Annotated in this window: 44 protein-coding genes and 1 riboswitch; of the genes, 17 read left to right on the top strand and 27 right to left on the bottom strand. The window is 72.4% G+C overall.

Going from position 1 to position 41,585, the window contains the following annotated elements:
- Window positions 1-86: 86 nt before the first annotated feature.
- The 10 genes from purB to bioB all read right to left on the bottom strand — a co-directional run bounded on the left by purB (window position 87) and on the right by bioB (window position 10,250).
- Window positions 87-1,529 (bottom strand): adenylosuccinate lyase, encoded by a 1,443-nt coding sequence (gene purB, locus ACWEV0_RS27175; RefSeq protein WP_403789270.1) that lies wholly within the window; start codon window positions 1,527-1,529, stop codon window positions 87-89.
- A 152-nt stretch (window positions 1,530-1,681) separates the two neighbouring features.
- Complete coding sequence (locus tag ACWEV0_RS27170) at window positions 1,682-2,461, bottom strand: SGNH/GDSL hydrolase family protein (protein WP_453152127.1); 780 nt, start codon at window positions 2,459-2,461, stop codon at window positions 1,682-1,684.
- Between the two features lie 159 nt (window positions 2,462-2,620).
- Window positions 2,621-3,646, bottom strand: coding sequence for a hemolysin family protein (locus ACWEV0_RS27165; RefSeq protein WP_453152126.1), 1,026 nt, complete (start codon window positions 3,644-3,646; stop codon window positions 2,621-2,623).
- Window positions 3,643-4,983, bottom strand: coding sequence for a hemolysin family protein (locus ACWEV0_RS27160; RefSeq protein WP_453152124.1), 1,341 nt, complete (start codon window positions 4,981-4,983; stop codon window positions 3,643-3,645). Before ACWEV0_RS27160 ends, ACWEV0_RS27165 begins: the two co-directional genes overlap by 4 nt.
- Before the next feature lie 170 nt (window positions 4,984-5,153).
- On the bottom strand, window positions 5,154-5,597 hold the full coding sequence (locus tag ACWEV0_RS27155; protein WP_453152123.1) for a GNAT family N-acetyltransferase: 444 nt from the start codon (window positions 5,595-5,597) through the stop codon (window positions 5,154-5,156).
- Between the two features lie 52 nt (window positions 5,598-5,649).
- Complete coding sequence (locus ACWEV0_RS27150; protein ID WP_453152121.1) at window positions 5,650-6,501, bottom strand: TIGR03621 family F420-dependent LLM class oxidoreductase; 852 nt, start codon at window positions 6,499-6,501, stop codon at window positions 5,650-5,652.
- A gap of 51 nt (window positions 6,502-6,552) precedes the next feature.
- Complete coding sequence (locus ACWEV0_RS27145) at window positions 6,553-6,897, bottom strand: VOC family protein (RefSeq protein WP_453152120.1); 345 nt, start codon at window positions 6,895-6,897, stop codon at window positions 6,553-6,555.
- A gap of 40 nt (window positions 6,898-6,937) precedes the next feature.
- On the bottom strand, window positions 6,938-7,627 hold the full coding sequence (gene bioD, locus ACWEV0_RS27140; RefSeq protein WP_453152119.1) for a dethiobiotin synthase: 690 nt from the start codon (window positions 7,625-7,627) through the stop codon (window positions 6,938-6,940).
- A gap of 95 nt (window positions 7,628-7,722) precedes the next feature.
- The gene (locus ACWEV0_RS27135) at window positions 7,723-9,003 is read right to left on the bottom strand and encodes an adenosylmethionine--8-amino-7-oxononanoate transaminase (protein ID WP_453152118.1); all 1,281 of its coding nucleotides are present in this window, start codon (window positions 9,001-9,003) and stop codon (window positions 7,723-7,725) included.
- A 5-nt stretch (window positions 9,004-9,008) separates the two neighbouring features.
- Window positions 9,009-10,250, bottom strand: a complete 1,242-nt coding sequence (gene bioB / locus ACWEV0_RS27130; RefSeq protein WP_453152116.1) for a biotin synthase BioB — start codon at window positions 10,248-10,250, stop codon at window positions 9,009-9,011.
- A 142-nt stretch (window positions 10,251-10,392) separates the two neighbouring features.
- Here bioB and ACWEV0_RS27125 point away from each other — a divergent pair, with 142 nt between their 5' ends.
- Both ACWEV0_RS27125 and ACWEV0_RS27120 read left to right on the top strand, forming a co-directional pair.
- Window positions 10,393-11,598: an 8-amino-7-oxononanoate synthase gene (locus tag ACWEV0_RS27125; protein ID WP_453152115.1), complete on the top strand. Its 1,206-nt coding sequence runs from the start codon at window positions 10,393-10,395 to the stop codon at window positions 11,596-11,598.
- A 164-nt stretch (window positions 11,599-11,762) separates the two neighbouring features.
- Window positions 11,763-12,212 carry an ATP-binding protein gene (locus ACWEV0_RS27120; protein WP_453152114.1) on the top strand — a complete coding sequence of 150 codons (450 nt, stop codon included), beginning with the start codon at window positions 11,763-11,765 and terminating at the stop codon, window positions 12,210-12,212.
- Window positions 12,213-12,319: 107 nt separating this feature from the next.
- Here ACWEV0_RS27120 and ACWEV0_RS27115 read toward each other — a convergent pair whose 3' ends face one another.
- The 3 genes from ACWEV0_RS27115 to ACWEV0_RS27105 all read right to left on the bottom strand — a co-directional run bounded on the left by ACWEV0_RS27115 (window position 12,320) and on the right by ACWEV0_RS27105 (window position 14,251).
- Entirely contained in the window at window positions 12,320-12,796 is a 477-nt protein-coding gene (locus tag ACWEV0_RS27115) for a C40 family peptidase (protein WP_453152113.1), read from the bottom strand.
- A gap of 3 nt (window positions 12,797-12,799) precedes the next feature.
- Window positions 12,800-12,973: riboswitch (cyclic di-AMP (ydaO/yuaA leader) on the bottom strand.
- A gap of 341 nt (window positions 12,974-13,314) precedes the next feature.
- Window positions 13,315-13,620: a hypothetical protein gene (locus tag ACWEV0_RS27110; protein ID WP_453152112.1), complete on the bottom strand. Its 306-nt coding sequence runs from the start codon at window positions 13,618-13,620 to the stop codon at window positions 13,315-13,317.
- A gap of 7 nt (window positions 13,621-13,627) precedes the next feature.
- Complete coding sequence (locus ACWEV0_RS27105) at window positions 13,628-14,251, bottom strand: ATP-dependent Clp protease proteolytic subunit (RefSeq protein WP_453152110.1); 624 nt, start codon at window positions 14,249-14,251, stop codon at window positions 13,628-13,630.
- 88 nt (window positions 14,252-14,339) lie between these two features.
- Between ACWEV0_RS27105 and ACWEV0_RS27100 the strand changes: the two genes are divergently transcribed.
- The 8 genes from ACWEV0_RS27100 (at window position 14,340) to ACWEV0_RS27065 (ending at window position 21,049) form a co-directional block, all read left to right on the top strand.
- Window positions 14,340-14,624, top strand: coding sequence for a type II toxin-antitoxin system Phd/YefM family antitoxin (locus ACWEV0_RS27100; protein ID WP_453152133.1), 285 nt, complete (start codon window positions 14,340-14,342; stop codon window positions 14,622-14,624).
- A 173-nt stretch (window positions 14,625-14,797) separates the two neighbouring features.
- Window positions 14,798-15,100 carry an urease subunit gamma gene (locus ACWEV0_RS27095; RefSeq protein WP_403789254.1) on the top strand — a complete coding sequence of 101 codons (303 nt, stop codon included), beginning with the start codon at window positions 14,798-14,800 and terminating at the stop codon, window positions 15,098-15,100.
- Between the two features lie 15 nt (window positions 15,101-15,115).
- The gene (locus tag ACWEV0_RS27090; protein WP_453152109.1) at window positions 15,116-15,454 is read left to right on the top strand and encodes an urease subunit beta; all 339 of its coding nucleotides are present in this window, start codon (window positions 15,116-15,118) and stop codon (window positions 15,452-15,454) included.
- Entirely contained in the window at window positions 15,447-17,168 is a 1,722-nt protein-coding gene (locus ACWEV0_RS27085; RefSeq protein WP_453152108.1) for an urease subunit alpha, read from the top strand. Before ACWEV0_RS27090 ends, ACWEV0_RS27085 begins: the two co-directional genes overlap by 8 nt.
- The gene (locus tag ACWEV0_RS27080; protein ID WP_453152107.1) at window positions 17,168-17,845 is read left to right on the top strand and encodes an urease accessory protein UreF; all 678 of its coding nucleotides are present in this window, start codon (window positions 17,168-17,170) and stop codon (window positions 17,843-17,845) included. The genes ACWEV0_RS27085 and ACWEV0_RS27080 overlap by 1 nt, the downstream gene beginning before the upstream one ends.
- Window positions 17,846-17,870: 25 nt before the next feature.
- A complete protein-coding gene (ureG, locus tag ACWEV0_RS27075; RefSeq protein WP_453152106.1) occupies window positions 17,871-18,548 on the top strand; it encodes an urease accessory protein UreG in 678 nt (225 codons plus the stop codon).
- 8 nt (window positions 18,549-18,556) lie between these two features.
- Entirely contained in the window at window positions 18,557-19,300 is a 744-nt protein-coding gene (locus tag ACWEV0_RS27070) for an urease accessory protein UreD (protein ID WP_453152131.1), read from the top strand.
- A 225-nt stretch (window positions 19,301-19,525) separates the two neighbouring features.
- Window positions 19,526-21,049 carry an alpha/beta hydrolase gene (locus ACWEV0_RS27065; protein WP_453152129.1) on the top strand — a complete coding sequence of 508 codons (1,524 nt, stop codon included), beginning with the start codon at window positions 19,526-19,528 and terminating at the stop codon, window positions 21,047-21,049.
- A 52-nt stretch (window positions 21,050-21,101) separates the two neighbouring features.
- Here ACWEV0_RS27065 and ACWEV0_RS27060 read toward each other — a convergent pair whose 3' ends face one another.
- Together ACWEV0_RS27060 and ACWEV0_RS27055 are read right to left on the bottom strand one after the other, a co-directional pair.
- Window positions 21,102-22,139: an NAD-dependent epimerase/dehydratase family protein gene (locus tag ACWEV0_RS27060; RefSeq protein WP_453152105.1), complete on the bottom strand. Its 1,038-nt coding sequence runs from the start codon at window positions 22,137-22,139 to the stop codon at window positions 21,102-21,104.
- A gap of 64 nt (window positions 22,140-22,203) precedes the next feature.
- Window positions 22,204-22,917, bottom strand: a complete 714-nt coding sequence (locus ACWEV0_RS27055) for a lysophospholipid acyltransferase family protein (protein WP_453152104.1) — start codon at window positions 22,915-22,917, stop codon at window positions 22,204-22,206.
- A gap of 91 nt (window positions 22,918-23,008) precedes the next feature.
- Here ACWEV0_RS27055 and ACWEV0_RS27050 point away from each other — a divergent pair, with 91 nt between their 5' ends.
- Entirely contained in the window at window positions 23,009-24,019 is a 1,011-nt protein-coding gene (locus ACWEV0_RS27050) for a DUF3048 domain-containing protein (protein WP_453152103.1), read from the top strand.
- Between the two features lie 53 nt (window positions 24,020-24,072).
- Here ACWEV0_RS27050 and ACWEV0_RS27045 read toward each other — a convergent pair whose 3' ends face one another.
- The 5 genes from ACWEV0_RS27045 to ACWEV0_RS27025 form a co-directional block, all read right to left on the bottom strand.
- Window positions 24,073-24,285, bottom strand: coding sequence for a hypothetical protein (locus ACWEV0_RS27045; protein WP_453152134.1), 213 nt, complete (start codon window positions 24,283-24,285; stop codon window positions 24,073-24,075).
- A gap of 112 nt (window positions 24,286-24,397) precedes the next feature.
- The gene (locus ACWEV0_RS27040; protein ID WP_453152102.1) at window positions 24,398-25,360 is read right to left on the bottom strand and encodes a cytochrome c oxidase assembly protein; all 963 of its coding nucleotides are present in this window, start codon (window positions 25,358-25,360) and stop codon (window positions 24,398-24,400) included.
- Between the two features lie 115 nt (window positions 25,361-25,475).
- On the bottom strand, window positions 25,476-26,504 hold the full coding sequence (locus ACWEV0_RS27035) for a 6-phosphofructokinase (protein WP_451610979.1): 1,029 nt from the start codon (window positions 26,502-26,504) through the stop codon (window positions 25,476-25,478).
- 211 nt (window positions 26,505-26,715) lie between these two features.
- Window positions 26,716-27,444 (bottom strand): type 1 glutamine amidotransferase, encoded by a 729-nt coding sequence (locus tag ACWEV0_RS27030; RefSeq protein WP_453152100.1) that lies wholly within the window; start codon window positions 27,442-27,444, stop codon window positions 26,716-26,718.
- A gap of 31 nt (window positions 27,445-27,475) precedes the next feature.
- Window positions 27,476-28,723 (bottom strand): MurT ligase domain-containing protein, encoded by a 1,248-nt coding sequence (locus ACWEV0_RS27025; RefSeq protein ID WP_453152099.1) that lies wholly within the window; start codon window positions 28,721-28,723, stop codon window positions 27,476-27,478.
- A gap of 114 nt (window positions 28,724-28,837) precedes the next feature.
- Here ACWEV0_RS27025 and def point away from each other — a divergent pair, with 114 nt between their 5' ends.
- Window positions 28,838-29,383, top strand: coding sequence for a peptide deformylase (def, locus tag ACWEV0_RS27020; RefSeq protein ID WP_453152098.1), 546 nt, complete (start codon window positions 28,838-28,840; stop codon window positions 29,381-29,383).
- A 20-nt stretch (window positions 29,384-29,403) separates the two neighbouring features.
- On the opposite strand, the gene ACWEV0_RS27015 is transcribed toward def, so the two are convergent.
- The gene (locus tag ACWEV0_RS27015) at window positions 29,404-30,054 is read right to left on the bottom strand and encodes a TetR family transcriptional regulator (RefSeq protein WP_453152097.1); all 651 of its coding nucleotides are present in this window, start codon (window positions 30,052-30,054) and stop codon (window positions 29,404-29,406) included.
- Window positions 30,055-30,240: 186 nt separating this feature from the next.
- Here ACWEV0_RS27015 and ACWEV0_RS27010 point away from each other — a divergent pair, with 186 nt between their 5' ends.
- Both ACWEV0_RS27010 and ACWEV0_RS27005 read left to right on the top strand, forming a co-directional pair.
- Window positions 30,241-31,470: an acyl-CoA dehydrogenase family protein gene (locus ACWEV0_RS27010; RefSeq protein ID WP_453152096.1), complete on the top strand. Its 1,230-nt coding sequence runs from the start codon at window positions 30,241-30,243 to the stop codon at window positions 31,468-31,470.
- Window positions 31,471-31,614: 144 nt separating this feature from the next.
- Entirely contained in the window at window positions 31,615-33,006 is a 1,392-nt protein-coding gene (locus ACWEV0_RS27005; protein ID WP_453152095.1) for a cytochrome P450, read from the top strand.
- On the opposite strand, the gene ACWEV0_RS27000 is transcribed toward ACWEV0_RS27005, so the two are convergent.
- Window positions 33,003-33,764 (bottom strand): putative protein N(5)-glutamine methyltransferase, encoded by a 762-nt coding sequence (locus ACWEV0_RS27000; protein ID WP_453152094.1) that lies wholly within the window; start codon window positions 33,762-33,764, stop codon window positions 33,003-33,005. The two genes, ACWEV0_RS27005 and ACWEV0_RS27000, sit on opposite strands and share 4 nt — an antisense overlap.
- Complete coding sequence (locus ACWEV0_RS26995) at window positions 33,757-34,239, bottom strand: glutathione peroxidase (protein WP_453152093.1); 483 nt, start codon at window positions 34,237-34,239, stop codon at window positions 33,757-33,759. The genes ACWEV0_RS27000 and ACWEV0_RS26995 overlap by 8 nt, the downstream gene beginning before the upstream one ends.
- Before the next feature lie 37 nt (window positions 34,240-34,276).
- Here ACWEV0_RS26995 and ACWEV0_RS26990 point away from each other — a divergent pair, with 37 nt between their 5' ends.
- Entirely contained in the window at window positions 34,277-34,492 is a 216-nt protein-coding gene (locus tag ACWEV0_RS26990; RefSeq protein ID WP_453152092.1) for a DUF6011 domain-containing protein, read from the top strand.
- Here ACWEV0_RS26990 and ACWEV0_RS26985 read toward each other — a convergent pair.
- Both ACWEV0_RS26985 and ACWEV0_RS26980 read right to left on the bottom strand, forming a co-directional pair.
- Window positions 34,489-35,310: an SDR family NAD(P)-dependent oxidoreductase gene (locus ACWEV0_RS26985; RefSeq protein WP_453152091.1), complete on the bottom strand. Its 822-nt coding sequence runs from the start codon at window positions 35,308-35,310 to the stop codon at window positions 34,489-34,491. The genes ACWEV0_RS26990 and ACWEV0_RS26985 overlap by 4 nt on opposite strands.
- A gap of 94 nt (window positions 35,311-35,404) precedes the next feature.
- On the bottom strand, window positions 35,405-35,941 hold the full coding sequence (locus tag ACWEV0_RS26980; RefSeq protein WP_453152090.1) for a YceI family protein: 537 nt from the start codon (window positions 35,939-35,941) through the stop codon (window positions 35,405-35,407).
- 156 nt (window positions 35,942-36,097) lie between these two features.
- Between ACWEV0_RS26980 and sigJ the strand changes: the two genes are divergently transcribed.
- Complete coding sequence (gene sigJ / locus ACWEV0_RS26975) at window positions 36,098-37,015, top strand: RNA polymerase sigma factor SigJ (protein WP_453152128.1); 918 nt, start codon at window positions 36,098-36,100, stop codon at window positions 37,013-37,015.
- A 49-nt stretch (window positions 37,016-37,064) separates the two neighbouring features.
- On the opposite strand, the gene ACWEV0_RS26970 is transcribed toward sigJ, so the two are convergent.
- Entirely contained in the window at window positions 37,065-37,928 is an 864-nt protein-coding gene (locus tag ACWEV0_RS26970; protein WP_453152089.1) for an acyl-CoA thioesterase, read from the bottom strand.
- Window positions 37,929-37,975: 47 nt separating this feature from the next.
- Window positions 37,976-40,549: a DEAD/DEAH box helicase gene (locus tag ACWEV0_RS26965; protein WP_453152088.1), complete on the bottom strand. Its 2,574-nt coding sequence runs from the start codon at window positions 40,547-40,549 to the stop codon at window positions 37,976-37,978.
- 102 nt (window positions 40,550-40,651) lie between these two features.
- Between ACWEV0_RS26965 and ACWEV0_RS26960 the strand changes: the two genes are divergently transcribed.
- Complete coding sequence (locus tag ACWEV0_RS26960; RefSeq protein ID WP_453152087.1) at window positions 40,652-41,443, top strand: metal-dependent hydrolase; 792 nt, start codon at window positions 40,652-40,654, stop codon at window positions 41,441-41,443.
- Window positions 41,444-41,585: the final 142 nt, after the last annotated feature.

Here is a 41,585-nt window from a genome sequence, read left to right as displayed (position 1 = left end):
GGGGCCGGAGGTGGCGTTGGCGAGGCACACCGCGGCCAGGCCGTCCTCGACGCTCACCCACAGCCTGGTGAACCGGGGAGTCCGGGTCAGAGGATCGCGCCGGGGGTGTAGCCGGCGGCCTCCGGGTTCGCCTTCACGATCTCCTCGATGCGGGAGACCACGGCGGCGACCTGGTCGGCGGCGGCGCCCGTGAAGGAGAGCTTGTCGGCCATCAGCTCGTCGAGCTGGGCGCGGTCCAGCGGGATCCGCTCGTCGGCGGCCAGCTTGTCGAGCAGCTCGTTGCGCTCGACGCCCTGCTCGCGCATGGCGAGGGCGGAGGCCACGGCGTTCTCCTTGATGGCCTCGTGGGCGACCTCGCGGCCCACGCCGGCGCGCACCGAGGCCATGAGGACCTTGGTCGTGGCGAGGAACGGCAGGTAGCGGTCGAGCTCGCGGGCGACGACGGCCGGGAAGGCGCCGAACTCGTCGAGCACGGTCAGGAAGGTCTCCAGGAGACCGTCGAGCGCGAAGAACGCGTCCGGCAGGGCCACGCGGCGCACGACGGAGCAGGAGACGTCGCCCTCGTTCCACTGGTCGCCCGACAGCTCACCGGTCATCGACGCGTAGCCGCGCAGGATGACCATGAGGCCGTTGACGCGCTCGCAGGAGCGGGTGTTCATCTTGTGCGGCATCGCGGAGGAGCCGACCTGGCCGGGCTTGAAGCCCTCGGTGACCAGCTCGTGGCCGGCCATCAGGCGGATCGTCTTGGCGATCGACGACGGGGCGGCGGCCAGCTGCACCAGGGCGGTGACCACGTCGTAGTCGAGCGAGCGCGGGTAGACCTGGCCGACCGAGGTGAAGGCGTGCGCGAAGCCGAGGTGCGCGGCGATCCGCTGCTCCAGGTCGGCCAGCTTGCCGGCGTCGCCGCCGAGCAGGTCCAGCATGTCCTGGGCCGTGCCGACGGGGCCCTTGATGCCGCGCAGCGGGTAACGGCCGAGCAGCTCCTCCAGGCGTCCGTACGCCACGAGCAGCTCGTCGGCGGCGGTCGCGAAGCGCTTGCCGAGGGTGGTGGCCTGGGCGGCCACGTTGTGCGAGCGGCCGGCCATGACCAGCTCGCCGTACTCGGCGGACAGCTTGCCGAGGCGGGCGAGGACGGCGACCGTGCGGTCCCGCATGAGCTCGAGCGAGAGCCGGATCTGCAGCTGCTCGACGTTCTCGGTGAGGTCGCGGGACGTCATGCCCTTGTGGACGTGCTCGTGGCCGGCGAGAGCGTTGAACTCCTCGATCCGGGCCTTCACGTCGTGCCGGGTGACCTTCTCGCGCTCGGCGATCGACGCCAGGTCGACGTCGTCGAGCACGCGCTCGTAGTCGGCGAGCGCCGCGTCCGGCACCTCGATCCCGAGGTCCTTCTGGGCACGCAGCACGGCGAGCCACAGCCGGCGCTCCAGCTTCACCTTCTGCTCGGGGGACCAGAGGACGGCGAGCTCCGCGGAGGCGTAGCGGCCGGCCAGGACGTTGGGGATGCGGGGCTTCGCAGTCACAGCTGTCACGTGTCCAGATTCTACTGGCGATTTCTGCAGGCCAGCGCCGCGGTCCGGGCTGGAGCTTGCTACGAGACGGGCGTCACGTCGCACCGCGGGACGGGCGCGACCCGGCCGGGCCGTCCCGCCAGGCGGGCGCCAGGCGGGCGCCAGGCGGGCCGTCAGACCGCCGGGCCCTCGTACGGCAGCAGCTCCGGGCGCTTCGGCGGGCGGCCGTCGCCCGAGGAACGGCCGGTCAGCCGGCGGCCGATCCACGGTCCCAGATGCTCCTTCGCGAAGCGGGCGTCGGCCACCCGCCGGTCCAGCCAGCCCAGGCGCGCGGTCGGCGGCAGCGGGGAGCGCCAGTCGTCCTCGGCCGGCAGGCCCAGGGTCTGCCACACCGCCTCGGCCACCCGGCGATGGCCCTCGCCGGTGAGATGGAGCCGGTCCACGTCCCACAGGCGCGGGTCGCCGAGCGCGGGAGCGCCGTACAGGTCGACGACCAGCGCGCCGTGCCGGGCGGCGAGCTCGTCCACGTAGGCGAAGAGCTCCTCCATGCGCGGCCGGAAACGCTCCATGACCGGGCCGTTGCGGCCGGGGCTGCGCATCAGGACGAGCTGTCCGCAGGACGGGGCGAGCCGCTCGACGGCCTCGCCGAGCAGGCCGCGCACCCGGCCCATGTCGCACTTGGGGCGCAGGGTGTCGTTGAGCCCGCCGACGAGCGTGACGACGTCGGCCTTCATGGCCGCCGCAGTCTCCACCTGCTCGTCGACGATCTGGCCGATCAGCTTGCCGCGCACGGCGAGGTTGGCGTACCGGAAGCCGGGTGTCCGGGCGGCGAGCCGCCCGGCGAGCAGATCGGCCCAGCCCCCGTAGGAGCCGTCGGGCTTCAGATCCGACATGCCCTCGGTGAAGCTGTCGCCCACGGCGACCAGACTGGTGTAGGTGGCATTCATCTCCATGGCCCAGCGATCGTACCGCGCGGTATGGACCGGGCGCGGGCCGCTCAGCCGACCGGCGGCCCGGGACCGCGCTCCCAGACGGGACCGCGCCCCGGGACGGACCGCGTTCCGGGACGCCGAAGGGCCCGGGATCTCTCCCGGGCCCTTCGTGCGGCGCTCTTACGGGGCGGAGGGCCGCCCCACCAGCTCCCGCAGCACGTCCTCCATCGTCACCAGGCCGGTCAGCCTGCCGTCCTCGGCGTCGTCGGTGACGGCGGCGAGATGGGTCCGGCTGCGCCGCATCGCCGTCAGGACGTCGTCCAGCGGGGTCGCCGCCCGCACCCGGGCGATCGGCCGCATCGCCGACACCGGGAAGGGCTGGTCGCGCGGGGTGACGTCCAGGGCGTCCTTCACGTGCAGATAGCCGAGGATCCGGCGGCCCTCGTCGACGACGGGGAAGCGCGAGAACCCCGACCGCGCCGACAGCGCCTCCAGCTCCTCCGGGGTCGTGCCCACCTGCGCGTGCACGACCTTGTCCACCGGCATCACGACGTCCCGCACCGGGCGGCGGCCCAGCTCCAGGGCGTCGTGCAGCCGCTCGGCGGCCCGGTCGTCGAGCAGTCCGGCGTCACCGGCGTCGGTGACCATCCGGGCCAGCTCGTCGTCCGAGAAGGTGGCCGCGACCTCGCCCTTCACCTCGACCCGCAGCAGCTTCAGGATCCCGTTGGCGAAGGCGTTCACCGCGAAGATCACCGGGCGCAGCGCCCGTGCCAGCGTCACCAGCGGCGGGCCGAGCACCAGCGCGGTCCTGCTCGGCTCGGCGAGGGCGACGTTCTTCGGGACCATCTCGCCGAGCAGCATGTGCAGATACGTGGCGACCGTCAGGGCGATCACGAACGAGACCGGGTGCACCAGGCTCTCCGAGACGCCGATGGCGTCGAAGAGCGGTTCGAGCAGGTGTGCGATGGCCGGCTCGGCCACGATGCCGAGCACCAGGGTGCACAGCGTGATGCCGAGCTGGGCGGCCGCGAGCATCGCCGAGACGTGTTCGAGGCCCCAGATGACGCTGCGGGCCCGCCGGTTGCCGGCGTCCGCGAGCGGTTCGATCTGGCTGCGGCGCACGGAGATCAGGGCGAACTCGGCGCCGACGAAGAAGGCGTTGACGACGAGGGTCAGCAGACCGACGAGAAGCTGGATCGCGGTCATCGGCCGGCCTCCTCGTCCGGGTCGCCGGTGCGGCGGAGCGGGGCGTGCAGCAGCACCCGGGCCGCCCGCCGTCCGGAGGCGTCCACGACGTCGAGCCGCCAGCCGGCCAGCTCCACGCTGTCGCCGTTGGCCGGGATGCGGCCGAGTTCGGTGGCGAGCACGCCCGCCAGGGTCTCGTACGGGCCCTCCGGCAGCCGCAGGCCGATGGCCGCCAGCTGGTCGGTGCGGGCCGCGCCGTCCGCCGACCACAGCGTGCGGCCGTCGGCGTCCTCGCCCGCGGGGGCGAGGTCGGGCGTCTCGTGCGGGTCGTGCTCGTCGCGCACCTCGCCGACGACCTCCTCGACGATGTCCTCCAGGGTGGCCACGCCGGCCGTGCCGCCGTACTCGTCGATGACGACGGCCATGGTCTGCCGGCCGGACAGCCGGTCGAGCAGCTTGTCCACGGTCAGGCTCTCGGGCACGAGCAGCGGCTCCCGCAGCACGTCGCCGACCGGGCGGCGCGGGCGGTCCTCGGCCGGTATCGCGAGCACGTCCTTGATGTGCGCGATGCCGACGACCGTGTCCAGGTTGCCGCGGTAGACGGGGAAGCGGCTCAGGCCGGTCGCGCGGGTCGCGTTGGCGACGTCCTCGGCGGTGGCGTGCACCTCGAGGGCGGTGAGCTGGACGCGTGGGGTCATCACGTTCTCCGCGGTCAGCCCGGCCAGGTTGAGGGTGCGCACGAACAGCTCGGCGGTGTCGGCCTCCAGGGCGCCCTCCTTGGCGGAGTGGCGGGCCAGGGCGACCAGCTCCTGCGGGGAGCGGGCGGAGGCCAGCTCCTCGGTGGGCTCCAGGCCGAGCCGGCGCACGGACCGGTTGGCGGTGTTGTTGAGATGGCTGATCAGCGGCTTGAACGCGGCGGTGAAGATCCGCTGCGGGGTGCCCACCACCTTGGCGACGGCGAGCGGCGAGGAGATCGCCCAGTTCTTGGGGACCAGCTCGCCGACGACCATCAGGACGACCGTCGACAGCGCGGTGCCGAGGACCAGGGCCACGGAGGAGGCGACCGACTCGGACAGGCCGAGATCCTCGAGCGGGCCGCGGATCAGCTTCGAGATCGAGGGCTCGGAGAGCATGCCGACGACCAGATTGGTGACGGTGATGCCGAGCTGGGCGCCGGAGAGCTGGAGGGTGAGCGTCCTGACGGCCTTCAGGGCACCGGCGGCGCCCCGCTCACCGCGCTCGGCGGCGGCTTCGAGCTCGCCCCGCTCGACGGTGGTCAGCGAGAACTCGGCCGCGACGAACGCACCGCAGGCGAGGGCGAGGAGCAGCGCCACGACGAGCAGCAGTACCTCGGTCATCGGTTCTTCACCTCCGTCCCTCGACGAATCCCATGATCAGTCAGGGGAGGGAGGACCGCGCGGTGTCGGCGGGCGGTACGGCTACTGGGAGGCTCGCCCATGGGCGGACGCTCACACCTTTCGGTAGGAGGATCGGTTCTGGCCTCCATGGTAAAGGATCGGCAAAGTGCTCAGGCGGTGCGGGTCGGCAGCGGCTTCACCCAGCGCGTCCACTGCTGCTCGGGGCCGTACGCCGCCGCCCGCCACGCGGCCTGCCCGAGATCGTTGCGGTCGAGCACCATCGCGTCCGCGCGCCGGCCGCCGAGCCGTACGAAACGCTCCTCGGCGGCCGCGAGCAGCGCGCCGCCGATGCCGCGCCGGCGATGGTCCGGATGGACGGCGAGCCGGTAGAGATGACAGCGCCAGCCGTCGAAGCCGGCGATCACCGTGCCGACCAGCTCGCCGCCCCGCTCCGCGAGCAGCAGGGAGTCCGGATCGCGGTCGACGAGCCGGGCCACCCCGGCCCGGTCGTCGCTGATGCTCGTGCCCTCGGCCGCGATCCGCCAGAAGGCGAGCACGGCGTCGATGTCGGCCGCGACCGCGGCCCGTATCCGAAGATCGTCCATGACCGTCATCCCACTACCGGCCGGCTCGGCTTGTCGACCGCGTTTCACCTGACGGAACGCGCTACGCGCCGCGCAGCTCCGCGATCACCGGGCCGAACGCCTCCATCGAGTGGTCGAGCACGGTGAAGTACGAGATCCCGAGCCGCTCGCGCAGGTCGAGCAGCCGGTCGGCGATCTCCCGGACCGTGCCGGCCGCGAGGATCGGCAGGTCCAGGACCTGCTCCTCGGTGAGGTACGGGACGTGCGGGCGGAACTCGGCGGCCGCCGCGGCCCGGTCCTCGGTCACCACGACCCGCTGGATCAGCAGATTGCGCTCCGCGGGCGTCTCCCGCCCGGCCTCCTTCTCGAAGCGCGCGTACGCCTCGACGCGCGCCGCCAGCTCCTCGGCCGTGAGCACGGTGGGCGTGTCGCCGTCGAAGCGGCCGCCCGAGAAGGCCATCACGGCGGCATGCCGGGCGGCGAGCCGCAGCACCCGGTTGCCGTTCCCGCCGATCAGCAGCGGTACGTGCGCCAGCTCGCCGGTCAACTCCTCGACGGTGCGGGCGAGATGGTCGACCCGCTCGCGCGGCGGCAGGAACGGGATGCCCGCCTGCTCGTGCTCCGCCGGCACATAGCCCGTACCGAGGCCGAGTTCGAGCCGGCCGTCGGTCAGCGCGGCCGTCGTCGCCACCTCACGGGCCAGCAACGACGGGTTCCAGAAACCCGAGTTGAGCACGAACGTGCCCACCCGGGTGCGGGTGGTGGCCTGCGCGGCCGCCACCAGGGAGGGGAACGGGGCGGGCATGCCGAGGTGGTCGGGGACCAGGATCAGGTCGTAACCGAGCTCCTCCGCGCGGGCGCAGCGGGCCCGCCACTCGCTTCCCGTGCCGGCCTGCTCCAGCATGTTGACGGCGAATCGGAACGGTAACACCACGGTGCGACCCCCTCGTTGACGATGTCTGCCCTCCGAAACTACCCGGTGAACCTACCCGGTCACGAAGCAGAACTCGTTGCCCTCGGGATCGTGCATGACCTGGAACGATCCCTGTTCGTCCGTCACGATCCCGCCCGAGCGCCGCGCTCCCCACGCGAGCGCCTCGGCCGCCGCCGCGTCCGGGTCGGCCACCTCCACGTCCAGGTGGACCCGGTTCTTCACGGCCTTGCCCTCCGGCACCCGCTGGAACGCGAGCCGCACGAACCCGGGCGGGTCCACGTACGACCACTCCGGGCTCCGGTCGACCGGTGTCCCGCCGAGGAGCGCCGCCCAGAACCGCACGAGGGGGGCCGGGGCGGCGCAGTCGAAGACGATCTCCTGAACACGAGCGCGCATGGCGCCAGCGTAGGGGCACGGGGGTTGCGGTGTCGGCGCGTCAGACCTCGTACGTGCCGCCGAGCGAGGGCGCCAGCCAGGTCGGCGCGGCCGCCCGGAACGCCTCCGGGTCCAGCGCCCCCACGCCCGCCGGCACCACGCCGAGCAGCGGCGCGCCCGCCACCTCCGGCAGATCCGTCAGATTGCAGCGCTCCGCCAGGCCCGGCTCCTCGGGCCAGCTGCCCACGACCACGCCCAGCTGCTCGATCCCGCGCGCCCGCAGCGCCTCCGCCGTCAGCTCGGTCGTGTTGAGCGTCCCGAGCCCCGCCTGCGCGACGACGAGCACCGGCGCGCCGAGCAGCGCCGCCGCGTCGGCGAGCGACCCGCCGTCCTCGTCGAACCGCACGAGCAGCCCTCCGGCGCCTTCGACGAGGACCAGGTCGTGCTCCTCGGCCAGCTTCCGCGCGGCGTCGGCGACCTCGGCCGGCCGCACCGGCGCCATGCCGGCGCGCCGGGCCGCCGTCCCCGGCGCCAACGGCTCGGGGAAACGGGCGAGTTCGGCGGTGGTCGCGGCGCCGGACAGACGCGCGACGTCGTCGGCGTCACCGGGCTCGCCGGGCCCGACGCCGGTCTGGGCGGGCTTGAGGACGGCGACGGAACGCCCCGCGGAGGTGGCGGTGGCGGCGAGAGCGGCGGTCACGACGGTCTTGCCGACCTCGGTGCCGGTGCCGGTGATGACGATGATGCTCATGGAATGTCCTTTGTACGTAAGGGGGGAAGCGGGGGGCGTGGACGGGGCCGGCCGTGCGGGACGGGAGCCCCGCACGGCCGGAGACGCGCGGCCTCTCAGCCCGCCCGCGCCGCCTCCCGCACCGCCGTGCAGATCCGCGCCACGTCCTCGTCCCCCGTCACGAACGGCGGCATCGTGTAGATGAGGTCGCGGAAGGGCCGCAGCCACACGCCCTCGCGCACCGCCGCCCGCGTCGCCGCCGCCATGTCGACGTCGTGGTCGAGCTGGACGACGCCGATCGCGCCGAGGACGCGCACGTCCCGTACCCCCGGCAGGTCGGCCACGCCCGCGAGCCCGGCCCGCAGACCGGCCTCGATCCGCTTGATCTCGACCTGCCAGTCCTGCCCGAGGAGCAGGTCGATGGAGGCGAGCGCGACCGCCGAGGCCAGCGGGTTGCCCATGAACGTCGGGCCGTGGGCGAGCACCGGCACCTCGCCGCGCGAGATGCCCTCCGCCACTCGACTCGTGCAGAGCGTCGCCGCCATCGACAGATAGCCGCCGGTCAGCGCCTTGCCCAGGCACATCACGTCCGGAGCGACGCCCGCGTGGTCCGCGGCGAAGAGCGCGCCGGTCCGGCCGAAGCCGGTGGCGATCTCGTCGAAGACGAGCAGGACGTCGTGCTCGTCGCACGCCTCCCGCAGGACGCGGAGGTACTCGGGCGCGTGGAAACGCATGCCGCCGGCGCCCTGCACGACGGGCTCGACGATGACCGCGGCCACCTCGTCCGCGTGGCGGGCGATCGCGGCGCGGAGCTCGTCGGCGTACGACTCCTCGTACGCCGCCGGCGGGGCGCCCACGAACACCTGCTTGTGCAGCACGCCGGTCCACAGCTCGTGCATGCCGCCTTCGGGGTCGCAGACGGACATGGGCGTCCAGGTGTCGCCGTGGTAGCCGCCGCGCCAGGTCAGCAGGCGCTGCTTGGCGGGGCGGCCGACGGAGCGCCAGTACTGGAGGCACATCTTCGCGGCGACCTCGACCGCGACCGAGCCGGAGTCGCTGAGGAAGACGTGCCGCAGCGGCTCCGGGGTGATCTCGACGAGCCGCGCGGCGAGCCGGACGGCCGGCTCGTGGGTCAGCCCGCCGAACATGACGTGGCTCATCCGGTCCAGCTGGCCGCGGACCGCCTCGTTCAGGACGGGGTGGTTGTAGCCGTGGACGGCCGACCACCACGAGGACATGCCGTCGACCAACTCGTCCCGCCCCTCGGCGGGTTCGGCGAGCCGGAGCCGTACCCCGGACGCGGACGCGACGACCAGCGGGTCCGTACGGCCCGGCATGGGACCGTACGGATGCCAGACGTGCGCCCGGTCCAGGTCGAGGAGTTCGTCGTTGCGCATGGGGACTACGCGTTCGGGGCGAGGTCCGTGCCGGCGCCGCGGCGGCGCACCGCGACCAGGTCCGTACGGGCCTCGGAGGCCGCCGGAGCCGCCTCGGCCACCGCGCCGCCACCGCACGGCCCGCAGCCGCCACCGGCCTCGGCGTGCGAACCGCAGCCCGCGCCGGCCTCCGCGTGCGAACCGCAGCCGCCGGCAGCCTCCGCGTGCGAGCCGCAGCCGCCCGCCGCGGCCGCCGCCACATCGGCCCGGTGCGCCGGCAGCGTCGTCGTGCCCGCGCCCTCCACCTCGAAGCCCGCGTCGGCGATCATGTCCAGGTCGGCCTGGCCGGCCTGGCCCTCGCTCGTCAGGTAGTCGCCGAGGAAGATCGAGTTGGCGATGTGCAGCGCCAGCGGCTGCATCGTGCGCAGGTGCACCTCGCGGCCGCCCGCGATCCGGACCTCGACGTCCGGGCAGACGAACCGCACCATGGCGAGGATCCGCAGCGCGCGCTGCGGGGTGAGGTTCCACTCCTTGGCGAGCGGGGTGCCCTCGAAGGGGATGAGGAAGTTGACCGGCACCGAGTCGGAGTCCAGCTCGCGCAGCGCGAACACGACGTCGACCAGGTCCTCGTCGCTCTCGCCCATGCCCGCGATCAGACCGGAGCAGGCGGACAGACCGGCGGCGTGCGCCTTCGTCACGGTGTCCACGCGGTCCGCGTAGGTGTGCGTGGTCGTGATGTCCCCGTACGTCCCCTCGGACGTGTTGAGGTTGTGGTTGTACGCGTCGGCGCCGGCCGCCTTCAGCCGCTCGGCCTGGCCGTCGGAGAGCAGACCGAGGCAGGCGCAGACCTCCACGCCCTCGTTCTGCTCCTTGATCGCCTCGATGGTCTTGCCGACCCGGTCGACGTCCCGGTCCGTCGGGCCGCGGCCGCTCGCCACCAGGCAGACCCGCTTGGCGCCGCCGGCCACACCGGCCGCGGCGGCCTGCGACGCCTCCTCGGGCTTCAGCCACGTGTACTTGAGGATCTCGGCCTTGGAGCCGAGACGCTGCGAGCAGTAGGAGCAGTCCTCGGGGCAGAGCCCGGACTTCAGGTTGACGAGATAGTTGAGCTTCACCCGGCGCCCGAACCACTGGCGGCGCACCTTGCCGGCCGCGGCCACCACATCGAGCAGTTCGTCGTCGGAGGTCGCCAGCACGGCGAGCGCTTCTTCACGGGTCGGCGACTCGCGCCGCAGCCCCTTCTCCACCAGGGTGTTCAGCAGGTCCATAAGGGCTGATCCTGGCCTACGGCACACCCCGCGGCCAAGGAGGATCTGAACAAACGGCCCCGTTTGAGGTGTGTGTATGACCACACCCTGACCTCGGCCGCGGCCGGTTAGGGTCTGTGCGCTGCCTACAAAAGGATCTGCCATGCCGTCGTACGCCGTGGACCCGTCGTCCTCCGGGGAGGCGCCGGCCCCGCGCCCGGCCGCCTTCGACTGGACCGAGGCCGCCGCGCGGCAGCGCGCGCAGGCCGGTCTCGTACGGACGCTGCGGCCCCGGGCCGCCGAATCCGAGCTGCTCGACCTCGCGAGCAACGACTACCTGGGCCTGACCCGCCATCCGGAGGTCACCGGGGCGGCGGCCCAGGCGGCGCTCCGCTGGGGCGCGGGCGCCACCGGCTCCCGGCTCGTCACCGGCTCGACCCGGCTGCACGCCCGCCTGGAGCGCGAACTCGCCGACTTCTGCGGATTCGAGGCGGCGCTCGTCCTCTCCTCCGGCTACGCCGCCAACCTGGCCGCGCTCACCGCCCTGTCCGACCGGGACGGGCTGATCGTCTCCGACGCCGCCAACCACGCCTCCATCGTCGACGGCTGCCGGCTCGCGCGCGCCGAGACCGCGGTGGTGCCGCACGCCGACCCGGAGGCCGTCGCGAAGACGCTCGCCGCGTACCCGGGCCGCCGCGCCCTCGCGGTCAGCGACTCCGTCTTCTCCGTCGACGGTGACCGGGCGCCACTCCCGGAGCTCGCCGCGGCCTGCCGGGAGCACGGCGCCGGCCTGGTCGTGGACGACGCGCACGGCTTCGGGGTCCTCGGCGACGGCGGGCGCGGGGCACTGCACGAGGCGGGGCTCGCGGGCGCGCCGGACGTGGTGGCGACGCTGACGCTGTCCAAGTCGCTGGGCAGCCAGGGCGGTGCGGTGCTCGGCCCGGCCCGGGTGATCGAGCACCTGGTCAACGCGGCCCGTACCTTCATCTTCGACACCGGCCTCGCCCCGGCCGCGGCGGGCGGCGCGCTGGCCGCCCTGCGGCTGATCGCCGCCGATCCGGGGCTCGCGGCCCGGGCCCGCACGGTCGCGACCACCCTGCACCGGCTGCTCACCGAGGCCGGTCTCACCGCCGCCCACCCCGACGCCGCCGTGGTCTCGGTCCGCGCGCCCGGCCCGAACGAGGCCCTCGACTGGGCCGCCGCCTGCCGCGAAGCCGGCCTCTCCGTCGGCTGCTTCCGCCCGCCGTCCGTCCCCGACGGCATCTCCCGGCTCCGGCTGACCGCCCGCGCGGACCTCACCGACGCCGAGATCGAGCGCGCGGTGACCACGATCGTGCGGACGGCTCCGCCGGGCGCGCGGGGCGCATAAGGGATGTCGCGCGGCTGTCCGGTCGCCCGCCGCACGGTTCACCGCTTCGGGCGACAGATATCCGTATAACTTGGTCGATCGCCGCCCAGGGCAGCACGATCGGTGGCAGTCTGACGCGAAGCGCAACCCGGGCCGGGCCCGGAGGGGAAAGGGACAGCGTCGCCATGGCAGACCTGCAGGAAGCAACCGTCACGCTGCCGAGCGACCCCGCATCGGTCTCCACCGCGCGGAGGTACGTCGTCGGGGTGCTCGCCTCCTGGGGGCTCGGTGACGGCGGAGACCCCGCAGACGACGCCGGCACGGCCGACGCGGTCCGGCTCATCGTCTCCGAGCTGGCCACCAACGCCGTCCAGCACACCTTCGGGCAGTCGCCCACCTTCACGATCGACGTCCGTCTGGAGCGCGACGAGCTGCTGCGCATCGGAGTGACGGACAGCCACCCCCGCTGGCCCAGGCGGCTGCCGGCGGCCGTCCAGCAGGACAACGGCCGCGGCATGATGATCATCCGCTCGCTGACCGCCGAGGCGGGCGGCCGGCTGTCGGTGACGCCGACGGCCGAGGGCGGCAAGACCGTGTGGATCGAGCTGCCCTGGCCGGCGGCGGTTCCCGGCTGACGCACGGACCGACCCGCCGACTCGCCGGCTGGCCGGCTGACCGGTTCATCGGTCCGTACGAGGGGTCAGCGCACCCGGCTGACCGGTTCATCGGTCCGTCCGACGGGTCAGCGCACCCGGCCGTAGTAGACCTTCGAGGTCCAGATCCGGTCGAGCTTCACCCACGAGCCGGTCTTCGGCGAGTGCCAGATCGCGTTGTTACCCGCGTAGATCCCGACGTGGTACACCCTTCCGCCGGAGTGGAAGAAGACCAGGTCCCCCTTCTGGCGGCTCGCCGCCGAGATGTGGCGTGTGTTGTTGTACTGCTGCTGCGCGGTGCGGGGCAGCGTCTTGCCCGCCCTCTTGTACGAGTAGAGCGTGAGACCCGAGCAGTCGAACCTGCTGGGGCCTGATGCGCCGTACCGGTAGGGCGATCCCTTCTTCGAGGCGGCGACGTTCAACGCCGTGTTGGCGTACGAGGTCGCGGCCTGGGCCTCCGGCGCCGCTCCTGGTGCGAGCAGCGTGCCGCCGACGGCGGCGAGGGTGAGAGCCGAGACGGCTCCGGCCCGGGACAGCAGGGACGGGACATGAATCTGCGCAGTCATGCGCAACCCTTCGTCAGCCGCCTGTGAAGGATGACCTGTCGGGTTCGGGCAGGCGAAGATGCCCGGCCGCGGCTGCGGCTTCACCCCGAGGGACGGCTCCGATCGCTCGGACGTCCCGTGTTGCTCGGGTCCTCCACTCCTGCCGATCCACTCCTGTCGACCAGGCATCCGGGACGGCGGCAGGACTCGGCGTCCGCCCGGACCGCCCCGCCTCGGGTGGCGGGGGCTTGTCGTCGACAGGGATCTTGACCCACGCCCCGGCCGGAATCCGAGTGGAAACGGCGATATGTGAGGCTCCTCACGACTGATCCATTCGGGTGGACAGTCAGGTTTGGTGATCGTCCGAGGTTTGCCCGACGAGTCCGCCACCAGGGGTGGAACGGCCCGGTTCCGCCAGATGCGTACACCTGTTGCGCAACATAGCTGAGCTCTATGTCGATACGTCGACTACACCGAACGGGGGACGGATTCTGCGGTTCCGCTGGCCCGAGTGGACCTCGACACGACACGCCCTGCTGTCAACTCACTTCGCGCCGGGGCATGGTGACCCGGGCGGCGCGCCGCTCTCCGTCCAACACCTGCAGTGCGCGGGCCAATGTGTCCGCGTGCACCTCGCTCTCGCCCCGCGCGTGCATGAGTGTCAGCGCCTCCCGCAGCGCCGTCGCCCGCCCGACCAGGGCCTGGGCGGCCCGTAGCGCCCCATAGGTATGCGAGGTCCTGGATGGATTGATCCGGCCCAGCAGATCGACGACTTCGAGGTACGCGTCGACGAACTCGCCTTCGGCGCGCGTGAGTGCGGGCAGGGGCGGCAGTTCCGGGACCATGGCCGGCTCACACCCGCCCGGCGCCGGCGGTCCCGCCTTCGCGGCGGCTGCGGATCACGTGGTCGACCAGGCCGTACGCGAGGGCGCCCGGAGCGTCGAACACGGTCGTCCGGTCGATGTCGGCCTCGATCCGGCCCCGCTCCTGCCCGGTGTGTTCGGCGAGCATCCCGGAGATCAGCTCCCGCTGCCGCAGCAATTCGCGGGCGTGCACGTCCAGATCGCTGGGCTGCCCCTGCAACGGCTCGTCGAGCGAGGGCTGCTGAAGGACGATCCGGGAGCCCGGCAGTGCGAGCCGGTGCCCCGGCGAACCCGCCGCGAGCAGCACCGCGGCCGGCCCGACGGCCTGACCGAGGCAGATGGTCTCCACCTCGCAGGAGACCGTGCTGATCGTGTCGTAGATCGAGGTCATGGCGCTGATCGAGCCGCCCGGGGAGTTGACGTAGAGGCTGATCAGCTGCCCCGGGGACGCGTAGTCGAGGTGCAGGAACTGGGCGATGACGTCGCCCGCCGCGATCTCGTCGACCGGCGTGCCCAGGAAGACGATCCGTTCCTCGAGCAGCTTCGCGTACGGATCGAGCGTGCGGGTCCCGAAGGCCGTGCGCTCGGTGAACTCCGGAAGCAGTTGTCGCATGACGCTCCTCCTCCTTGCCGCGGGCCGCTTCCGCGGCCCTGCCGTCTGTAAAAAATGTACAGGACGTACAGACCGTAAGATGAGGAGCATGGCCTATGAGATTCCGGTGACGCAAGCGCGCGCAGAGCTCGCCGACCTGATCAACCGCGTCGTCTACGGCGGCGAACGGGTCGTCGTGACCCGCCACGGGAAGCCGCTCGTCGCCCTCGTCTCCGCCGCCGACCTGGCGCGACTCGAAGAGCTCGACCAGCCGGCCGAGGAGTCCGTGATCAGCTCGGTCGCCGATCTCGCGAACCTTCCGTCCGCCCCGGGCGAACGGCGTCGCTTCGGCATCGCCGCGCATCATCAGGAGCCCGGTCGACCGAACGGCTGAATACCGCCGTTCCTCATGGATGCGCAAAGCACCGGTTAACCAGCCGGAAAAACTTCCGCCCTAACGTGCAATGTCTGACCGGACGGCCCATCACCGCAGTTCAACAGTGTGTTGAAGATCGGTAGGGTCCGTCGCTGTCCGGGGCAACCCGGCGGAGACAGTGAGGTGGAAGCGTGCAACTCAGCCCCCATGAGCAGGAGCGCCTGCTCATCCATGTCGCGGCCGACGTGGCCGAGAAGCGCCGGGCGCGCGGAGTGAAGCTCAACCACCCCGAGGCCGTCGCCCTCATCACCGTCCACGTCCTGGAGGGCGCCCGGGACGGCCGGACCGTCGCGGAACTGATGGCCACCGGCCGCAAGGTGCTCTCCCGCGACGAGGTCATGGACGGCATCCCCGAGATGATCCACGACGTCCAGGTCGAGGCCACCTTCCCGGACGGCACCAAGCTCGTCACCGTCCACGACCCGATCGTCTGAGGGCGGGCGCGACCGATGATTCCCGGAGAGATCCTGTACGCGGACGGGCCCGTGCCCCTGAACGAGGGCCGCCCCGTCACCCGCCTCACCGTCCTCAACGCCGCCGACCGGCCCGTCCAGGTCGGCTCGCACTACCACTTCGCCGAGGCCAACCCCGGCCTCGACTTCGACCGCGCCGCAGCCCGCGGTCTGCGCCTGAACATCGCCGCCGGTACCGCCGTCCGCTTCGAGCCCGGCATCCCCGTCGAGGTCGAGCTGGTGCCGATCGCCGGCCGCCGGATCGTGCCCGGCCTGCGCGGCGAGACCGCCGGATCCCTCGACGACGCCGAGACCAAGGGAGGCGACCGTGCCTGAGCTGCACCGCGCCGTCTACGCCGACCTGTTCGGCCCCACCACCGGCGACCGCATCCGGCTCGCCGACACCGACCTGCTCGTCGAGATCGAGGAGGACCGCTCCGGCGGCCCCGGCCGGGCCGGCGAGGAAGCCGTCTTCGGCGGCGGCAAGGTCATCCGGGAGTCCATGGGCCAGGCCCGCACCACCCGTGCCGAGGGCGCCCCCGACACCGTGATCACCGGCGTCGTGGTCATCGACCACTGGGGCATCGTCAAGGCCGACATCGGCATCCGCGACGGCCGGATCACCGCGCTCGGCAAGGCCGGCAACCCCGACACCATGGACGGGGTCCACCCCGACCTGGTCATCGGCCCGGAGACCGAGGTCATCGTCGGCAACGGCCGGATCGTCACCGCCGGCGCCGTCGACACCCACGTCCACTTCATCTCGCCGACCGTCGTCGAACAGGCCCTCGCCACCGGCGTCACCACCCTCGTCGGCGGCGGCACCGGCCCCGCCGAGGGCACCAAGGCCACCACCATCACCCCCGGCCCCTGGCACATGGCCCGGATGTTCGAGGCCCTGGACACCTTCCCGGTCAACATCGGCCTGCTCGGCAAGGGCAACACGATGTCCCGGGAGGCCATGCACTCCCAGCTGCGCGGCGGCGCCCTCGGGTTCAAGATCCACGAGGACTGGGGCGCCACCCCGGCCGTCATCGACGCCTGTCTGAGCGTCTGCGACGAGACCGGCGCCCAACTCGCCATCCACACCGACACCCTGAACGAGGCGGGCTTCGTCGGCGACACCCTCGCCGCCATCGCCGGCCGCACCATCCACGCGTACCACACCGAGGGCGCGGGCGGCGGGCACGCGCCCGACATCATCACCGTCGTCTCCGAGCCGAACGTGCTGCCCAGCTCGACCAACCCCACCCGGCCGCACACCGTCAACACCATCGAGGAACACCTCGACATGCTGATGGTCTGTCACCACCTCAACCCGGCCGTGCCCGAGGACCTCGCCTTCGCCGAGTCCCGCATCCGTCCCTCGACGATCGCCGCCGAGGACGTCCTGCACGACCTCGGCGCCATCTCGATCATCTCCTCCGACTCCCAGGCCATGGGCCGCATCGGCGAGGTGATCATGCGGACCTGGCAGACCGCCCACGTGATGAAGAAGCGGCGCGGGGCGCTGCCCGGTGACGGTGCCGCCGACAACCACCGGGCCCGGCGCTATGTCGCCAAGTACACGATCAACCCGGCCGTCGCCCAGGGCATGGGCCACCTCATCGGCTCCGTCGAACCGGGCAAGCTCGCCGACCTGGTCCTCTGGGAGCCCGCCTTCTTCGGCGTCAAGCCGCTGATGGTCATCAAGGGCGGCCAGATCGCGTACGCGCAGATGGGCGACGCCAACGCGTCCATCCCGACCCCGCAGCCCGTGCTGCCGCGCCCGATGTTCGGCGCGCTCGGCCGGGCCGCCGCGGCGGGCTCCGTCAACTTCGTCGCCGCCGCGGCGCTTGAGGACGACCTGCCGCAGAAGCTCGGGCTGCACAAGGAGTTCACCGCCATCGGCTCCACCCGGCGGGTCACCAAGGCCGACATGCGCGAGAACGACGCCCTGCCCCGGGTCGAGGTCGACGCAGACACCTTCTCGGTGACCATCGACGGCGAACCGGTCGAACCCGCGCCCGCCGCCGAACTGCCCATGGCCCAGCGTTACTTCCTGTTCTGATGACCACACGTTCGGCTCTTCTCGTGCTCGCCGACGGGCGGTTCCCCGCCGGCGGGCACGCCCACTCCGGCGGCGCCGAGGCCGCCGTCAAGGCCGGCCGGCTCACCGACGCCGCCGACCTGGCCGCCTTCTGCCGCGGCCGGCTGCACACCACCGGCCTCACCTCGGCCGGTCTCGCGGCCGCCGCGGCCCTCGGCGCCGACCCGTACGCACTCGACGAGGCCGCCGACGCCCGCACCCCGTCGCCCGCGCTGCGCGCCGCCGCCCGCCGGCTCGGCAGACAGATGATGCGGGCCGCCCGCGCCGCCTGGCCGGGCCCGGACCTCGACCGGCTCGCCGCGGCGTTCCCGCGCGGCGCCCACCAGCCCGTCGTGCTCGGCACCGCCGCCCTGGCCGCCGGACTCGGGCCCGAGGACGCCGCCCACTGCGTCGCGTACGAGACGGTCAGCGGCCCGGCGACCGCCGTGGTGCGGCTGCTCGGCCTCGACCCCTTCCAGGCCACCGCCGTCCTCGCCCGGCTCGCCCCCGAGATGGACGAGGTCGCGGCCCGCGCCGCCGAAGCCGCCGAAACCGCGCTCCGCGAGGGCCTCGACGCGCTGCCCGCCGCCTCGGCCCCGCTGCTCGACGTCACCGCCGAGCAGCACGCGGCCTGGCCCGTCCGCCTCTTCGCCTCCTGACACCTCCCGCCCGCTAGGAGCCCCCATGCACCTCGACCACTCCCACGAGCACACCGGCGCCGTCTCCGCCGACGCCCACCGCCCCGACGGCAGCCGCCGCGCGCTGCGCATCGGCCTCGGCGGGCCCGTCGGCTCCGGCAAGACCGCCACCGTCGCCGCGCTCTGCCGCGCCCTGCGCGACACCCTCTCCCTCGCCGTCGTCACCAACGACATCTACACCCGCGAGGACGCCGAGTTCCTGCGCCGCGAGGCCGTGCTGCCGCCCGAGCGGATCGCCGCCGTCGAGACCGGTGCCTGCCCGCACACCGCGATCCGCGACGACATCTCCGCCAACCTCGAAGCCGTCGAGGACCTGGAGGACTCGGTCGGCCCGCTCGACCTCGTCCTCGTCGAGTCCGGCGGCGACAACCTCACCGCGACCTTCTCCAAGGGCCTCGTCGACGCCCAGATCTTCGTCATCGACGTCGCCGGCGGCGACGACATCCCGCGCAAGGGCGGCCCCGGCGTCACCACCGCCGACCTGCTCGTCGTCAACAAGACCGACCTCGCCCCGTACGTCGGCTCCGACCTCGGCCGGATGGCCCGCGACGCGAAGGAGCAGCGCGGCGAGCTGCCCGTCGCCTTCACCTCCCTCCGCTCCGAGGAGGGCGTGGCGCCCGTCGCCGCCTGGGTCCGGGAGCAGCTCGCCGCGTGGACCGCATGACCGACCGGATGAGCCTCGCCGCGACCGCGCGGATCGTCGCCGGCGCGGACGGCTCCCTGCCCGTCCTGGAGAGCGACGGCCCGCTCGCGCTGCGCCGCACCCGCGCCCCGGGCCCGTACACCCGGGTCACCGTGGTCGGCGCGATGAGCGCCCCGCTCGGCGGCGACCGGCTCCGGCTGGAGACGGAGGTACGGGACGGGGCGCGGCTGCTGGTCGACTCGGCCGCCGCGACCGTGGCCCTGCCCGGCCGGGGCGGCGCGCCCGCCTCGTACGACATCGCGCTCACCGTCGGCGCGGACGCCGAACTGCGCTGGCTGCCCGAGCAGTTGGTCTCCGCCGCCGGATCGGTGCTGCGGATGCGCACCAGGGTCGAGCTGGCCGCCGGCGCCCGTCTCGTCCTTCGAGAAGAACAGGTCCTCGGCCGGCACGCCGAGCAGCCCGGCACCCTCGCCAGCCGGCTCACCGTGCGTCATGCCGGACGGCTCCTCCTCGACCAGGAGCTCGGCCACGGCCCCGGCGCGCCGGCCGGCTGGGACGGCCCCGCGGTCCTCGCCGGGCACCGCGCGACCGGTCAACTCCTCGTCGTGGACCCCGCGTTCGCGGACAAACCGGCCGAAACGAGACTGTTCGGCGAGCACGCCGTCCTCGCCCCGCTCGCCGGCCCCGCCGCCCTCGTCACCGCCGTCGCGCCCGACGCCCTCGCCCTGCGCCGGGTCCTTGATGAGGCTTTGGCCGTTCTCGCACCCATTTGAGCAGGCGGCCGAATCGTTCACCGCTCAGCGGTACACCCGTCACCGGTTATTGGTTCGGCAAAGAAACACGTGTTCGCTCTTTTACTCGAGGCCCCATTGACGAAAGGATCCCCCGGACAGCCCACCACGGCGCTGCCACGGGGGCGGCGCCTTTCGAGGGGGAGGGACCACTTGAGAAAAGCAGCAGTGCTCGGCTCTGCCGGCACTCTGATAGCGGGCACGCTCATGGCGACCGCGCTCGCGGCACCGACGGCCGGTGCCGTCACCGGCCACGACCGTGACGACGAGGCGCGCGGCGCGACCATCGCCGCCGCCGAAGCCGCCAAGGCCGGCATCGACTGGCAGGACTGCCCTGCCGACTGGGGCTTCGCACAGCCCATCCAGTGCGGCTGGGTCACCGTTCCGGTCGACTACGCCAAGCCGAACGGCAAGAAGATCAAGCTTGCCGTCGACCGCGTCAAGGCCACCGGCACCGCCGGTGAGTACCAGGGCGCGCTGCTCTACAACCCGGGCGGCCCCGGCGGTTCCGGCCTGCGCTTCCCGAAGCGCGTCACCACCAAGAACCCGCTCTGGGTGAACACCGCGAAGGCGTACGACTTCGTGGGCTTCGACCCGCGCGGCGTCGGCCACTCGGCGCCCATCTCCTGCGTCGACCCGACCGAGTTCGTCAAGGGCCCGAAGCTCGACCCGGTCCCGGACAGCGAGGCGGACAAGCTCGTCCAGCGCAAGCTGGCGGCCGACTACGCCAAGGGCTGCGCCGAGAAGAGCGGCGACATGCTGCCCTACATGACGACGCGCAACACCGCCCGTGACCTCGACGTCATCCGGGCCGCGCTCGGCCAGAAGAAGCTCAACTTCATCGGCGTCTCGTACGGCACCTACCTGGGCGCCGTCTACGGCACGCTGTACCCGAACCACGTGCGTCGCATGATCGTCGACAGCGTGGTCAACCCGGCGAAGAGCAACATCTGGTACCAGGCCAACCTGGAGCAGGACGTCGCCTTCGAGGGTCGTCTGAAGGACTGGATGACCTGGGTCGCCCAGCACGACGACAAGTTCCACCTCGGCAAGACCTACGACGAGGTGCAGCAGCAGTGGGTGACCCTGCGCGCCGCTGCCAAGAAGAGCCCCCTCGGCGGCAAGGTCGGCCCGGCCGAGCTCATCGGCTTCTTCCAGAGCGCCCCGTACTACGACTCCTCGTGGGTCCCGGTCGCGCAGGCCTGGAGCGCGTACGTCGCGGGTGACCCGCAGCCGCTGATCGACGGCGCCTCGGCCGACCTCACGGACACCGCCGGCAACATCGCGTCGGAGAACGGCAACGCCGTCTACACCGCCGTCGAGTGCGCCGACGCCGCGTGGCCGACCAACTGGAACAGGTGGAACCGGGACAACTCGGCCCTCCACAAGCAGTACCCGTTCATGACCTGGGCGAACGCCTGGATGAACCTGCCGTGCGCCACCTGGTCCGCGCCGCAGCAGAAGCCGACCCAGGTCAAGACCGGCAAGGGCCTGCCGCCGGTGCTCATCGTCCAGTCCGAGCGTGACGCGGCGACGCCGTACGCCGGCGCGGTCGAGCTGCACAAGCGCTTCAAGGGCTCGCGTCTCATCACCGAGAAGAACGCGGGTTCGCACGGTGTCACCGGCCTGGTGAACCCCTGCATCAACCCGAAGGTCGAGACGTACCTGCTCACCGGCAAGGTGGACAGCCAGGACGTGACGTGCGAGCCGCACGCCACGCCCGCCCCGTAACACCCGAATGACAGGAAGGGGCGGTCGCCGTCACGGCGACCGCCCCTTTCGTTCACCCGCGCGAGGCCAGCCAGGCGTCCTCCGCCGCGTAGTCGAACCAGTCCGCCTGGTACTTGGCCAGGTTCGGGAAGGCGTCCAGCCAGTCCCGGCCCGCCAGCTGCCGCGACAGCCACTCCACCGTCCCCGGCAGCGAGTCGACGTACGACACCACCGGCCGGTACCCCAACTCCCGCTCCGCCGCGCCCATGTCGAAGACGATCGGCCGGTCCACGCCCCACGGCGTCGCCCCGACCTCGGCCACCGGCGGCGGCCCGTCGACGATCACCGTCTCGGTCTCCACACCGAGCACGACGTCGATCGCCGCACCGATCTCCGCCACCGTCGGCACCTCCGGGTCACCGCCGTTGAGCACCCGGCTGCCGGGCCGCGCCGCCGCGAGCCGCACGAGTTCGGCCACATTGTCCACGTGCACCGGGTGGAAGCGCGAGGATCCGCCGTACGCGAGCACCCGCACCCGCCGCCCGTCGAGCACCCGCTTGACGAACCACAGCTCGCGCGGCCCCCGGCAGTACGGCCCGTGCACCGCGCCCGCGCGCAGCAGCGTCGTCGGCAACCGGTCCCCGAGCGCGAGCAACTCCCGCTCCAGAGCCACCTTGCGGGTGCCGTACGTGCCGTCGCCCGGCGCGACCGTGGGCTGCGACTCCGGGATCGGCAGCGGATAGAGGGGGAAGCCGTCCGGCTCGTCCTGCGTGTCGAAGCTGCGGCCCTTGTCGTCCTCGTACACCGCCCCGCTGGAGATCACCACCGCGGAGCCGATCCGGTCCGCGAGCCCCGCCAACTGCCGCCCGTGGCCCGCGTCGTAGGCGACCACGTCCACCAGGACGTCCGTGCCCGCGCCGAGCGCCCGGGCCAGCGCCCCGTCCTCGTCGCGGTCCACCGCCACCGGCCGGACCTCCGCCGGCCACCGCTCGTCCCGCCCGCCGCCGCGCGAGGCGGCGGTCACCTCCCAACCGTCCGCGACGAGCGCGCGCACCGCCGCCCGCCCGATCTGTCCCGTCGCTCCCAGCACGAATGCGTTGCCCTTGGTCATGGCAGGGACGCTACGGGCCCCGGGCGGGGCGGCCCAGGAGCGTTCGCCGTGCGCGGATCCGCCCTCAGCGTTCCGACTCCGGGAACTTCTCGGGAGCCTGACCGGTTTCCGCCGCCTTCACCCTGGCCGCGTACTCGTCCACGTACTCCTGCCCGGACAGCTCCAGGATCCGGTACATGATCTCGTCGGTGACGGCCCGCACCGCCGCCTTCTGGCCCGCCATCCCCGCGTACCGCGAGAAGTCCAGCGGCTCACCGAAGCGGATGGTGACCCGCCGGATCCGCGGCAGCACCCGGCCCGGCGGCTGGATCTCGAAGGTCCCGACCATCGCGCACGGCACCACCTTCACCCCGGCCGTCAGCGCCATCACCGCGACCCCGACCTTGCCCTTGTAGAGCCGTCCGTCGTGCGAGCGCGTGCCCTCCGGGTAGATGCCGAGCAGCTCGCCCTTCGCGAGCACCCCGAGCCCCTCGCGGATCGCCGCCCGCCCCGCCTCCTTCCCCGAGCGGTCCACCGGGATCTGGCCCGCGCTGCGGAAGAACGCGGCGGTCAGCCGGCCCTTGAGACCCGGGCCGGTGAAGTACTCCTGCTTGGCCAGGAAGGTGATCCGCCGGCTCAGCACCACCGGCATCAGGAAGTGGTCGGAGAAGGACAGATGATTGCCCGCGACGATCGCCGCGCCCTCTTCCGGGACGTGCTCCAGACCCTCCACCCGGGGCCGGAACAGCAGCTTGAGCAGCGGTCCGAGCAACACGTACTTCAGCACGTAGTAGAACACCGGCAACCCCCTTCCCTGCCTTTGCCCCGCTTCCCTGTCTTTGTAACGAAGGCCGTCGGCGTGGTCCACTGGTGAGGAGGAAGCCGGACCGATGACAGGCGCGCGCGGGCACAGGCGTCCCGGCGCAGCCGCCACCGTCGCCGTACTGGGCGCCGTGACGGCCGCCGGTCTGTACGGCTGCTCCGGCTCGGGCCCGTCGGAGCCGAAGCCGCACCCGACGCCCACGCCCGCGCCCGCCACCTCGAAACCCGCCACGCCGGTCCCCGGCGGCCTCTCGCCGCTCACCGGACTGCCCGCCAGGCCCGGCCGGGTCCTCGCCGTCAAGATCGACAACGTGCCGCCGGCCCGCCCGCACACCGGACTCACCGCCGCCGACCTCGTCTACGTCGAGCAGGTCGAATCCGGCCAGACCCGGCTCATGGCCGTCTACTCCTCGCACCTGCCCGCCCGCGTCGGCCCGGTCCGCAGCGCCCGCGAGTCCGACCTCGCCCTGCTGCGCCAGTACGGCAACCCGGTCCTCGCCTACTCCGGCGCCCAGTCCAAGCTCACCCCGCTGCTGCGCGCCGCCCCGCTGCACCTGGTCAACGAGGGCAACCAGCCCGGCGCCTTCCTGCGCGACCCCGCCCGCAGCGCCCCGCACAACCTCTATCTGCGGCCCGCCCGCGCGCTCGCCACCGCGCCGGACGCGAGCAAGGTCAAGGACATCGGATTCCGCTTCGGGCCGGCCACGGGCAGTGGCACCGCGGTCAACAGCCGCACCGTGCGCTTCCCCGCCGCCCGCTACACCTTCACCTGGGCGCCCGCCGAACACGCCTGGCACGTGGCCATGGACGGGCGCTCCGACGGGCCGCTCAAGCCGGCCACCGTAGTGGTCCAGCACGTGACCGTACGGTCCTCGCGCTTCCACGACTTCCTGGGCGCCGTCTCCCCGTACACCGTGACGGTCGGCAAGGGCACCGCGCAGGTGCTGCGTGACGGGCGGGTCTACGAGGCCCGCTGGAGCCGCCCGACCGCCGACGCCGGCACGGTCTTCACGACCCCGTCAGGTGCACGGCTGAACTTCGCGCCCGGTCAGGTGTGGGTGCTCTTCACCAAGGCGTGAGAGACAGCGGCGCAGAGGTACGGGGCCCTGGGGCAGAGGCGCCGGCCCGGCCCCTACGGCTGGGGCTTGGGCTTCGGGCGGCCGTGCCGGGGTGGCCTGACGTGCGTCTCTCCGCTGTCCGCCGCCGCCATGCCGATGGTGATCACGCCGAGCAGCACCCAGCCGAACCACAGCCAGCCGCTGCTGCCGAGCGCCACCGTGTACGTGGTGATCACGATCAGGGCACCGAAAGTGATCGTGCCCATCGCCTTCGTAGGACCGGACATCGTCGCACCGCCCTCCTGCACCAGGCCATCGTGACCCCGAGGAGGGGGCGCGCGCCAGCCCTGGGACGCTCCGGCGTGCGCCCCCATGGCCGGATACCGCCGGTCGGACCGGCTACTGCCCGCCGCGCGTCTGGAGCGAGGCCAGGTACGCGTTGTACGCCTCCAGCTCCTTGTCACCGTCCCGGTCCGCGGCGCGGTCCTTGCGGACCGCCTGCCGCTGCTCGGAGTGGTACCACTGGTAGACCAGCGCGATCAGCACGAGCACGGACGGGATCTCGCTGAACGCCCAGGCGATGCCGCCCGCCGCGTTCTGGTCGGCCAGCGCGTCGATGCCGAGCGAGGCCGGCGGGTTCTCGTACGCCTTGACCATCGGCGTCGTCGCCATCATCAGCGCGATGCCGAAGAAGGCGTGGAACGGCATGCCCGCGAACAGCTCCAGCATCCGCATCACATAGCCCGGCCGGTGCGGGCCCGGGTCCACGCCCATGATCGGCCAGAAGAAGACCAGGCCCACCATCAGGAAGTGGACCATCATGCCGATGTGGCCCGCCTTCGACTGCATCAGGAAGTCGAACAGCGGCGAGAAGTACAGCGCGTACAGGCTCGCGATGAACATCGGGATCGTGAACGCCGGGTGCGTGATGATCCGCATGTAGCGGCTGTGCAGCAGCTTCAGGAGCAGCTCGCGCGGCCCGGTCGAGCCCCGGCCCGCCACCGGCAGCGCCCGCAGCGCCAGCGTCACCGGCGCGCCGAGCAGCAGCAGGATCGGCGACAGCATGGAGATCACCATGTGCTGCACCATGTGCACGCTGAACATGACCATGCCGTAGTCGTTGAGCTTGGTGCACATGACGAACGCGATGGTCAGCACGCCGATCGCGAAGAAGACCGTCCGGCTCGGCGGCCACGCGTCGCCGCGCCTCCGCAGCCGCGCCACGCCCCAGCCGTACAGCGCGAGGCCGGCGACGCACCCGACGAGGAAGAACAGGTCGGGGGAGAACTCCAGGGCCCGCCCCAGCGTGAACGGCGGCAGATCCATGGTCATGCCGTGTCCGCCGTGCCCGCTGTGATCCATTTGTCTACTCCTGGAGCCCGATTCGCGCTTGTTGTCCGCACCAGACTAGAACCGCCCCCGGTCGCGATCACGACCGGGGGCGGGTGTCATCCGGGGGAGTGGGCGCGGGCGCGGGTCAGAGCACGCACTCGGCCTCGGCGTAGCGGTCCACCGGGACCGTCTTCAGCGTCTCCACGGCCTTGGCCAGCGGCACCAGCTCGATCTCGGTGCCGCGCAGCGCCGTCAGCATGCCGAACTCGCCGCGGTGCGCCGCCTCCACCGCGTGCCAGCCGAAGCGGGTGGCGAGGACGCGGTCGTACGCGGTCGGGGTGCCGCCGCGCTGGACGTGGCCGAGGATCACCGGGCGGGCCTCCTTGCCGAGGCGCCGCTCCAGCTCGACGGAGAGCTGGTTGGCCACACCGGTGAAGCGCTCGTGGCCGTAGATGTCGGTGCCGGCCGTGTGGAACTCCATCGAACCGCCCTCGCGCGGCTTCGCGCCCTCGGCGACCACGACGATCGCGAAGCGCTTGCCGTCCTCGAAGCGGGCGCCGACCCGGGCGGTCAGCTCGTCGATGTCGAAGGGGCGCTCGGGGACGACGATGGCGTGGGCGCCGGCCGCCATGCCGGAGTGCAGGGCGATCCAGCCGGTGTGCCGGCCCATGACCTCGACGATCAGCACGCGCTGGTGCGACTCGGCGGTGGTCTTCAGTCGGTCCAGGGCCTCGGTGGCCACGGTCACGGCGGTGTCGAAGCCGAAGGTGACGTCGGTCGACGCGATGTCGTTGTCGATGGTCTTCGGGACGCCGACGATCGGCAGCCCGGCCTCGGAGAGCAGGTTCGCCGCCTTCAGGGTGCCCTCGCCGCCGATCGGGATGATCGCGTCGAGGCCGAGGTCGGCGACGTGGCCCCGGGCCCGCTCGACACCGTCGACGAGGTGGGCGGGCTGGACCCGGGAGGAGCCGAGGATGGTGCCGCCGCGGGCCAGGATGCCGTTCACGGCCTCCAGGTCCAGCTTGCGGTAGTCGCACTCCAGGAGGCCCTTCCAGCCGTCGTGGAAGCCGATGACCTCGTCGCCGTGGTCGACGACGGCGCGGTGCACGACGGACCGGATGACGGCGTTCAGACCGGGGCAGTCTCCGCCGGAGGTGAGCACACCAATGCGCATAGCCCAAAAACCTTTGCAACGTGGGCCGACTCCCGGACCACGTCGTCCGGCTGGATCCCCGCCACCCTATCGGTGGAAAGTGGCGGGGCCGAACCGGATGTCCGCAGATTGGACACCGTATTTACTTACGAATCCAATGTGCGTATGTGCGCTCAGACGTGCAGTCCGAAACGGACCGAAAGGTCCGCCCGGCGGGGCGCCTGGCGGCCCGTCAGGAGGCCTGCGCCGCCGACGCGATGCGCTCGGCGCGCAGCGCCTCGTACCAGCGGTCGTCCGTCGGCGGCAGCGCGTTCACGTCGAGCGCCAGCTTCAGGAGCAGGTCCGCGATCTGCGGGTTCCGCGCCATGACCGGGCCGTGCATGTACGTGCCGAAGACGGTGTCGTTGTACGCGCCCTCGGTGCCGTCGCCGGTGCCGTTGCCGTTGCCGAACACGGTCCGGGCGAACGGGCGGGCGGTCGGGCCCAGGTGGGTGACGCCCTGGTGGTTCTCGAACCCGGTGAGCTGGGGGAGGCCCAGGTTCGGGTCGATGTCGGCGAGCACGTCGCCGACGCAGCGGGCGCCCTCGCCGCGGACCGTCGTCACGTCGAGCAGGCCGAGGCCGGGCTCGCGCTCGCCGAGGTCGTTGATGAACTCGTGGCCGAGGATCTGGTAGCCGGCGCACACCGAGAAGATGATCGCGCCGTTGGCGGCGGCCCGGTTGAGGCCGCCGTCACGGCGCAGCCGCTCGGCGGCGAGCCGCTGCGGCCGGTCCTCGCCGCCGCCGATCAGATAGATGTCGCCGGAGGTCGGGATCGGCTGGTCGCTGCGCACGTCGACGCGCTCGACGCTGAGTCCGCGCTGGCGGGCGCGGCGCTCGACGACGAGGACGTTGCCCTGGTCGCCGTAGGTGCTGAGCAGGTCCGGGTAGACCCAGACCAGACGCAGGCTGCTGTCAGTCATGCTGCAAGTCCTTCTGCGGGGTCGTGTCGGGTCAGTTGCCGACGCGGCGGCGGACGTCCTGGAACGCGGTGTAGTTGGCGATCAGCTCGATCTGACCGGGCGGGGCCACCGTGACGGCCTCGTCGAGGGTCTCGCACACGCGGAAGTCCACGCCCGCGACCTCGAGGCGGACCGCGAGGTCCAGCTTGCGGTCGCCGATCACCATGATCGGGTGGCCGGCGAGCCGGCCGTAGTCCACGTCCCACAGCCAGGAGGTGTCGGTGCCGTCGGCGCCGCGGGCGTTGACGGAGAGGACCACCGGGGCCGGCGGCTGGTCGATCAGGGAGAACGTCTCGAGCCAGCCGGCCGGGTTCTTCGCGAGCAGCAGCCGGATGTCCCGGCCCTGGAAGTTGATCACGTCGTAGCGGCCGGCGACCGCCTGCACCTGGTACATCCGCTCCAGGGCGACCTGCGGCGGCACCCCGAAGACCGCGGCGACCGCGGCGGAGGTGGCGGCGTTGGCCTTGTTGGCGCGGCCGGGCAGCTGGAGGTGGATCGGCCAGGCCGAGCCGTGCGGGTCGAGCACGTGGTCGCCGTTGAGCGCCCAGCTCGGCGCGGGGCGGCGGAAGCCGCACTCGCCGCAGAACCAGTCCTCGCCGGGGCGCTGGAGCACACCGCCGCAGGAGGGGCACGACCAGGCGTCGTCCTTCCACTCCTGGCCGACGGCCACCCACACCACGTTCGGCGAGGAGGAGGCGGCCCACACGATCAGCGGGTCGTCGGCGTTGGCGATGACCACGGCCTTGGTGCCGTTGAGGCCCTCGCGCCACTTCTCGGCGAGCATCCGGGTCTCGGCGGCGCGGTCGAGCTGGTCGCGGGAGAGGTTGAGCAGCGCGATCGCCTTGGGCGTGGTGTCGCGGGCGACTCCGGCCAGGTACTTCTCGTCGACCTCGATCACGCCGTACTTGGCCTCGCCGCCGCCCGCCAGGGCGGAGGTGATGCCCGCGGGCATGTTCGCGCCGAGCGCGTTCGAGACGACCGGGCCGCTGGCCCGCAGGGCCTCGGCGATCAGCCGGGTGGTCGTGGTCTTGCCGTTGGTCGCCGACACGAGCACGACGTCCAGGTGCTGCGCGAGCGCTCCCAGCAGGTCGGGGTCGAGCTTGAGCGCCACCCGGCCGCCGATCACCGATCCGCTGCCGCGTCCTGCCGCGCGCGACACGGCGGCGGCCGCCTTGCCGGCCGTCACGGCCAGCTTGGAGCGCGCCGACAGCGGCTCCGGATTACCGGCGTGTCCTGACATCGTCCCTGTTCCTCCTTGCGTCGGTCCGGGCTCAGCCTATCGAGATCCGGCCAGGAGCCCGAACCGCGGCACCGCCGGGCGGGGCCGAGCCCCCCTGAACGTACGCTTGCGCACATGCGAAACCGGTTGATCCCCGGCAGTTCCGGCCGTGTCCGAGCGATGACCCTGCTCGACGAGCCCGTGCTGCACACGCCCTGCGAGCCCGTCACCGACTTCGGCCCGGAGCTCGCCCGGCTCGTCGAGGACATGTTCGCGACCATGTACGCGGCGAACGGCGTGGGCCTGGCCGCGAACCAGGTGGGCGTCGGACTGCGGGTCTTCGTGTACGACTGCCCCGACGACGAGGACGTCCGGCACCTGGGCCATGTGGTGAACCCGCGGCTCGTCGTGGCCGACGGCGACGTGATCCGCGGCCCCGAGGGCTGCCTCTCCCTCCCCGGCCTGGAGGCCCCCACCCCCCGCTTCGACCGCGCGGTCGTCGAGGGCGTCCGCCGCGACGGCACCCCGGTCCGCGTGGAGGGCACGGGCTTCTTCGCCCGCTGCCTCCAGCATGAGATGGATCACCTGGAGGGCGGGGTCTACGCGGACCACGTGACGGGCCGGGGAAGGCGGAAGCTGCTGAAGTCGATCCGGAAGGAGCCGTGGGGCAGGGGCTTCTGAACCGTCGTGGGCAGCCGGGGTCAGAACCCCGGCCCGTCCGCCCGGTCGCCCGCGGCGGCGAGCCGCCCCCACAGCAGATCCGCCAGGCTCCGCACCAATTCCGCCCGCGAGCAGGGCCGTTCGCCCAGCCACCAGTCGCCCGCCGCGTGCATCATGCCGACGATGCCGTGGCCCCAGATGCGGGCCTGGGCCGCGCTGTCCGGGCCCAGGTCGACGCGTTCGGCGATGACCTGGCCGAGCTCCTCGCCCATGCGGCGCAGCAGCGGGGCGGAGTGGCGGCCGACGTCGAAGCCCTGTTCGGCCTGCTGGGACTCCTCGGCGGGGTGCATGAGGAAGCGGTAGACCTGCGGCATGGCCTCGATGGAGGCGAGGTACGTGTCGAGGGTGGACTCGACGCGCTGCCGGCGGTCGGCGGGCGCGTCGAGCGCGGCGCGCAGGGCCGAGAGCAGGGCGTCGGTGTGGCGGGTGGCGAGGGCCCGGTAGAGGCCGCCCTTGTCGCCGAAGTGGCGGTAGAGGATCGGCTTGGTGATCCCGGCCTCGGCGGCGATCGCGTTCATGGACGCCTTCGGCCCGTCGCGGAGCACCACGCGGTCCGCCGCCTCCAGCAGTTCCCGCCGTCGCTGGTCGGCCGGCTTCTGCTGGTCGGTGGTGGTCCGGTGTGTGGTGTCCATAAGCGCGTCTCCCCGCCCGTACGAAATTCCTGAGGCTGTTCGCAACGTAACACCCCGGCGGCACCCGGTGCCGTCCGACCGGTTCCGCTCCGCCGGCCGCAGGAACCGCGTCGCTGCTGGTTGACAGGGTCTACCCGTCGGTAACACACTGCTGTTACCGCAAGTAACACGTCGCCGGGAGGGACCATGGCCGAGTTCACGCTCGAACTCAACGACGACCAGAAGCAGGTGCGCGACTGGCTCCACGGCTTCGCAGCCGATGTGATGCGCCCCGCGGCCGCCGAGTGGGACGAGCGCGAGGAGACCCCCTGGCCGATCATCCAGGAGGCCGCCAAGCTCGGAATCTACTCCCTCGACTTCTACGCCCAGCAGTTCTTCGACCCGACCGGCCTCGGCATCCCGATGGCCATGGAGGAGCTGTTCTGGGGCGACGCCGGCATCGCGCTGTCCATCGTCGGCACCGGCCTCGCCGCCGTCGGCGTCCTCGCCAACGGCACCGAGGAGCAGATCGGCACCTGGATCCCGCAGATGTACGGCGACGTCGACGACGTCAAGGTCGCCGCCTTCTGCTCCTCCGAGCCCGACGCCGGCTCGGACGTGGCCTCGATGCGCACCCGCGCCGTCTACGACGAGGCCAAGGACGAGTGGGTGATCAACGGCACCAAGACCTGGGCGACCAACGGCGGCATCGCCAACGTCCACGTCGTCGTCGCCGTCGTCGACCCCGAGCTCGGCTCCAAGGGCCACGCCTCCTTCATCGTGCCGCCGAACACCCCCGGCCTCTCCCAGGGCCAGAAGTTCCAGAAGCACGGCATCCGCGCCTCGCACACCGCCGAGGTCGTCCTGGAGAACGTCCGCGTCCCCGGCCACTGCCTCCTCGGCGGCAAGGAGAAGCTCGACGAGCGCCTGGCCCGGGCCCACGAGAAGGCGAAGGCGGGTGGCGGCGAGCGACTGAAGAACGCCGCCATGGCCACCTTCGAGGCCTCCCGCCCGGCCGTCGGAGCCATGGCCGTCGGCACCGCCCGCGCCGCCTACGAGGTCGCCCTCGACTACGCGAAGACCCGCGAGCAGTTCGGCCGCCCGATCATCGACAACCAGGGCGTCGCCTTCCAGCTCGCCGACATGCGCACCCAGATCGACGCGGCCCGCCTCCTCGTCTGGCGCGCCTCCTGGATGGCGACCGCGGGCAAGCCCTTCACCTCCGCCGAGGGCTCCATGTCCAAGCTGTACGCGAGCGAGGTCGCCAAGAAGGTCACCGCCCAGGCCATCCAGATCCTCGGCGGCAACGGTTACACCCGCGAGTACCCGGTCGAGCGGATGCACCGCGACGCCGCCATCTACACGATCTTCGAGGGCACGAGCGAGATCCAGCGCCTGGTCATCGCCCGCACCCTCTCCGGCATGCCGATCCGCTGACCTGACGGACCGGCACGTTCCCACGGCCCCCGGGGAGTCCAGGCCCCGGGGGCCGTTCGGGGACCTCCGGGGGACGGCTACCCGTGAGTCACCTCGTGCGGCAGAATCGAATGCGGCACCGAAGCTCACAAGGGGGAACGGCACATGGCGACCACCGGCCGGAAGACGCAGGAGATTCCCGAACTCGCGGGACTTCCCCTGCTCGGCTCCCTGCTCGACCTCAAGAACGACTCGCTCGGCACCTTCCTCAAGGCCCGCCGCGAGCACGGGGACGTCGTCCGGATCACCGCCGGACCGCCCGGACTGCGGTCCACCATCCACCTCGTCCTCTCCGCCGAGGGCGCCCAGCAGGTGCTGGCCACCGAGGCCGCCAACTTCCGCAAGGAGAACAACTTCTACGAGGAGCTCCGGGTCTCCTTCGGCAACGGACTGCTCACCAGCCAGGACGAGGACTACCTGCGCCAACGACGGCTCGTGCAGCCGCTGTTCACCCGCCGCAGCGTCGACACCTACGCCGCCGCCGTCGCCGAGGAGGTCGACCGGCTCACCGGCACCTGGCGGGACGGTGGCCAGGACAGCGTCGACGTCATGCACGAGATGACCACCCTCGCGCTGCGCGCCGTCGCCCGCATCCTCTTCGGCACCGACGTCGACGCCGCCGTCGACATCGTCGAGCGCTGCTTCCCGGCGCTCGGCGCCTACGTCGCCCGCCGCGGCTACTCGCCCCGCAACATCCCGCGCGAGTGGCCCACCCCGGGCAACCGCAAGGCCGCCGCCGTGCACGAGGAGCTGTACGCCGTCTGCGACCGCATCATCGCCGAGCGGCGCGCGGCCGGCACGGCCGGCGAGGGACGGGACCTGCTGACCCTGCTCATGGCCGCCGAGAGCGACGGCGACAGCGGCTTCGACGCCACCGAACTGCGCGAGCAGGTCCTGGTGTTCCTGCTCGCCGGGCACGAGACCACCGCCACCTCGCTCGCCTTCGCGCTGCACCTGCTCGCCAAGCACCCCGAGGAGCAGAAGCGGGCCCACGAGGAGGTGGACCGGGTCCTGGCCGGCCGCACGCCCGGCGCCGCCGACCTCGACCAGCTGCCGTACCTCACCCGGGTGCTCAAGGAGGCCATGCGCCTCTTCCCGGCCGCCGCGGCCATCGGCCGCCGGGCCGTCGCCGCCACCGAGATCGGCGGCTACACCATCCCGGCCGGCGCGGACGTCATCGTCGCGCCGTGGGTGACCCACCGGCACCCCCGCTACTGGGACGACCCGGAGCGCTTCGACCCCGACCGCTTCACCCCGGAGGCCGAGGCCGGCCGGCCCCGCTACGCCTGGTTCCCGTTCGGCGGCGGCCCGCGCGCCTGCATCGGTCAGCACTTCTCGATGCTGGAATCGGTGATCGCGCTCGCGATGATCCTCCAGTCCTACGAACTGGAGGCCATCGACACCGAGGTCCCGCTGGCCGCCGCGATCACCCTCCAGGCCCTCGGCCCGGCCCGCTGCCGGCTGAAGCCGCGTACGGCCCGGGCCGAAGAGGCCTAGGCGCGGGTCGCCACGACGATCGTGGCGTACAGGTCCTCGTCCTCCAGGACCCGGGCCGTCAGGCCGTGCGCGGCGACCGCCGCCACGGCCGGGCCCGTCTGGCGCTCGCTGGTCTCGAAGAGCAGATGCCCGCCCGGCGCCAGCCACTCCGCCGCGCCGGCCGCGACCCGGCGCAGCACGTCCAGGCCGTCCGCGCCGCCGTCCAGGGCCACCAGCGGCTCGTGGTCGCGGGCCTCGGGCGGCAGCAGCGGCACGTCGCCGCTCGGTACGTACGGCACGTTGGCGACCAGCACCTCGACACGGCCCCGCAGCGTGGCCGGCAACGGGTCGAAGAGGTCGCCCTCGTACACCCGCCCGCCGCGCGGCTCCACATTGCGGCGGGCGCAGCGCACGGCGGCCGGCTCGATGTCGGAGGCGTACACCTCGGCGCCCTCGACCGAGGCGAGCAGCACCGCGGCCGCCGCGCCCGTGCCGCAGCACAGGTCGACGCAGACCGCGCCGGGCCGGGCGAGCGTCACGGCCCGGCCGACCAGGAACTCGGTGCGCCGGCGCGGCACGAACACCCCGCCGTCCACCTCGATCCGCAGCCCCGCGAAGCCGGCCCAGCCCACGACGTGCTCCAGCGGCAGGCCCGCGGCCCGCCGCTCCACCATCGCGTCCAGCTCGGCCGGACCGGCCGCGGCCGCCGTCAGCAGCTCCGCCTCCTCCTCGGCGAAGACACAGCCCGCGGCCCGCAGCCGCGAAACGACGTCAGGCAAGCTGGGCCTCGATCGCCGCGACCAGCTCCGGGGCCTCCGGCTCGGTGCGCGGCCGGAAACGGGTCACGGCGCCGTCCCGCCCGATCAGGAACTTCTCGAAATTCCACTGCACGTCACCGGCCTCGCCCTCGGCGTCGGCGACCTTCGTCAGCTCCGCGTACAGCGGGTGCCGCCCGGCGCCGTTCACCTCGGTCTTCGCGAGCAGCGGGAAGGTCACGCCGTACGTCGCCGAGCAGAACGTGCCGATCTCCTCCGCGCTGCCCGGCTCCTGGCCCGCGAACTGGTTGCACGGCACGCCGAGCACGGTGAAGCCGCGCTCCCCGTACTCCTTCTGCAGCCGCTCCAGGCCCGCGTACTGCGGGGTGAGACCGCACTGGGACGCCACGTTCACGACCAGGACGGCCCGGTCGCGGTAGTCGGCGAGCGAAAGCGGCTCGCCGGCGAGGGTCGTCAGCGGAATCTCGTACACACTCATGGGACTGCTCCTCGTCACAATGGGGTTTGATCTGACCATGGAAGACGAATCGCTGGCAATCGACATCGGCGCCGGGGCGGACACCGACGCACCCGGCCGGGTGTGGTGCCGGCTGTGCGGGCGCCCGCTGACCGGCGCCGCGTCCCGCCGCACCGGCCTCGGCCCGGCCTGCGACGCCAAGCTGCACCCGCCGGGCCCGGACATCCGGACCCGGCGGCACGAGGTCGAGCAGGACACCCTGCCCGGCATCTAGTCCAGCTGCCCGTGCGCCTCCTGGGCGAGGTCCTGCCAGGCCGCCCACGTGTGCAGCCGGTCCGTGTAGACCTGCGGGAGCAGCTCGTTCCCCTGCCCGCCGAAGAAGACCCGCAGCGGCGGGTTCTCGGCGTCGACGACCTTCAGCAGGGCCCGGCCGGCGGCGGCCGGGTCGCCGACGTCGACGGACTTCGCGAACGCGGCGAACTGCTCCCGCAGCCCCTCGTACACCGGATCGGCCTCGGCGTGGACGACGCTCGCCATCGCGTCCGTGGCGTAGGAGCCAGGCTCGACCACGGTCACCCTGATCCCGAACGGGGCCACCTCCTGGGCGAGGGACTCGCTCAGGGCCTCCAGGGCCCACTTGGAGGCGTGGTAGCCGCCGCCCAGCGGCATCGCGACGACACCGCCGACCGAGGAGATCTGCACGATGTGGCCGCCGCCCTGCGCCCGCAGCCGCGGCAGCGCGGCCTGCACCACCCACAGCGGGCCGTACAGATTGGTCTCCAGCTGGTCCCGCAGCTCCCGCTCGCCCAGCTCCTCGACGGCGCCGAAGAGGCCGTAGCCCGCGTTGTTCACGACCACGTCGAGGCGGCCGAAGTGCTCCCCGGCCCGCCGTACGGCCTCGTGCACGGCGGCCCGGTCGGTGACGTCGAGAGCGAGCGGCAGCACCGCCCCGCCGTGCGCGGCGACCAGGTCGTCGAGGCGCGCGGCGTCCCGGGCGGTCGCGGCCACCCGGTCCCCGCGGGACAGCGCGGCCTCGGCGAAGGCGCGGCCAAGGCCGCGGGCGGAACCGGTGACGAACCAGACCTTGCTCATGATGGATGTCCGTTTCTGTGGTGGCTTCCGGAGCGGAATACGCCCATGAGACGCCGCACCCGGCCGTCCTGTGACACGCCCGCCGGGACGCGCGTCAGCCCAGCCGCAGCACGGCCACGTCCAGTTCGAGCCGCACCTTCGGGCTCACCATGAACCGGGTCGCCGCGTTCCAGTTCACCCCCCACGCGTTGCGGTCGATCGTGACGCCGCCGCGCAGCCCGACCCGGTGCCCGTCGCCGCCGTCGGTCAGCTCCAGGTCGAGCGTGACCGGCCGGGTCACCGACCGCATGGTGAGGTCGCCGGTCACCGCGAACCGGGTGGTGCCGGTCTGCCGCACCTCGGTCGAGACGAACTCCACGGCGGGGAAGTCGGCGACGTGCAGGAAGGTGGCGCACAGATGCTCGTCGCGCCGCGCGTTGCCGGTACGGATGCTGTCCGCCCGGACGGCGAGCCGGACGTGGGACCGGGCCGGGTCCGCGCCGTCCAGGTGCGCCCGGCCCTCGAAGTCGTCGAAGTGGCCGCGGACCCGGGTGGACACGGCGTGGCGGGCCACGAAGCCGATCCGCGTCCGGCCGGTGTCCAGGACGTAGTCGCCGGTCAGTTCGTCGAGCGCGGTGATCGGGGTCGACATGCTGGTCACTCCTCGTACGTGATGGGGTTCGCCGGTACGACGAGACGGCGCCCCGGAATGTCAGGCCGGCCCGCCCCACGGCCCGCCATCTCACATTTCGCGCCGCCGTTCCGTCGTACGGATGTGAGTACTCGCGAGAAGAAGGCCGGTGGCACGATGAGCAGCGACGAGGACCTGAGCGTCGTCATGAGCGAGCGGCGGCAGCTGATGGGGGTGGCCTACCGGCTGCTCGGTTCGCTGGCCGATGCCGAGGACGTGGTCCAGGACACGTACGCCCGCTGGTACGCGATGTCACCGGAGCAGCGCGCCGGGATCGTCAACCCCGCCGCCTGGCTGACCCGGGTCGCCGGCCGCATCTGCCTCGACGTGCTCGGCTCGGCGCGGGTCCGGCGGGAGAGCTACGTGGGCGAGTGGATCCCGGAGCCGGTGCCGGGGCGGCCGGAGTGGATCGGCGAGCGGCCCGGTGACGCCACGGCCGATCCGGCGGACCGGGTCACCCTCGACGAGTCGGTCAACATGGCCTTCCTCGTCGTCCTCGACGCGATGACGCCGGCCGAGCGCGTCGCCTTCGTGCTGCACGACGTCTTCGGCTACGCGTTCCCCGAGGTCGCCGAGATCGTCGGCCGCACCCCGGCCGCCTGCCGTCAGCTCGCCTCCTCGGCCCGCCGCCGGGTCCACGCGGCCCGCCCGGCCGCCGCCGCGCCCGACGCCCGGCGCGCCGACCTGGTCCGGGACTTCAAGCGGGCCTGGGAGGCCAAGGACATCAAGGCCCTGATCGGACTGCTCGCCCCGGACGCCACGGTGGTCGCCGACGGCGGCGGCCTGGTCGCCGCCGCGCTGCACCCGATCGAGGGCCACGAGCGGATCGCCGCCTACCTGGTCGACCTCGTCTCCCGCGCCTCCGGCCTCACCTTGGAGGAGCGGACCGTCAACGCCCAGCCGGGCCTGACGGTTCGTCACGAGGGCGCCGTCATCGCGGTGTTCGCGTTCGACGTCGCCGACGACCGGATCACCGGCATCTGGGCCGTACGCAACCCGGAGAAGCTGCGCCCCTGGACCGCGTCGCAGGAGTGAGCGCGCGGAGGGGCCAGGGCCTGTCCGGCGGATCAGGGCCGGACAGCCCCTAGAGCTTCCGGAACAGGCCCTCCTGGACCACGGACACGAGCAGCCTGCCCTCGCGGTCGTAGATCCGGCCGCGGGCCAGGCCGCGCCCGCCCGTCGCGATCGGCGACTCCTGGTCGTACAGGAACCACTCGTCGGCCCGGAACGGCCGGTGGAACCACATCGCGTGGTCGAGCGACGCCATGTCGAAGCCACGCGGCCCCCACAGCGGCTCGACCGGGATGCGCACCGCGTCGAGCAGCGTCATGTCGGAGGCGTAGGTGAGCGCGCAGGTGTGCACCAGCGGGTCGTCGCCCAGCGGCCCGACCGCCCGCATCCAGACCGCGCTGCGCGGGTCCGCGCCACCTACCTCGTCCTTCGACCAGCGCAGCCGGTCCACGTAGCGGATGTCGAAGGGCTGCCGGCGGGCCATCCGCTCCAGCGCCTCCGGCAGCGCGCCGAGGTGGTCGCGGATCTCGTCCGCGAGCTTCGGCAGGCTCTCCGGGTCGGTGAGGTGCCGCGGCGGCAGCTGGTGCTCGAAGGCGCCCTCCTCGGGAAGGTGGAAGGAGGCCGTCAGATTGAAGATCGTCCGGCCCTCCTGCACCGCCGTGACCCGCCGGGTGGTGAAGGAACGCCCGTCGCGCACCCGCTCCACCTGGTAGACGATCGGCACGCCCGGCCGCCCCGGGCGCAGGAAGTAGGCGTGCAGCGAGTGCACCGGGCGGTCGCCGTCCACCGTGCGCCCCGCCGCCACCAGGGCCTGGCCGGCGACCTGCCCGCCGAAGACCCGCTGCAACGACTCCTGCGGGCTGCGGCCGCGGAAGATGTTCACCTCGATCCGCTCCAGATCGAGCAGATCGACGAGTCTCTCGGCGGGGTTGGTCACCTCATGCTCCTCATTCCGGGAATGCGGCACTGCGGGAAAGGCAGTGCCTACAGCTGTCCGACGGACGTCACGCGGACGATCGCCCGGCCCTCCTCGTCCGAGGTCGCCAGGTCCACCTCCGCGCTGATGCCCCAGTCATGGTCACCGTTCGGGTCCGCGAAGGTCTGCCGGACGCGCCAGACGCCGTGCGCCGGGTCCTCCTCGATGGCCAGCAGCTTCGGGCCGCGCGCGTCCGGACCCGTACCGAGGTCGTCGTACTCGTCCCAGTACGCGTCCATCGCCTCGCCCCAGGCGTCCGCGTCCCAGCCGGACTCCGCGTCCATCTCGCCGAGCTCGTCCACGTTGTCGAGCGCCGCCAGCTCCACCCGGCGGAACATCGCGTTGCGCACCAGGACCCGGAACGCGCGGGCGTTCGCCGTGACCGGCTTGACCTGGTCGGCCTTCTCCTGGGCCTCCTCCGCGGACTCCAGCTCCGGGTTGGCCAGCTGCTCCCACTCGTCGAGCAGCGAGGAGTCGACCTGCCGCACCATCTCGCCCAGCCAGGCGATCAGGTCCTCCAGGTCCTCCGTCTTCAGGTCGTCCGGGATGGTGTGGTCCAGCGCCTTGTACGCGCTCGCGAGATAGCGCAGGACGATGCCCTCGGTGCGCGCCAGCTCGTAGAAGGAGGTGAACTCCGTGAAGGTCAGCGCCCGTTCGTACATGTCCCGGATGACCGACTTCGGCGACACCGGGTGGTCGCCGACCCACGGGTGCGACTTCCGGTAGACGTTGTACGAGTGCCAGAGCAGCTCTTCGAGCGGCTTCGGGTACGAGATCTCCTGGAGCCGCTCCATCCGCTCCTCGTACTCGACGCCGTCGGCCTTCATCGCGCCGACCGCCTCGCCGCGCGCCTTGTTCTGCTGGGCGTGCAGGATCTGGCGCGGGTCGTCGAGCGTCGACTCGACGACCGACACCATGTCGAGCGCGTACGACGGGGACTGCGGGTCGAGCAGGTCGAAGGCGGCGAGCGCGAACGTCGACAGCGGCTGGTTGAGCGCGAAGTCCTGCTGCAGGTCGACGGTCAGCCGGATCGTGCGGCCCTCGGCGTCCGGCTTGTCCAGCTGCTCCACGACGCCGCCGTCGAGCAGCGAGCGGTAGATCGCGATGGCCCGGCGGATGTGCTTCAGCTGGTTCCGGCGCGGCTCGTGGTTGTCCTCGAGCAGCTTGCGCATCGCCTCGAAGGCGTTGCCGGGGCGGGCGATCACCGAGAGCAGCATGGTGTGCGTGACCCGGAAGCGGGAGGTCAGCGGCTCCGGCTCGGCGGCGATCAGCTTCTCGAAGCTGTTCTCGGTCCAGCCGACGAAGCCCTCCGGGGCCTTCTTGCGGACCACCTTGCGACGCTTCTTCGGGTCGTCGCCGGCCTTCGCCAGCGCCTTCTCGTTCTCGATGACGTGCTCGGGCGCCTGCGCCACCACGAAACCGGCGGTGTCGAATCCGGCCCGGCCGGCCCGGCCCGCGATCTGGTGGAACTCACGGGCGCGCAGCGTGCGCACCCGGTTGCCGTCGTACTTCGTCAGCGCCGTGAACAGCACCGTGCGGATCGGCACGTTGACGCCGACGCCCAGGGTGTCCGTACCGCAGATGACCTTCAGCAGACCCGCCTGCGCCAGCTTCTCCACCAGGCGCCGGTACTTCGGCAGCATGCCCGCGTGGTGCACACCGATGCCGTGCCGGACGTAGCGGGAGAGGTTCTTGCCGAACTTGGTGGTGAACCGGAAGTTGCCGATCATCTCGGCGATCCGGTCCTTCTCCTCGCGCGAGCACATGTTGATGCTCATCAGCGACTGCGCCCGCTCCACCGCCTGCGCCTGGGTGAAGTGGACGATGTAGACCGGCGCCTGCTTGGTCTCCAGGAGCTCGGTGAGCGTGTCCGTGATCGGTGTGAGCCGGTACTCGTACGACAGCGGCACCGGCCGGGTCGCCGAGCGCACCACCGACGTCGGCCGCCCGGTCCGCCGGGTCAGGTCCTTCTCGAACATCGACACGTCGCCGAGCGTCGCCGACATGAGGACGAACTGCGCCTGCGGGAGCTCGAGCAGCGGGATCTGCCAGGCCCAGCCGCGGTCCTGCTCGGCGTAGAAGTGGAACTCGTCCATCACGACCTGGCCGATGTCGGCGTCCTTGCCGTCGCGCAGCGCGATCGAGGCGAGCACCTCGGCGGTGCAGCAGATCACCGGCGCGTCCGCGTTCACGGAGGCGTCGCCCGTCAGCATGCCGACGTTCTCCGTGCCGAAGATCTTGCACAGGTCGAAGAACTTCTCCGACACCAGCGCCTTGATCGGCGCCGTGTAGAAGGTGACCTGGTCATTGGCCAGGGCCGTGAAGTGCGCACCCGCCGCGACCAGCGACTTTCCGGAGCCGGTGGGCGTGGAGAGGATCACGTTGGCCCCGGAGACCACCTCGATCAGCGCCTCCTCCTGGGCCGGGTAGAGCGTGATGCCCCGGTCCTCCGCCCAGGTGGAGAACGCCTCGAAGAGGGCATCGGGGTCGGCGGTCGGCGGCAGCTGATCGATAAGGGTCACGCCCCCATCTTGCCTGGATTCCGCCCGGATGAGGGAACCGGCCGCCGGATCGAAGATCACGGACGATAGGCTGGCCCGTCGACCGGCCGTCAACTGGGCGGCAGAACACGGGGAAACCGCGAGCGGCGGCGAGCGGCGGCGAGAGACGGGGCGGGAAGAAACATGATGGGACCGGCGCACTCGCTGTCCGGAGCGGCGGCCTGGCTGGGCGTCGGAGCGGCGGCAGCGGCCTTCGACCACCCCATGCCCTGGCCGGTTCTCGTCGTCGGCGCGCTCATCTGCGCGGGCGCCGCCCTCGCCCCCGACCTCGACCACAAGTCGGCGACCATCTCGCGCGCCTTCGGCCCGGTCTCGCGCGGCCTGTGCGAGATCGTCGACAAGCTGTCGTACGCCGTCTACAAGGCGACCCGCACCTCCCACGACCCGCGCCGCTCCGGCGGCCACCGCACCCTCACCCACACCTGGGTGTGGGCGGTCCTGGTCGGCGGCGGCTGCTCCGTCGCCGCCGTCACCGGCGGCCGCTGGGCGGTCCTCGCGATCCTCTTCGTGCACCTCGTGCTCGCGGTCGAGGGACTGCTGTGGCGGGCCGCGCGGATGTCCAGCGACGTCCTGGTCTGGCTGCTCGGCGCCACCAGTGCCTGGATCCTCGCCGGCGTCCTCGACCAGCCCGGCAACGGGGCCGGCTGGCTCTTCACGGAGCCCGGCCAGCAGTACCTGTGGCTCGGCCTGCCGATCGTCCTCGGCGCCCTCGTCCACGACATCGGCGACGCCCTGACCGTCTCCGGCTGCCCGATCCTGTGGCCCATCCCGGTCGGCCGCAAGCGCTGGTACCCGATCGGCCCGCCGAAGGGCATGCGCTTCCGCGCGGGCAGCTGGGTCGAGCTGAAGGTCCTGATGCCGGTGTTCATGGTGCTCGGCGGAGTGGGCGGGGCGACGGCGCTCGGCTATCTGTAGAGCAGTCGTACGCAGTCGCAGGCAGTCCTGCGCAGTCGTACGGGGGAGGGGCCCATGGTGGCCCCCGGGGTGACGACGGTGACATCGGCCGTCTTGCCGTACGCGGCTCCCGGCACCGCCACGGTCAGCAGGCCGGCCAGGA

The sequence above is a fragment of the Streptomyces sp. NPDC003943 genome, from assembly GCF_053605265.1.
The sequence above is the reverse complement of the archived record's forward strand: the minus strand, read 5'-3'. Positions and strand labels throughout refer to the sequence as shown.

Bases quoted from the DNA above. Each gene is read 5' to 3' on its own strand.
- ACWEV0_RS27170 (WP_453152127.1), bottom strand. From the start codon at position 2,461: ATGGAGATGAATGCCACCTACACCAGTCTGGTCGCCGTGGGCGACAGC.
- ACWEV0_RS27165 (WP_453152126.1), bottom strand. From the start codon at position 3,646: ATGACCGCGATCCAGCTTCTCGTCGGTCTGCTGACCCTCGTCGTCAAC.
- ACWEV0_RS27160 (WP_453152124.1), bottom strand. From the start codon at position 4,983: ATGACCGAGGTACTGCTGCTCGTCGTGGCGCTGCTCCTCGCCCTCGCC.
- ACWEV0_RS27155 (WP_453152123.1), bottom strand. From the start codon at position 5,597: ATGACGGTCATGGACGATCTTCGGATACGGGCCGCGGTCGCGGCCGAC.
- ACWEV0_RS27145 (WP_453152120.1), bottom strand. From the start codon at position 6,897: ATGCGCGCTCGTGTTCAGGAGATCGTCTTCGACTGCGCCGCCCCGGCC.
- bioD (WP_453152119.1), bottom strand. From the start codon at position 7,627: ATGAGCATCATCGTCATCACCGGCACCGGCACCGAGGTCGGCAAGACC.
- ACWEV0_RS27135 (WP_453152118.1), bottom strand. From the start codon at position 9,003: ATGCGCAACGACGAACTCCTCGACCTGGACCGGGCGCACGTCTGGCAT.
- bioB (WP_453152116.1), bottom strand. From the start codon at position 10,250: ATGGACCTGCTGAACACCCTGGTGGAGAAGGGGCTGCGGCGCGAGTCG.
- ACWEV0_RS27125 (WP_453152115.1), top strand. From the start codon at position 10,393: ATGCCGTCGTACGCCGTGGACCCGTCGTCCTCCGGGGAGGCGCCGGCC.
- ACWEV0_RS27120 (WP_453152114.1), top strand. From the start codon at position 11,763: ATGGCAGACCTGCAGGAAGCAACCGTCACGCTGCCGAGCGACCCCGCA.
- ACWEV0_RS27115 (WP_453152113.1), bottom strand. From the start codon at position 12,796: ATGACTGCGCAGATTCATGTCCCGTCCCTGCTGTCCCGGGCCGGAGCC.
- ACWEV0_RS27110 (WP_453152112.1), bottom strand. From the start codon at position 13,620: ATGGTCCCGGAACTGCCGCCCCTGCCCGCACTCACGCGCGCCGAAGGC.
- ACWEV0_RS27105 (WP_453152110.1), bottom strand. From the start codon at position 14,251: ATGCGACAACTGCTTCCGGAGTTCACCGAGCGCACGGCCTTCGGGACC.
- ACWEV0_RS27100 (WP_453152133.1), top strand. From the start codon at position 14,340: ATGGCCTATGAGATTCCGGTGACGCAAGCGCGCGCAGAGCTCGCCGAC.
- ACWEV0_RS27090 (WP_453152109.1), top strand. From the start codon at position 15,116: ATGATTCCCGGAGAGATCCTGTACGCGGACGGGCCCGTGCCCCTGAAC.
- ACWEV0_RS27080 (WP_453152107.1), top strand. From the start codon at position 17,168: ATGACCACACGTTCGGCTCTTCTCGTGCTCGCCGACGGGCGGTTCCCC.
- ureG (WP_453152106.1), top strand. From the start codon at position 17,871: ATGCACCTCGACCACTCCCACGAGCACACCGGCGCCGTCTCCGCCGAC.
- ACWEV0_RS27070 (WP_453152131.1), top strand. From the start codon at position 18,557: ATGAGCCTCGCCGCGACCGCGCGGATCGTCGCCGGCGCGGACGGCTCC.
- ACWEV0_RS27065 (WP_453152129.1), top strand. From the start codon at position 19,526: ATGGCGACCGCGCTCGCGGCACCGACGGCCGGTGCCGTCACCGGCCAC.
- ACWEV0_RS27060 (WP_453152105.1), bottom strand. From the start codon at position 22,139: ATGACCAAGGGCAACGCATTCGTGCTGGGAGCGACGGGACAGATCGGG.
- ACWEV0_RS27050 (WP_453152103.1), top strand. From the start codon at position 23,009: ATGACAGGCGCGCGCGGGCACAGGCGTCCCGGCGCAGCCGCCACCGTC.
- ACWEV0_RS27045 (WP_453152134.1), bottom strand. From the start codon at position 24,285: ATGTCCGGTCCTACGAAGGCGATGGGCACGATCACTTTCGGTGCCCTG.
- ACWEV0_RS27040 (WP_453152102.1), bottom strand. From the start codon at position 25,360: ATGGATCACAGCGGGCACGGCGGACACGGCATGACCATGGATCTGCCG.
- ACWEV0_RS27035 (WP_451610979.1), bottom strand. From the start codon at position 26,504: ATGCGCATTGGTGTGCTCACCTCCGGCGGAGACTGCCCCGGTCTGAAC.
- ACWEV0_RS27030 (WP_453152100.1), bottom strand. From the start codon at position 27,444: ATGACTGACAGCAGCCTGCGTCTGGTCTGGGTCTACCCGGACCTGCTC.
- ACWEV0_RS27025 (WP_453152099.1), bottom strand. From the start codon at position 28,723: ATGTCAGGACACGCCGGTAATCCGGAGCCGCTGTCGGCGCGCTCCAAG.
- def (WP_453152098.1), top strand. From the start codon at position 28,838: ATGCGAAACCGGTTGATCCCCGGCAGTTCCGGCCGTGTCCGAGCGATG.
- ACWEV0_RS27015 (WP_453152097.1), bottom strand. From the start codon at position 30,054: ATGGACACCACACACCGGACCACCACCGACCAGCAGAAGCCGGCCGAC.
- ACWEV0_RS27010 (WP_453152096.1), top strand. From the start codon at position 30,241: ATGGCCGAGTTCACGCTCGAACTCAACGACGACCAGAAGCAGGTGCGC.
- ACWEV0_RS27005 (WP_453152095.1), top strand. From the start codon at position 31,615: ATGGCGACCACCGGCCGGAAGACGCAGGAGATTCCCGAACTCGCGGGA.
- ACWEV0_RS26995 (WP_453152093.1), bottom strand. From the start codon at position 34,239: ATGAGTGTGTACGAGATTCCGCTGACGACCCTCGCCGGCGAGCCGCTT.
- ACWEV0_RS26990 (WP_453152092.1), top strand. From the start codon at position 34,277: ATGGAAGACGAATCGCTGGCAATCGACATCGGCGCCGGGGCGGACACC.
- ACWEV0_RS26985 (WP_453152091.1), bottom strand. From the start codon at position 35,310: ATGAGCAAGGTCTGGTTCGTCACCGGTTCCGCCCGCGGCCTTGGCCGC.
- ACWEV0_RS26980 (WP_453152090.1), bottom strand. From the start codon at position 35,941: ATGTCGACCCCGATCACCGCGCTCGACGAACTGACCGGCGACTACGTC.
- sigJ (WP_453152128.1), top strand. From the start codon at position 36,098: ATGAGCAGCGACGAGGACCTGAGCGTCGTCATGAGCGAGCGGCGGCAG.
- ACWEV0_RS26960 (WP_453152087.1), top strand. From the start codon at position 40,652: ATGATGGGACCGGCGCACTCGCTGTCCGGAGCGGCGGCCTGGCTGGGC.